General features: G+C 72.7%; 37 protein-coding genes. 20 read left to right on the top strand and 17 right to left on the bottom strand.

Features of this window, described 5'->3' with window-relative positions; translation table 11 throughout:
• The first annotated feature begins 157 nt into the window (after nt 1–157).
• The 4 genes from ACWGR4_RS21255 to ACWGR4_RS21240 all read left to right on the top strand — a co-directional run bounded on the left by ACWGR4_RS21255 (nt 158) and on the right by ACWGR4_RS21240 (nt 6445).
• Complete coding sequence (locus ACWGR4_RS21255) at nt 158–1294, top strand: sensor histidine kinase (protein ID WP_452129063.1); 1137 nt, start codon at nt 158–160, stop codon at nt 1292–1294.
• Complete coding sequence (locus ACWGR4_RS21250; RefSeq protein WP_380008194.1) at nt 1291–1941, top strand: response regulator; 651 nt, start codon at nt 1291–1293, stop codon at nt 1939–1941. The genes ACWGR4_RS21255 and ACWGR4_RS21250 overlap by 4 nt, the downstream gene beginning before the upstream one ends.
• Nucleotides 1942–2788: 847 nt before the next feature.
• Nucleotides 2789–3034, top strand: coding sequence for a hypothetical protein (locus tag ACWGR4_RS21245; protein WP_452129064.1), 246 nt, complete (start codon nt 2789–2791; stop codon nt 3032–3034).
• A 399-nt stretch (nt 3035–3433) separates the two neighbouring features.
• A complete protein-coding gene (locus tag ACWGR4_RS21240; RefSeq protein ID WP_452129065.1) occupies nt 3434–6445 on the top strand; it encodes an NACHT domain-containing protein in 3012 nt (1003 codons plus the stop codon).
• 6 nt (nt 6446–6451) lie between these two features.
• Here the strand turns inward: ACWGR4_RS21240 and ACWGR4_RS21235 are convergent, their stop codons facing one another.
• A complete protein-coding gene (locus ACWGR4_RS21235) occupies nt 6452–6793 on the bottom strand; it encodes a glyoxalase superfamily protein (RefSeq protein WP_380008188.1) in 342 nt (113 codons plus the stop codon).
• Between the two features lie 150 nt (nt 6794–6943).
• On the opposite strand from ACWGR4_RS21235, the gene ACWGR4_RS21230 reads away from it, so the two are divergent.
• Entirely contained in the window at nt 6944–8317 is a 1374-nt protein-coding gene (locus ACWGR4_RS21230; RefSeq protein ID WP_452129066.1) for an NADP-dependent succinic semialdehyde dehydrogenase, read from the top strand.
• Nucleotides 8318–8323: 6 nt separating this feature from the next.
• On the opposite strand, the gene ACWGR4_RS21225 is transcribed toward ACWGR4_RS21230, so the two are convergent.
• The 3 genes from ACWGR4_RS21225 to ACWGR4_RS21215 form a co-directional block, all read right to left on the bottom strand.
• The gene (locus ACWGR4_RS21225; protein WP_126643663.1) at nt 8324–9205 is read right to left on the bottom strand and encodes an acyl-CoA thioesterase; all 882 of its coding nucleotides are present in this window, start codon (nt 9203–9205) and stop codon (nt 8324–8326) included.
• A 96-nt stretch (nt 9206–9301) separates the two neighbouring features.
• Nucleotides 9302–10990, bottom strand: a complete 1689-nt coding sequence (locus ACWGR4_RS21220; protein WP_452129067.1) for a penicillin-binding transpeptidase domain-containing protein — start codon at nt 10988–10990, stop codon at nt 9302–9304.
• A 158-nt stretch (nt 10991–11148) separates the two neighbouring features.
• Nucleotides 11149–11691, bottom strand: coding sequence for an arsenate reductase/protein-tyrosine-phosphatase family protein (locus ACWGR4_RS21215; RefSeq protein ID WP_380008176.1), 543 nt, complete (start codon nt 11689–11691; stop codon nt 11149–11151).
• A 146-nt stretch (nt 11692–11837) separates the two neighbouring features.
• Here ACWGR4_RS21215 and ACWGR4_RS21210 point away from each other — a divergent pair, with 146 nt between their 5' ends.
• From ACWGR4_RS21210 to ACWGR4_RS21180, 7 genes are all read left to right on the top strand, one after another.
• The gene (locus ACWGR4_RS21210) at nt 11838–13136 is read left to right on the top strand and encodes a DUF5685 family protein (protein ID WP_452129068.1); all 1299 of its coding nucleotides are present in this window, start codon (nt 11838–11840) and stop codon (nt 13134–13136) included.
• Between the two features lie 333 nt (nt 13137–13469).
• The gene (locus ACWGR4_RS21205) at nt 13470–14279 is read left to right on the top strand and encodes a glycosyltransferase family 2 protein (protein WP_452129069.1); all 810 of its coding nucleotides are present in this window, start codon (nt 13470–13472) and stop codon (nt 14277–14279) included.
• A complete protein-coding gene (locus ACWGR4_RS21200) occupies nt 14276–15799 on the top strand; it encodes a glycosyltransferase family 2 protein (protein ID WP_452129070.1) in 1524 nt (507 codons plus the stop codon). The genes ACWGR4_RS21205 and ACWGR4_RS21200 overlap by 4 nt, the downstream gene beginning before the upstream one ends.
• Entirely contained in the window at nt 15796–17178 is a 1383-nt protein-coding gene (locus ACWGR4_RS21195) for a hypothetical protein (protein WP_452129071.1), read from the top strand. Before ACWGR4_RS21200 ends, ACWGR4_RS21195 begins: the two co-directional genes overlap by 4 nt.
• Nucleotides 17175–19925 carry a glycosyltransferase family 2 protein gene (locus ACWGR4_RS21190; RefSeq protein ID WP_452129072.1) on the top strand — a complete coding sequence of 917 codons (2751 nt, stop codon included), beginning with the start codon at nt 17175–17177 and terminating at the stop codon, nt 19923–19925. Before ACWGR4_RS21195 ends, ACWGR4_RS21190 begins: the two co-directional genes overlap by 4 nt.
• The gene (locus ACWGR4_RS21185) at nt 19922–20266 is read left to right on the top strand and encodes a hypothetical protein (RefSeq protein WP_452129073.1); all 345 of its coding nucleotides are present in this window, start codon (nt 19922–19924) and stop codon (nt 20264–20266) included. The genes ACWGR4_RS21190 and ACWGR4_RS21185 overlap by 4 nt, the downstream gene beginning before the upstream one ends.
• Nucleotides 20263–21102 carry a polysaccharide deacetylase family protein gene (locus ACWGR4_RS21180; RefSeq protein WP_452129074.1) on the top strand — a complete coding sequence of 280 codons (840 nt, stop codon included), beginning with the start codon at nt 20263–20265 and terminating at the stop codon, nt 21100–21102. Before ACWGR4_RS21185 ends, ACWGR4_RS21180 begins: the two co-directional genes overlap by 4 nt.
• A 34-nt stretch (nt 21103–21136) precedes the next feature.
• Here ACWGR4_RS21180 and ACWGR4_RS21175 read toward each other — a convergent pair whose 3' ends face one another.
• Both ACWGR4_RS21175 and ACWGR4_RS21170 read right to left on the bottom strand, forming a co-directional pair.
• The gene (locus ACWGR4_RS21175; RefSeq protein WP_452129075.1) at nt 21137–21952 is read right to left on the bottom strand and encodes a glycoside hydrolase family 16 protein; all 816 of its coding nucleotides are present in this window, start codon (nt 21950–21952) and stop codon (nt 21137–21139) included.
• 18 nt (nt 21953–21970) lie between these two features.
• Nucleotides 21971–23179, bottom strand: a complete 1209-nt coding sequence (locus ACWGR4_RS21170) for a carboxylate--amine ligase (protein WP_452129076.1) — start codon at nt 23177–23179, stop codon at nt 21971–21973.
• A gap of 94 nt (nt 23180–23273) precedes the next feature.
• Between ACWGR4_RS21170 and ACWGR4_RS21165 the strand changes: the two genes are divergently transcribed.
• Nucleotides 23274–24452 carry an FAD-dependent oxidoreductase gene (locus tag ACWGR4_RS21165; protein WP_452129077.1) on the top strand — a complete coding sequence of 393 codons (1179 nt, stop codon included), beginning with the start codon at nt 23274–23276 and terminating at the stop codon, nt 24450–24452.
• A 102-nt stretch (nt 24453–24554) separates the two neighbouring features.
• On the opposite strand, the gene ACWGR4_RS21160 is transcribed toward ACWGR4_RS21165, so the two are convergent.
• The 6 genes from ACWGR4_RS21160 to ACWGR4_RS21135 form a co-directional block, all read right to left on the bottom strand.
• The gene (locus tag ACWGR4_RS21160; protein WP_452129078.1) at nt 24555–26831 is read right to left on the bottom strand and encodes an FdhF/YdeP family oxidoreductase; all 2277 of its coding nucleotides are present in this window, start codon (nt 26829–26831) and stop codon (nt 24555–24557) included.
• A gap of 96 nt (nt 26832–26927) precedes the next feature.
• Nucleotides 26928–28091 carry a globin domain-containing protein gene (locus ACWGR4_RS21155; protein ID WP_452129079.1) on the bottom strand — a complete coding sequence of 388 codons (1164 nt, stop codon included), beginning with the start codon at nt 28089–28091 and terminating at the stop codon, nt 26928–26930.
• Nucleotides 28092–28345: 254 nt separating this feature from the next.
• The gene (locus tag ACWGR4_RS21150; protein ID WP_452129080.1) at nt 28346–30304 is read right to left on the bottom strand and encodes a hypothetical protein; all 1959 of its coding nucleotides are present in this window, start codon (nt 30302–30304) and stop codon (nt 28346–28348) included.
• A 97-nt stretch (nt 30305–30401) separates the two neighbouring features.
• A complete protein-coding gene (locus ACWGR4_RS21145; RefSeq protein ID WP_452129081.1) occupies nt 30402–32906 on the bottom strand; it encodes a protein kinase domain-containing protein in 2505 nt (834 codons plus the stop codon).
• A gap of 184 nt (nt 32907–33090) precedes the next feature.
• Nucleotides 33091–34248: an acyl-CoA dehydrogenase family protein gene (locus ACWGR4_RS21140; RefSeq protein ID WP_380008132.1), complete on the bottom strand. Its 1158-nt coding sequence runs from the start codon at nt 34246–34248 to the stop codon at nt 33091–33093.
• Entirely contained in the window at nt 34248–35267 is a 1020-nt protein-coding gene (locus ACWGR4_RS21135; protein ID WP_452129082.1) for an acyl-CoA dehydrogenase family protein, read from the bottom strand. The genes ACWGR4_RS21140 and ACWGR4_RS21135 overlap by 1 nt, the downstream gene beginning before the upstream one ends.
• A 288-nt stretch (nt 35268–35555) precedes the next feature.
• Here ACWGR4_RS21135 and ACWGR4_RS21130 point away from each other — a divergent pair, with 288 nt between their 5' ends.
• From ACWGR4_RS21130 to ACWGR4_RS21120, 3 genes are all read left to right on the top strand, one after another.
• Entirely contained in the window at nt 35556–36626 is a 1071-nt protein-coding gene (locus tag ACWGR4_RS21130) for a hypothetical protein (RefSeq protein WP_452129083.1), read from the top strand.
• A 383-nt stretch (nt 36627–37009) separates the two neighbouring features.
• Nucleotides 37010–37465, top strand: a complete 456-nt coding sequence (locus ACWGR4_RS21125) for an ATP-binding protein (RefSeq protein WP_452129084.1) — start codon at nt 37010–37012, stop codon at nt 37463–37465.
• Between the two features lie 437 nt (nt 37466–37902).
• Nucleotides 37903–38139, top strand: a complete 237-nt coding sequence (locus ACWGR4_RS21120; RefSeq protein WP_020554482.1) for a DUF397 domain-containing protein — start codon at nt 37903–37905, stop codon at nt 38137–38139.
• A gap of 76 nt (nt 38140–38215) precedes the next feature.
• Here ACWGR4_RS21120 and ACWGR4_RS21115 read toward each other — a convergent pair whose 3' ends face one another.
• The gene (locus ACWGR4_RS21115; RefSeq protein ID WP_126643644.1) at nt 38216–39082 is read right to left on the bottom strand and encodes a helix-turn-helix domain-containing protein; all 867 of its coding nucleotides are present in this window, start codon (nt 39080–39082) and stop codon (nt 38216–38218) included.
• A 487-nt stretch (nt 39083–39569) separates the two neighbouring features.
• Between ACWGR4_RS21115 and ACWGR4_RS21110 the strand changes: the two genes are divergently transcribed.
• Nucleotides 39570–41015, top strand: coding sequence for an SWIM zinc finger family protein (locus ACWGR4_RS21110; RefSeq protein ID WP_452129085.1), 1446 nt, complete (start codon nt 39570–39572; stop codon nt 41013–41015).
• On the top strand, nt 41012–43825 hold the full coding sequence (locus ACWGR4_RS21105) for a hypothetical protein (RefSeq protein ID WP_452129086.1): 2814 nt from the start codon (nt 41012–41014) through the stop codon (nt 43823–43825). The genes ACWGR4_RS21110 and ACWGR4_RS21105 overlap by 4 nt, the downstream gene beginning before the upstream one ends.
• A 99-nt stretch (nt 43826–43924) precedes the next feature.
• Here ACWGR4_RS21105 and ACWGR4_RS21100 read toward each other — a convergent pair whose 3' ends face one another.
• Complete coding sequence (locus ACWGR4_RS21100; protein ID WP_380008117.1) at nt 43925–44596, bottom strand: O-methyltransferase; 672 nt, start codon at nt 44594–44596, stop codon at nt 43925–43927.
• 3 nt (nt 44597–44599) lie between these two features.
• Nucleotides 44600–45445 (bottom strand): arylamine N-acetyltransferase family protein, encoded by an 846-nt coding sequence (locus ACWGR4_RS21095; protein ID WP_452129087.1) that lies wholly within the window; start codon nt 45443–45445, stop codon nt 44600–44602.
• A 168-nt stretch (nt 45446–45613) separates the two neighbouring features.
• Between ACWGR4_RS21095 and ACWGR4_RS21090 the strand changes: the two genes are divergently transcribed.
• Nucleotides 45614–46039, top strand: a complete 426-nt coding sequence (locus tag ACWGR4_RS21090; protein WP_380008112.1) for an ankyrin repeat domain-containing protein — start codon at nt 45614–45616, stop codon at nt 46037–46039.
• A 77-nt stretch (nt 46040–46116) separates the two neighbouring features.
• Nucleotides 46117–46779, top strand: a complete 663-nt coding sequence (locus ACWGR4_RS21085; RefSeq protein ID WP_380008109.1) for a hypothetical protein — start codon at nt 46117–46119, stop codon at nt 46777–46779.
• Between the two features lie 187 nt (nt 46780–46966).
• Here the strand turns inward: ACWGR4_RS21085 and ACWGR4_RS21080 are convergent, their stop codons facing one another.
• The gene (locus ACWGR4_RS21080; protein WP_452129088.1) at nt 46967–48334 is read right to left on the bottom strand and encodes a M16 family metallopeptidase; all 1368 of its coding nucleotides are present in this window, start codon (nt 48332–48334) and stop codon (nt 46967–46969) included.
• On the bottom strand, nt 48331–49668 hold the full coding sequence (locus ACWGR4_RS21075; RefSeq protein ID WP_452129089.1) for a M16 family metallopeptidase: 1338 nt from the start codon (nt 49666–49668) through the stop codon (nt 48331–48333). Before ACWGR4_RS21075 ends, ACWGR4_RS21080 begins: the two co-directional genes overlap by 4 nt.
• Between the last annotated feature and the right edge of the window lie 129 nt (nt 49669–49797).

The raw sequence follows: 49797 nt of genomic DNA, 5'->3' as shown, positions 1-49797 counted from the left end.
CCCGCGGGTTCTATGTTGTGGCCGCCTCTCCCCCCTCACCCCCCCCGGGCTTTGTAGGGCCGGCCCCTTCCCCGGCGGGGGGGGGGCCCCGCCCCCCCCCCCCCCCCCGCCGGCGCCGTTCGTGCGACCTGCGCCCGAGGCCGGTTACCGTGACCTGGTGAGCATCCGCGCCTGGTGGGCGAGTCGCCGCTCGTTCGGGTTCGATGTGCTGGTCGCGGCGATCGCCGTCGCCTCGGGACTGACGCTGCGCATGGGGCGCGATGCAGGCCTGGTCGGCTGGCCGTACCTGCACCAGGTGAGCGCGGTGCTGAGCGGTGCGCTGCTGCTGTACCGCAGACGTGCGCCGTTCGGCTCGGGCGCCGCGATCTGTGTGGTGGGGCTGGTGTATCCGACCCACGCGCTCTACTTCGCGGCTTATGCCGCGGGGGCCTGTGTCGAGGACCGACGGCGTGCGTGGGGGTTGATCGGAGGTCTCGTGGTGGCGGCCACACAACCGTGGAGCCGGCCGGCGCCGCTGGACGTCGTCGCCGCCGCGAGCCTCGCGCTGGTCCCCGTCCTGCTCGGCCTCTACGTCGCCGCGCGCCGCCGCCTGCGCGCGGATCGGGCCGAACGGGTGGTTCGGGAACGCGAGTTGGGCTTCGAGCGGGTGCGGTTGGAGGAGCGGGCCCGGATCGCGGGCGAGATGCACGACGTGATCACCCACCGGGTCAGCCTGATGGTGCTCCAGGCGGGCGCGCTGCGCACCCGCGCCCGGGACGAGGACGTACGGACATCGGCGGAGGAGTTGCGCCTGGTGGGGTGCAAGGCGCTGGAGGAGTTGCGCGGGCTGGTCGCGGTGACCCGGTCGGAGCGGCAGATGGGCTCGGTGGTGGTCGGCCCGCGTGCGGTGCTCGACGTATCGGACCTGGTGGCCGATTCGCGCTCAGTGGGCATCCCGGTCGACCTGGTCACCCTCGGCGAGCCGCACCCGACCTCGCCCGTGGTCGGCCGGGCCGCCTACCGGGTGGTCCAGGAGGCGCTGACCAACGTGCACAAACACGCGCCGGGGGCGGGGGTGGACATCCGCCTGCACTACGTGGGCGACGAGGTCCGGATCACCGTGCGAAACTCGGCTCCCACCCGGGCGGTCGACGTCGCCCTGGGTACGGGCGGCAGCGGCCTGCTCGGTCTGCGCAAGCGGGTCGAGTTGGTGGCCGGGACGTTGCGCACCCGCCCACTGCCCGACGGCGGCTACGAGTTGCTGGCCATACTGCCCGCCGGCGCCACGACCACGACCACCGGAGAGCCCGCATGATCCGCGTCCTGCTCGTCGACGACGAACGTATGGTGTGCGCCCACCTGCGCACGATTCTCGGCGTGGCCGACGACATCGAGGTGATCGGCGAGGCGTACGACGGCGCCGAGGCGGTCGAGTCGGTCCTGCGCCATCGACCCGACCTGGTCCTGATGGACCTGCACATGCCGGGCGTGGACGGGCTGACCGCCATCGAACAGATCGTCGACCTGCCGGGCGCGCCCAGGGTGATCGTGCTGACCACGTTCGGGCTGGAGCAGTACATCCTGCGTGTCCTGCACGCGGGGGCGGCCGGCTTCCTGCTCAAGGACACCCCGCCGGAGGACCTGATCGGCCTGGTCCGGGTGGCCATGGACGGCCACACCGTGCTGTCCCCGGCGGTGACCCGCGACCTGGTGACCGCCTCCTCCGGCCGCAACGCCGCCCGTGAACGCGCCGCCCTCGCCGTCGCGTCCCTGACCGAACGCGAGGTCGAGGTGCTGACCTGCATCGGAGAGGGCCTGTCCAACGCCCAGACGGCGGAGCGCCTGTTCCTCAGCGAAGCCACGGTCAAAAGCTACGTCTCCCGAATGCTCACCAAACTCGCCTGCGCAAACCGCACCCAGGCAGGCCTGCTGGCATACGACGCGGGCCTGATCCGGCGATAGGGACGGCGTGGGCCGGCTGTGGGATGGGCCGGGGCGGGGGGAGCGGGCGCCGGGTGAGAACGGCGGGTGCGCGGGTGAGGTGGGGCGGGCGGATGGCGGGTGGTCTGCGGGTGAGGGGTGCAGGTCAGACGGACAGGCCCCGGGGCCGGGGTCGCGAGGTGAGCGCGGCGGGAAGGCGGAGTCGCAAGGTGTGTGTCGGGGAGGCGGAGTCGCGGCGCGAGCCGGTCGGGCAACCGGAGCCGCGAAGTGAGCGCGTCGGGGCCGAAGTCGTGTGTGGCGGCGTTGCTTTGTGTTGGGCGCTTCAGGCCGGCTCGCGAGGGACCACTTTTTCCTTCCCCCGCTTTGCGACGCAAGCGGCGCGGAGGTTGTGCGTCCGACCCGGCAGCGAGGCCACCCGATCCCTGACTCGGACCGATGCGGACACGCGGTTGGGCTCCTTACGGGGCGGCGGAGGGGTGCGCCGCGCGATGACGGGGATAACCTCGCCATCCGTGGTGACGACGTAGTCGGCCGCGCGCTCCGCGGGGGCTGCTTTGACATTCGCCGCTTCCTTGCGACGCGGGCGCTCCGGGAACTACGCCGACCCACCTGACAGGGTCGAGCGGCAACGGCCCCGCTCCCGTTCGGGGGCAGGGTGTCGCCTTCCCTGCTACTTCGGCGGCTCGGCCTGGATGGGACGCGCTTCCCGGCAGGAGGACGCCGCTGTCGATGTCGCCGGCGATGTAGGCGGCGAGTTGCCGGTACGGGTAATCCCGACCGTCGTAGTCAAGCGGGCGCGCTTCCATGCCGACGAAGGACCCCGCGCCGGTTCGAGCCTCGCAAGCCCGAGCCGACCCCGGCCCGGTCCATGTGGCGCGACTTCGTACTGCCCACCCCCGCCGACGACGACCCGCCCACGCAGGACTCGGCAACCGTCGTCCGCCCCTACGTGACGACGTCGGAAGAACTCGCCGCATGGCGTCGACAGTGCGCCGAAGCAGAAGCGGCCGAGGAACAGCAGCAAGCGGAACGGCGCGCCGAACTCGCCGAGGCATCGCGCCGACCCGCCCAAGGCGGGACCGTCGCGGCACGCGCGGCGGGGGTGATGGCGTGATGCCGGCGCCGACCTACCGTCTGTGCTGCCGCTGCGACGTACATGAGGGCCTTGTCCCGGTACAGGTGATCGAGTCCGGGCGCGGTGCATCCGGCTGGACCTCTACGCCTGCACCGAGCACACCCTCTCGCTGCGGCCCCCCATCCTGCTCACATCGCGACTCCGCCCCCGCCCACCAGCGACCAGATCGCCACTGAATGCCTCGGCCCGAAGTGCCCACCTCCTCCCCGACAGTGCCGCCTTCGCCCGTGCGGTCACCGACGTCGATGACGGCGTTCCGGGTCGACGACGGGGGGTGAGACGCCGGTCGTCGAGTCGGCGCGACTCGAACGTTGGGCGCTCATACTGGGTGCCACGGCTTGGAGTGCACGGTCGATGTGGGGATCGGGGCGGAGCGCGGTGGATCCGGTGCAGGGGCGGTTGTTGGCGACGGCGATCGGGGGTGCGTTGCGGCGGTTGACCGCGCCGCCGGCGGGGGCGCGACTCGTGGATGCGCCCGTGCGGATGGGCGGGCGGGTTGCGCGGCGGCGGGAGCGGCGCGAGGTGCGTACGGCCGACGTGGATCGGCTGACCCGCACACTGACCCTGCGACTGGCCGATGTCGAGCCGGACTTCGCCCGCCTGGCGCCGGCCGAGGGTGAGCGCATCGTCGCGGCGGTCGTGCGCACCCTCGACGGCACGGTGACCATGGACGACGTCCAGGCCGCGGGCCTGGATCCGGCCGCGCTGCGGGTGCGGATGGAGGCCCGTGTCGAGGCGTCGGCGGAGCGCTCGGCGCCGCTGTACGGCGTGTTGCTCGACGAGTGTTGCGTGCAGATCGTGGACTTCTTCACCAAGCAGCCGGAGTTCCTGGCCCGGACCATGGTCGAACAGGCGTCGGGCCAGGCCGAGTTGTTACGCCGGGTGCCGGAAGCCGAAGCGCTGGACGAGGAGTTCGCGCGACGCTACCGCGCCGGCCTGCGGGCGAAGCTGGACCAGGCCAGACTGTTCGGGGTCACCGAACTCGATCCGGAGGACAGCACATACGAGTTGACCACGGCCTACGTGAGCCTCGTGGTGCAGACCCGTCGCGACCCGAGGCCGCTGCGGCGGTGGGACGACGAGGCGGCGCAGGCGGACACCACGCGCAGCCTCCTCGAAGACGCCCTCGCCCGCCGCGACCGCATGGTTCTCGAAGGCCCGGCCGGATCGGGCAAGAGCACGCTGCTGCGCCGGCTCGCGGTGCACGTGGCGTCGGGCGAGCTGCCGGACCGGCTGGCGTCCTGGTCCGGGCGGGTGCCGTTCCTGTTGAAGCTGCGGGCGATGGTGGTGGACGACCGGCTGGTGCTGCCGAACGTCGCCGACTTCGTCACCGCGTCCGGGTCGACGCTGGGCGGCGAGCAGCCGCCGGGGTGGGCGGCCCGCCGGCTGCGGGCGGGGCGGGCCGCGGTCTTCGTCGACGGCCTGGACGAACTGCCCGAGGAACACCGGGCGGACGCCCTCGACTGGGTGGAACAGCTGTGTGTGGACTATCCGGACGCGGCCTACCTGCTCACCTCCCGACCCCGGGTGTTGTCCGAGCGGCGGCATCGACGGTTCCGGGAGGCGGGCTTCGTCGCCGGTGAACTCCAGCCCATGTCGAGCGCGCAGGTCGAGCTGTTCGTCGACCGCTGGCATCGCGCCCAGCCCGGAGACCCGGACGATCTCGCGGCTTGCGCCGAGCAGTTGAAGCACACCCTGGACAGCCGCCGGGACCTGGCCCGACTCGGCACGAACCCGCTGCTGTGCGCGCTGATGTGCGCCCTGCACCGACACGCCGACCAGGCGCTCCCCGAGGGCCGCACCGAGTTGTACCGATCGGCGATGGCGATGCTGCTCGGCGGCCGGGAACGAGCGCGGCGCATCTCCACGAGCCGGGTGCGTCTCCAGCCGACGCAGATGGAGAAGGTACTGGCCGCGCTGGCGATGTGGATGACCCTCAACGGCCGCCGATCGATCCCGGATCGGGTCGCGACGTCATGCGTGGCCGACGTGCTCACCCGATTCCGCCAGACGGTCGAACCGCCCTACACCGCGAGGGAGGTGCTGGACAGCCTGGTCGACCGCAGCGGCCTGCTCCAACAACCGGAGGTGGACGTCTACGAGTTCCGACACGCAAGCTTCCAGGACTACCTGGCAGCACTGGAGATCATCCGATCGGAACATGTGGACCATCTGCTCAACCACGCCCACGACCCGCTCTACCACGACGTGTTCATCATGGCGGTCGGTCGGACACAGGACGATCCGTCGCGCCAACAGGAGTTGCTGGACGGGCTGATCGCCCGAGCGGAGGCGGCTCCGGAGCACGGGATGCGGTTGTGGCTGTTGGGCGCCGCGTGCGTGTCGGGGGTCGGCATGGTGGATCCGGGGCGGGCGGCGCGGTTTCGGGCGGAGACGACCGACTTGCTGCCGCCGTGGGATTGGGACGCGGCCGGTCTGTTGGCGGGCGCGGGTGAGTTCGTGGTGGATCTGCTCGTCGACGTGGCTCGGAGCCGGCATGTGTCGGACGACGAGGCGTGCAACATCCTGCGTACCGCCCAATTGATCGGCGGCGACGATGTGATTCCACTGATGGCGTGCTTTCGCGGCCGGAGCGCGATCTCTGTTCGGCGGATGCTGATTCAGGGTTGGCAGGCGCCGAGGGATCGGGAGCGGTATTACGAAACCGTCCTGAAGCATGTGGACTTCGGCACGTGTTCCGTTCCGGTTCCGGATCGCGCGGCTCTGGAACTCCTGGCCGGCCGGATGGATCTGCGGAACATACAACTGCCTGTCGCGATGTCGGAGATCCCGATACAAGCGCTGGCTGCCCTCCCACGCCTGCGCATGTTGTACGTCACCGACACTCGGATCACGGATCTGCGCTCGTTGGTGGAGTTACCGCAGCTGGTCGGCCTGTCCATGGGGCGGGCGCAGTTGGCCGATCCAATGGTGTTGGCCCGGCTTCCCTGGATCACCACCGTCATGATCAATGGGCCGCTGGACGATTCGGAAATCCTGCCGGATGCCCCGGATTTGCGCACACTCTCCCTGGCCGGCACGCGGATCGCGGATGTGTCGACACTGCCGAAGTATCCGAAGCTGGAGACTCTCGACCTGCATCGCTCTCGCGTCCGGGATCTGAGGCCACTGTGTGGCCTACCCCTCCTCGCGGACCTGCACATCGACAAGTCCCCGGTGGAGGATCTGTCTCCCCTGGCGGCGTTGTCCCGCCTCGCCTACCTGAGTATTCGGCGTTGCCCGACGTCGGATCTGACCTCTTTGGCCGCCCTCCCGGCCCTGACCGGCCTTCGGATCGACGAATCCCAGCGACAACACCTCGGCGCCCTCGCCGAGCACGTCGCCACCGGCCGGCTCACCCTGGACGTCGCCGCCACGCTGGACGACTGACTCCCCTCATCCCTCCGACGGCGTCGGCGTCGCCACCCGCAGCCGGTTCCCGTCCGGGTCCCGCAGATGCACCTCCCGCGCCCACGGCTGCTCCTCCACCGCCACGCCGAATTCGCGCGCCGGCTCATCCACGTCGGCGACCCACACGTAGACCAGCGTGTCCGGGGTCGCATCGCCCGTGTGTTCGCTCAGGAACAGCTTCACATCACCCCTCGCAACCTCGACGAAGGCCGGGAGGTGCGGCTCGAAGCGGTGCTCCCACTGCTTGACAAAGCCCAACCGGCCGTACCAGGCAACGGACACGGCGGCATCGACCACACGCAGGATCGGGATGACTTGTTCCCTCATGCCGTCCACCCTCGCAGCCCGCTCCGACATCCGGCCGGTTCCTCGCCGAGTGCCGTGTCATCCGGGGGCCAGAGGGTAACGGGTCGGCGGAGGCAGCGGGCGGTCCGCTCGGTGCCCATCGCACTCACCATCCGCATCCGTGGAGGACCCATGGCCATCGCGTCCGTCAATCCGGCGACCGGGGAGACGATCGAGGAGTTCGCCGAGATTGGGGAAGCCGAGATCGAGGCTCGGATCGGGCGGGCAGATGAGGTGTTTCGGGGGCATCGGGGGGACTCGTATGACTCTCGGGCCCGGTTTATGCAGCGGGCCGCCGATCTGCTGGATGCGGAGCGGGACGAGGTTGCGGCGGTGATGACCGCCGAGATGGGGAAGACGCTGGGTGCCGCTCGGGCCGAGGTGGGCAAGTGTGCTCGGCTGTGTCGGTTTTATGCGGAGCGGGCGGCGGGGTTTTTGGCGGATGAGGCGGCCGATGCCGATGCCGTGGGGGCGCGGCGGGCCTATGTGCGGTACGAGCCGCTCGGGCCGGTGTTGGCCGTGATGCCGTGGAACTTTCCGTTGTGGCAGGCCATGCGGTTCGCGGCGCCCGCGTTGATGGCGGGCAACACCGGGTTGCTCAAGCATGCGTCGAACGTGCCGCGTACCGCGCTGTACATGGGGGAGTTGTTCACCCGCGCCGGGTTTCCCGAGGGGGCGTTCCAGACGTTGTTGATCGGGTCGAAGCTGGTCGAGCGGGTGTTGTCGGATCCGCGCGTGGTGGCCGCGACGCTCACCGGCAGTGAGGGGGCCGGGCGGTCGATCGCGGCGATCGCCGGGCGCGAGTTGAAGAAGACCGTGCTCGAACTGGGCGGCTCCGACCCGTTCCTGGTGTTGCCCTCCGCCGATGTCGAGGCCGCCGCGCGGACCGCGACCACGGCGCGGACCCAGAACAACGGGCAGAGCTGCATCGCGGCCAAGCGGTTCATCGTGCACACCGACGTGTACGACGCGTTCGCCGAGGCGTTCACGGCGAATATGGCCGCACTCCGGGTCGGCGACCCCACCGCCGAGGGCACCGACGTCGGCCCGCTCGCCCAGGAGCAGGGGCTGCGCGATGTCACCGAGCAGGTCGAGGACGCCCGGGCCAAGGGCGCCCGGATTCGGTGCGGCGGCGAGCGCCCGGCCGGCCCCGGCTGGTACTACCCGCCGACCGTGGTCGCCGACCTGACCCCGGACATGCGGATGTACACCGAGGAGGTGTTCGGGCCGGTCGCCGGGCTGTACCGGGTCGCCGACCTCGATGAGGCGATCGACCTCGCCAACGCCACCGCGTTCGGCCTCGGGGCCAACGCCTGGACCACCGACGAGGCCGAACAGGACCGCTGCATCGCCGAGTTGGCCGCCGGGGCGGTGTTCGTGAACGGCATGGTCACGTCCTACCCCGAACTGCCCTTCGGCGGGATCAAGTCCAGCGGCTACGGCCGCGAACTCGCTGCGCTCGGCATCCGCGAGTTCTGCAATGCCAAGACGGTCTGGGTGGGCTGAGCGGCGCTACCGCTGCCGGATCACCGCCTCCTGCACCACCGAGGCCACCAGTACGCCGTCGTGGTTGTAGAACTCGCCCATCGCCAGCCCGCGCGCGTCCTGCGCGGACGGGGATGCCTGGGCGAACAGCAGCCACTCGTCGGCCCGGAACGGGCGCAGGAACCACACCGCGTGGTCGAGCGAGGCCATCTGGAGCGTCGCCGGGTTGGTGATGTACGGCTTCGCGGCGGTGCCGGCCAGGGTCAGGTCGGACATGTAGGTCAGCCCGCACACGTGCAGCAGCGGGTCGTCGGGCAACTGCTTGGCGGCGCGCATCCACACCCGCTGGTGCGGGATGCCGTCGACCATGTGGGTGCCCGGCGAGCGGTCCTCCGGGACGAAGCGCAGGTCCATCAGGAGCCGGGTCTGCGACTCCTCGTAGTGCGCGCGCTCCTCGGCGGACAACTTCTCGTACGGGTCCGGCAGGTCCTCCGGCAGTGGTACGTCGGGCATCGCGCGGCGGTGTCCGGGGGTGTCCTCGGCCACCTTGAAGGACGCCGACAGGGTGAAGATCGCCGCGCCGTGCTGGACGCCGGTCACGCGCCGGGTCGCGAAGGAGCGCCCGTCGCGGACCCGGTCGACCTGGTACACGATCGGCGCCGTGGTGCTGCCGGGGCGCAGGAAGTAGCTGTGCAGCGAGTGCACGTGCCGCTCCGGGACCACCGTGCGGCCCGCCGCGACCAGGGCCTGTGCGGCGACCTGGCCGCCGAAGGCGCGCAGCGGGGCGCCCGCGTGGCACCAGCCGCGGAAGATGTTCTCCTCGATCTGCTCCAGCCGCAGCAGGTCGAGGAAGGTCTCGGCCCGGCCCGGGCCCTCGTCGGCAAGATCGTGTTCGCTCACCCTGCCCATGATGGACTACGGCCGCTCGGGCCGTCGCTCAGCCCGTCGACGGCTGCCCGCGCCGGGGCCCGGGCCGGTCGCCCGGCCCGTCGCCCGCGCCGCCGCTCAGCCCGCCGCACTCAGGAACGCCTTCACGATCGGTCCGGCCGACTGCCCGCCGGTCACCCCGCCCTCGACCCAGACCGCCACCGCGATATCGCCCCGGTAGGCGACCATCCAGCCGTTGTTGGGCCGACCGCCGCCGAGCGAGGCGCGCGCCGTGCCCTCGGTGACCACCGCGCGCATCAGTGTGCGCAACTGCCCGCTCACCGCGGGGGACAACGAGTTCGGGGCCCGCCACAGGCCCTCCTGGTCGGTGAGCAGGTGCGGCTGGCGGAAGGTGCCGGACTTGGCGGTGGCCACCACCGAGGCCATGGTGAGCGGGTTCATCTGTACCTGCCCCTGGCCGATCATGTTCGCGGCCTTCATGGTGTCGTTCGACGCGGCGGGCACCCGGCCGTCGAACGAGACGATCCCGGTCTTCCAGTCGCCGCCGATGCCGAAGCAGTCGTGCGCCATGGTGGACAGGTCCGCGCCGCCGAGCTTGCCGGACAGGTTGGCCATGGTGGTGTTGCAGGACTGGGCGAAGGCCAGCTTGAAGCTGCCCTCCGGGAACGCGCGGCCCTCGGAGTTGGTGAACCGCATGCCGCCCGCGTCGGCCGATTCGGGGCAGCCCACCTTCTCGTCGATGCCGACCGCGCCCTTGGACAGCAGCGTGGCGGCGGAGACGATCTTGAACGTCGAGCCGGGCTGGGTGGTGGCCAGGAAGGCGTTGTTCTGACCGGCGGCCGGGTTGTTGGCCACCGCGACGATCTCGCCGGTACTGATCCGCACCGCCGCCAGCGACGCGGTCCGCGACTCGCCCTTGACCGCCCGCTCGGACGCCGTCTGGAGTTTCGCGTCGAGCGTGGTGGGGATCCCGCCGTCCCGGGGCGCGGCGGTGACCGGCTCGCCGAGCGTGGCGAGTTGTTTGACCGGGGTCCGGGTGGCCGCGTCGACCAGCCGGACCACGCCGCCCGGCTTGGCCTGCTCGCCGGGCTTGGCCTTGCTCGCCAGGCCGGTACGGATCGCGGCCAGGGACGGGTTGTCGGTCGGGGAAAGTGCCGTACCGTCCTTCGCCCGCAACACGTCGCCGCCCACGCCGCCCTGGTTGGGCGCCAGTTCGAGCGAGGTGCCCGAGGTCAGCTCCGGGTGCAGCGTGGCCGGGGACCAGGCGACCAGGTAGCCGCGATCGGTGCTCTTGGCCACGTCGAGGGTGCCCGTGTACGACCAGTCGCCGGCGGATCCGAGGGTCAACTTGGCGGTGAACGGCACCGGGACCGTCCCGTCCGGCCGTGCGGGGGCCGGCTCGCCCGCGGTCAGCGTGCGGGCGGTGACCTTCAGCCCGTCGTTCAGGGCCGGCAGCGCCGTGGACGCGGCGGTCACATCACTGGTGAGCCGAGCCGCGCGGGTCCAATTGCCCGCCTGCCATTCGCCGAGGAATAATCGCGCGGCGTTGCGCGGGCTCTGCTCGGCCCGAGCCGCGGTCTCGCTCGACCGCGCGGTCGGGGTCGAGACGTCGTCGTCCTTCAGGAACGAATAGGCCCCGTAGCCGGTGCCGAGGACCAACACCAGGGCCAGGACCAGGAAAATCCAACCGCCCCGGCGTCCGGCCCCGCCGTGGTCCGCGTCTTCGTAGTCGCCGAATCCGCCGCCGTACTCGCGCTCGTCGCGCTCGTCGGGCTCTTCGCTCCGGTAGTGCTCTGCGTCGTGCATGCCCACCCCCATGCGGTGCCGCCGGCTCCGGCGGCAGGGGCGTGAGTTTACGGGCCCGCCAAAGAGTCGGTGGGCGCCAAGGCCCTTTTGTCGCCGAGGGGAAAGCGCACTTGTTCGAACAAGGAGTCGCTCGGCGACCCGCGGCGGACGCCCCGGGATCACGTCGTCAGCAGCGCCGCCAGCCGGGTCGTCAGCTCGTCGGCCCGCGCCGCCATCACCCGGAACGACTCGATCGGCTCGCCCATCGGGTCGTCGAGTTCGTCGGCGGGACGGGCCAGTCGGCTCGCCGGTCGCCGCGCGTCCACCCCGGCCACCCAGTCGGCGAGCGGCAGTGCGCCACGCGGGCCGAACGCCTCGCCCAGGCGCACCAGTTCGCCGAGCAGGAAGGTGCGCGGCAGGGCGTCGGCGGCAAGGGCGTCGATCGCCCAGTGGTGCTCGCGGGACATGCCGATCACCAGGTCGGCGGCGCGCAGCAGCTCGGCGGTGAGCTTGCGGCTGCGGTGCACGGGCGGGTCGATGCCGTGCTCGATCAGTACCAGCGCGCTGTTGTCCGCCATCGGCCGGGCGTTCCAGTCGATGGTGCCCGCCGAGGACACCTCGCTCGGCAGCGCGGACCCGGCCAACCGGCCGCGCAGCATGGCCTCGACGACGGGGGAGCGGCAGATGTTCCCACTACATACGACCAGCACCGATGCAGTCACGCTGCGGATCCTAGAACGCCGCGAGCGCGGTCCTCGGGTCGCCCCCGGGGCGGATCCCGGAGCGGATCCGTACGGGGATGACCGGTGATCAGTAGGCTGACCGCGCTGAGGGGGCCAGGAATCGGCGCAGTGAATGGGGCGAGGGCTTGTTCGGGATCATCCGGCCGTGCCGGCATCGACTGTCGGAGAAGTTGCAGAGCGAGTGGATGGCGCACCTGTGCGGCATGTGTCTGGCGCTGCGGGACGACCACGGGCAGGCGGCGCGCGTCGCCACCAACTACGACGGGTTGATCATCTCGGTCCTGGTCGAGGCGCAGTCCGCCCGGCCGACCGCGGACGGGCGGCGCAAGGCCGGTCCCTGTCCGCTGCGCGCGATGCGCCGGGCCGAGGTGGCCATGGGCGAGGGGGCGCGGCTCGCGGGCGCGGTGTCCCTGGTGCTCGCGGCGGCGAAGATGCGCGACCACATCGACGACGGCGACGGGGTGTACCGGCGGCGCGCGGTCGCGGGCGGCGCGCGCCGGGTCGCCGAGCGCTGGGCCCGGCAGGGTGCGGGCACCGCGCTCGACGTGGGCTTCGATACGGCCGTGATGGTCGAGGCGGTGGACCGGCAGGTCGAGGTCGAGGCGCTGGCCGGACCGGGCGGGTCGGTGCTGGTGGTGACCGAGCCGACCGAGACGGCCACCGGCGCGGCGTTCGCGCACACCGCGGTGCTGGCCGAACGGCCGGACAACGCCGAGTCGTTGGCCGAGGCGGGACGGTTGTTCGGCCGGCTCGCGCACCTGCTCGACGCGGTCGAGGACGTCCACGCCGACCGGGCGGCCGGCGCGTGGAACCCGCTGTTGGCCACCGGGACCGGGCCGGACGAGGCGTACCGGCTGTGCCGCGACGCAGCGACCGGGATTCGACTGGCCCTGGCCGAGGTCGAGTTCGTCACGGGCGCGCTCGCCCACCGGCTGCTCGTGCACGAGGTCGACGAGGCGATCGACCGGTCGTTCCGGCACGCGGGCTTCCCCGTCGAGAACCCCGCCTGCGCGGTTGGCGGCAAGCACGGCAGTGGCTGCGCCAAGCACGGCGAGCGGGCCGAACCCCGGCTCGCCGCGCGCCCCGACGGGTCCTGGCCGAACCAGCCGCCGAACCAGACGCCCACCCAGCCGCCGCCCGGCAGCCCGTACGACCCGAACAGCCCGTGGGGTCCGCCCGGCGGCCCCACCCCGCCCCCGCCGCCGCCCGGCGGGCACAACGTGTTCGTCGCCTGCGCGATCTGGGCCGGGCTGTGCTGTACCTGCCAGTGGTGTTGCCGGGAGACCTTCGAGGACCCGTGCACCGGTCAACAGCGGCAGGGGTGTTGCCACAAGTGTGACTGCGGGGACTGCTGCGACGGATGCGACTGCTGCGGCAACTGCTGCGAATGCGGCGAATGTTGCTCGTGCGACTGCGGTTGCTGAGCGCGCCGGACCACACGCGGGCGCTCGCGTCGATCTTCGCGCGGGCGCCCGCACCGACCCGCTGCCGGGCGCTCCCGCCGGGCGCGCCGTATCCGACAAGGCATCGGAAAGCCGAGAAAGTTCCCGAACTGGCATTCGACGGGAAAAACGCCCAACCGTAACGTCTTGGCAAAGCATCTTCGGTCCGATTGACCCTGCTTTCGCCGCCCAACCACGATCAGCGATGACCGGGTGTCGTGCGATCGGCACCCGGTGTCACCGATCTCGGGCCGGTTCCGCCGGCCCGATGCCGTGTGCTCTCCGGGGCACGCGGCAGACGGGAGGGGGCCGTTCATGCACGACACGACGCACGCGACGCACCCGAAACGCCCATTGCCCCGGATTGCCGAACTGCCCGGCGGCGCACCGGTACGAGCCGGACAGGCACCGGCCGACCCGGTGTCCCGGGACCGGGTCACCCTGGTCGTGCCGGCCCGCAACGAGGCCCGCAATCTGCCCTGGGTGCTCCAGCAGATACCCGAAGGCGTCGACGAAGTCCTGCTGATCGACGGGGACTCCACCGACGCCACCTCGCTGATCACCCGCCGCTACCTGCCGGCCGCCCGGGTCATCCCGCAGTCCGGCCCCGGCAAGGGCAGCGCCCTGCGCACCGGATTCCGGCACGCCACCGGCGACATCATCGTCACCATCGACGCCGACGGCAGCATGTCGCCGCACGAGATCCCGCACTACGTGCACTTCCTGAGCAACGGCTACGACTTCGTCAAGGGCTCCCGGTTCGTCGTCGGCGGCGGATCGCTGGACCTGACCGCGGTCCGCAGCCTCGGCAACCACGCGCTGATGGCCCTGGTCAGCCGGCTGTACGGGTATCGGCTCACCGATCTGTGCTATGGGTTCTGCGCGTTTCGCCGGTGCTTCCTGGAGCACCTGGACCTGCGCGCGACCGGCTTCGAGATCGAGGCCGAGATGATCGTCCGGGCCCTGCGCGCCGGACTGCGGATCGCCGAGGTACCCAGCCTCGAACTGCCGCGCCGGAGCGGCCGATCCAACCTCAACGCGCTCCGCGACGGACACCGGGTGCTGCGCACCGTTTTGCGCGAGCACGCCGGCGCCCGCCCGAAGCGAGCGGGGGAGGACGCTTGACGCCCCGCCGAGATCCCGAACCCGACCCGAGGCCGCTGATCCCGAGGCAGCGCCCGGCCGAACCGAACGCCCCGCTGCCCGGCCCGCGCCCACCGGCCACGCCGACCCCGATCGCCATCCCGCGCCCGGCCTCGCCGACGGCCGCCGCGCCGACCGCCGCCACGCCCACGGACGAACGGCCCGCGCCACCGGCCGAGTCCGCCGCGCCCGCCGAGTCCGCGCCACAGGCCGAGTCCGCGCCACCAGCCGAGTCCGCCGCGCCCGCCCCGGCTCCACCCGTCCCACCCCCCGACCTCGTGCACGTCCGGGTCCTCGACCTCGTCGCCGACGCCGGGCCGAGGTTGAGCACCCCCGACGGCACCCCCGCCGACTGCCCCGCCGGCGCCATGCTCGCCCTGGTCCGGCACGCCGGCACCCCCGTCGGCCTGCTCGACCTCGAACTGCCCACCCCCGGCCCGGATCGGCTGATCGCCTGCGCGACGGCCCGCTTCGGCACCCCCGCCGCACCCGACCACGCCCCCGGCCCGCCCGCCCCGCGCGGTACGCCCCGGGTCAGCGTGATCGTGGCCACCCGCGAGCGGCCCGAACTGCTCGCCGCGTGCCTGCGCACCCTGCTGTGGCAGACCTACCCCGACATCGAACTGATCGTGGTGGACAACGCCCCCACCACCAACCGCACCGCGAGCGTGGTCCGCGGCGGTTGCGCCGGCCTGGTGCGCTACGTGCGCGAACCCCGCCCGGGACTGGCCCTCGCGCACAACCGGGGCATCGCCGCGGCCACGGGCGAGTTGCTCGCGTTCACCGACGACGACGTCCTGGCCGACCCCGGGTGGGTCGCGGCCCTGGTCGCCGGCTTCGCCCGCGTGGGCCGGCCCGCGTGCGTCACCGGCCTGATCCTGCCCGCCGAACTGCGCACCCCCGCACAACTGATGCTCCATCACCACGGGGGCTTCGCCAAGGGTTTCGAGCCGATCCTGTACGACCCCCAGGCACCGCCCGCCGACCCGCTGTTCCCGTTCACCGCCGGCCGCTTCGGCTCGGGCGCCAACATGGCCTTCCGGGCCGACGTACTGCGCGCGATGGGCGGCTTCGACCCGGCCACCGGCGTCGGTACCCCCGCGTGCGGCGGCGACGACCTGCTCGCCTTCTTCCGCACCATCGTGCGCGGACACCGGATCGGCTACGAACCCGGCGCGCTGATCTGGCACCGACACCGGGCCGATCGGGCCGCGGTGGCCGCCCAGGTGCGCGGGTACGGCACCGGTCTGGGCGCCTACCTGACCGCCGCCGTACTGCGCGAGCCGCGCACCCTCGGCGCGCTCGCCCGACGCACCCCCGACGGCATCCGATACGCGCTGGCCCGGACCCGCGCGCCCGGGCGGACCGACATCCCCTGGCCCGCCCGGCTGGCCACGCTGGAGCGCCGCGCGCTGGCCGCCGGCCCGCTCGCGTACCTGCGCTCGCGGGTGCGGATGCACGGTGTGCGCACGCCCTGGGAACAGGCGGAGTCCGGCCGGTGATCCAGGCCGGGCTGCGCCGGTCGGCCCGACTCCGGGTGGACCCGCTGCTGCGCAACGGGCATGTGCTGACCGTGGGTTCGCTGGTGACCTCGGCGTTCGGCGCGGGCTACTGGGCGCTGGCCACCCGCTGGTACGGGGACGCGACGGTGGGGCGCACCTACGCGGCGGTGTCCGCGATGATGCTGCTCTCCGGGCTGGGCCAACTCGGCTTGGCCAACGTGCTCGTACGCTTCCTGCCGCAGCCGGGCGCGGACCGGCGCGGGTTGATCCGCACCGCGTACGCCGCCGCGTTCGGCGCGACCCTGGTGGCCGTCCTCGGCTTCCTCGCGCTGATCCCGCTGTGCGCGCCGGGCCTCGGCTTCCTGCGCGAACCGGCGGCCGGCTGCTGCTTCGCGGCGACCACGGTGGCCTACGCGCTGTTCGCGCTCCAGGACGGCGCGCTCACCGGCCTGCGCCGACCCGGCCTGGTGGTGGGCAAGAACAGCGGCTTCGCGATCGCCAAGCTGGTCCTGGTCGCCGCGTTGGCCGCGTTGTTGCCCACGCTCGGCATCCTGATGTCCTGGACGCTGGCCCTGGTGTCGACCCTGCTGGTCGTCGACACCTGGTTGTTCGCGCGCCTGCTGCCCGCCCGGAAGTTCGTACGGGCGGCGGGCGTCACCCCGGGCTTCGACCCACGCGTGACCTCGCGTCCGCCCGCGGGCGACGACCCGCGCCCGCCGGCCCGTCACCGAACCCCCCACCCCGGCGCGCGATTTCGACCCGGAGCCGGGCTCGTGCGGTACGCCGGGGCGGACTACCTCGGCACGCTGTGCTGGCTCGCCGCGACCACCGTGCCGCCGATCATCGTGCTCGAACGCGTCGGCGCCCGGGAGAGCGCCTACTTCTCACTGGCCTGGGTGGTGGCGAACACGCTCTACCTGGTCGGACTCAACATGGGGGCGTCGCTGCTCGTCGAGGCCGCCGGCGGCACCGCCGGGCTCGCCGCCGGCTGCCGGCGGGTGTTGCGCCACACCGGGGCGCTGCTCCTGCTCGCGATCGGCGTCCTCGTCCTCGGCGCGCCGCTGGTGCTGCGCGTGTTCGGCCCCGGCTACGCCCGCAACGGCGCCGGACTGCTGCAACTGCTCGCCCTGTCCGCGCTGCCGCACCTGGTGGTCGCGACCGCGATCAGCGCCTGCCGGGTGTTGCGCCGGATGCGCGTCGTGGTCGCCATCCAGGCCGGCCTCGCGGCGACCGTACTGACCCTGACCGTCGTCCTGTTGCCCGCGCTCGGCCTGCTCGGCGCCGGCATCGCCTGGCTCGGCGCCCAGACCGCGACCGCGCTCGTGCTGCTCGCGGCCCGCCGGATCTGGCTCCCCACCGTTTCCGGGAGGCCCGCATGACGGAGACCCCACCGCGCACAAGGCGCCTGGCCTGGGTGGCCATCCGCGCCGAGGAGGCCGCCGCCAAGCGGGCCCTGGCCCGCGCCCGCGGCGCCGGCCCCGCCGTCGAGCGCACCCCGCCCCGCCCCACCCTGACCGTGGTGGTCTGCGCGTACACCATGGACCGCTGGGACGACCTCACCGCCGCGCTCGATTCGCTCCGGGCCCAGGACGAGGCGCCCGCCGAGGTCATCCTGGTCGCCGACCACTGCCACGAACTCGCCGCCCGCGCCAGCGCCGCGTTCCCCGACGTCACCGTGCTGCGCAACCGCGGCCGACGCGGCCTCTCCGGCGCCCGCAACACCGGCGTCGAGGGCGCGCGGGGCGACGTCGTGGCCTTCCTCGACGACGACGCCGTCGCCGAACCCGACTGGACCATGCGCCTGCTCGACGGCTACGCCGACCCGAACGTGCTCGGCGTCGGCGGCCGGATCCGGCCGAACTGGGACACCGGACGCCCGACCTGGTTCCCCGCCGAATTCGACTGGGTGGTCGGCTGCACCTACCGGGGCATGCCCGAACAGGCCGCGCCGGTACGGAACCTGATCGGCGCCAACATGTCCTTCCGGCGCAGCGTGCTGCTCGACGTCGGCGGCTTCCGCACCGACCTGGGCCGCGTCGGCACCCGCCCGCTGGGCTGCGAGGAGACCGAGCTGTGCATCCGCGCCGCGGCCCGACACCGCGGCGGCGTGCTCGGGTACGAGCCGGCCGCCGTGGTCCGCCACCGCGTGCCCGCCGCGCGCACCACCTGGCGCTACTTCCGGGCCCGCTGCTGGGCCGAGGGCCTGTCCAAGGCGGCGGTCGGCCGGCACGCCGGCACCGGCCGTGCGCTCGCCTCCGAACGCTCCTACCTGGCCTCGACCATCCCGCGCGCCCTGGTGCGCCCGTTCGCCCCGGAACCGGGCCCGCCCAAGGCCACCATCCCCGCGCTGGTCCTGGGCGTGCTCACCACCGCGCTCGGCTACGCCGCGGGCCGGGCGCGCGGTCTGGGGCGGGACCCGCTGCCCACCCCCGCCGCGCTCGCGTTCCGCGCGTTCGGCCGGCTCGCCCTGCCGCTCGCCGTGCTGCTGTGGATCCTGGCGATGCGGATGCCCGTCGCGGTGGACCGGATGGGCGGACTCGGGCTGCTCGACGTGCTGCCTGCCCTGTACTGGTGCGCGTTGGCCGTGCTCACCGTCGGCTTCGCGGTGAGCCTGCTCGACCGCACCGCCCGGACCGGGCGCTACGCGCTGTACACCGGCGCCCTGGTGACCATGCTGCACGCCACACCGGCGGTGCTGTACGAGCACCTGCGCTACGCGTGGGCCTGGAAACACGTCGAAGTGGTCGACCAGTTCCTGCGCACCGGCCGAACCCTGCCGGACGCGGGCGAGTTGGCGCCCTACCACCAGTGGCCCGGGTTCTTCTCCGCCGCCGCCACGGCCGTGCGCGCATCCGGCGCGCCCGACGCGCTGACCATGGCCACCTGGTCGCCGCTCGCCTTCGACCTGCTGTTGATCGGCCCCCTGGTCCTGCTCTACCGCACGCTCACCCGCAACCGGCGGATCGTCTGGGCGGCGGTGTGGATCTACTTCGCCACCGCCTGGGTCGGCCAGGACTACTTCGCCCCGCAGACCTTCGCGTTCGTCCTGTACGTGAGCATCCTGGCGCTGGTCCTGGACCGCGACCGGCGCCCGCTCGCCACCGTCGGACTGTGCACGCCGCTGGTGCTCGCCGTGGTCACGGCGCATCAGCTCACCCCGCTGATGCTCGTCGTCGCACTGGCCGCGCTTGCCTGCTCGCGCGCCCATCGGCCCGTTGCCCTCCCGCTGCTCGGGCTCACCGCGGTGGCCGTGCTCGGCTGGGACCTGACCGTGGCCCGACCCTTCCTGTTCGACCAATTCGGCTCCTCCTGGGCCCAGTTCGGCGACTTCAAGTCGAACGCGCATGCCGGCATGGTCAATCTGGGCAGCGCCGAACCGGGCCAGGTACTGGTCGCCCGGGTGGACCGGGCGCTGACCGCATGCGTCGCGCTGCTCACCGCCGCCGCGCCGATCCGCTGTCCGCGGCTGCGCCGCTCGCCCGCCATGCCACTGGTGCTGGCACCGCTGCCGCTGCTGGCGGCCGGTGCGTACGGCGGCGAAATCATCTTCCGGGTCTACCTGTTCGCGCTGCCCGCCGCCGCGTTCCTGATCGCCGGATGGCTCGCGCCGCTGTTCGGCGACCGGGGCCGGCCGCGCCCGCGCGCGGTGTTGCTGCCCGTGCTGTTCGCGCTGCTGCTCACCGGATTCGTGTTCGGCTACTACGGCAAGGAACGCCAGAACCACTTCGACGACGGCGAGATCGCCGCCCGGCAGTGGCTGGCCCGGCTGTCCGCGCCCGGCGACCTGATCGTCGCGGCGAGCAACAACTTCCCCGGCGCCTACGCCGACTACGAGCAACAGCGACACCGCTGGTTCGCGATGGAGACGCCCGCGCTGCGCGAGGGAGTGGTGCGCGATCCGGTGGCCGGGCTGAGCGCGCTGGCCGACGAGTATCCGGGCGACACGGCGTACCTGTTCCTGACCGCCGGCCAGCGGGCCGAGTGCGAACAGACCGGACTCCTGCCGGCGGGCACCCTCGGGCGCATCGACCAGGCGCTGTCCACCGCGCCCCGATTCACCCTGCTGATGCGCGACCGGGACGCGGTGATCTACCGGATCGGCCCACGACCGGGGCCCGTGCGATGACCGGCCCGATCCGGGCCCTGTGGCCCGCCGCCGCCGGGTGGTCGGCGTTCGGCGCGCTCGAACTGCCCGCCGAACACCCGCTGCGGGTCCTGGTCGTGGTCGCCTTCCTGGCCGTCGGACCCGGCTACGCCCTCGCCGGCGAGGGCGCGAGCGTCCTGGCCACGGTGGTGACCTCGGTGGCCGGCAGCGCAGCGCTGTGCGCGCTGACCGCCGAGGCATACCTGCTCGCCGGCGCCTTCTCCGCCCCGCGCGTGATCGGCACCCTCGCCGGCCTGACCACCACCGCGGCGCTGATCCGCACCGTCGTGCGTACGCACACCTCCCGAGAGGAGCTTCGATGAGATCCGAGGCCGCGGTACCGGTCCTGCTCTACCACGCGGTACGGGACGACCCGCCGCCGTGGATCGCGCCGTTCACCGTCACCCCGGCCGAGTTCGGCCGACACCTGGACCGGGTGTCGGCGAGCGGCCGGGTCCCGATCGGCCTGGACCGGTTCACCGAGGCCCTGCACGGCGGTCGCGACCTGCCCCGGGAGAGCGTGCTGATCACCTTCGACGACGGCTACGCCGACTTCGCCCGATACGCGCTGCCGCAACTGGTCGAACGCGACCTGCCCGTGACGCTCTACGTCACCACCGACGCGCTGTGGCCCACCCCGAACCTGGTACTGCCGCCGGCCGCCATGCTCACCTGGCGCGAGCTGCGCCGGATCGCCGACGCGCCGGGCCTGACCATCGGCGCGCACGGCTGCACGCACCGCGAACTCGACACCCTCCCGCTCGCATCGATGCACCGCGAGATCGTCTGTTCGCGGCAGCGCCTGGAGGGCGAACTGGAGCGCCCGGTAACCTCGTTCGCCTACCCGTTCGGCTACAACGACGCCGCCGTGCGGGCCGCGGTGCGGCACGCGGGCTTTCGTACCGCCATGGCGGTACGCGACGCGCACAGCTCGCGCGAGGACGATCCGTGGCGGATCTCCCGGCTGATGGTGCGCGCGGACACCGGGCTCGACCGCCTGGACGCCTGGCTGGCCGGTGTCGGCCCCCGGGTCGCGCCGTTTCGGGACGGGCTGCCCACGCTCGGCTGGCGGGCCTGGCGCCGGATCAGGGCCCGCCGGCGCGGCCGGCCCGATCCCTGGCACGAGCACTCCGACCCGGTGGCCGGCCGGGCCGGTTGAGGTGAGCGTCCGACCGGGGCCGGCGCGCGCAGGTTCAGCGCTCCCAGACCCGCACCGCCCGGATCCGCATCTCCGCGCCGGTCACCGAGTCGGGGACCGGCTCCGGGTAGCCCATCGCGAGGGTGAACAACACCTCCATCGGCTCGTGCGGGACATGCGCCCGGTCGGTCACGGCGAACACCTGCTCGCCGTCGATCGACCACGTCACCCGATCCGGCCGCCAGTCGAGGGTGAACCGGTGGAACCTGCCGGCCCAGTCGCGCTCGGGGGAGGCGTGCGTCTGTGCGTCGGGCCGGCCGTCGGGCCCCGTCCAGTGCACCGTGGCCCGGGCCAGGCCGTCCAGGCCGATCAGTTCGACCACGTCCAGTTCGGGAGGGGTGCGTTTGGCGGCGGGCATCAGCCAGAACGCCGGGAACGAGAACGGCTCGCGAGGCAACCGCAGTTCGGCCTCGACCCGGCCGTAGGTGAAGGTGAACCTCGGCCGACCCGACCAACTCGGCCGCCCGGTGGACAACATGCCCGAGACCCACGGGTAGGCCACGCCGTCCGAACCGGTGGTGGGCCGCCGCGCGGCGGTCAGGATCGCCTGCCCGTCCCGCACCCGGACCTGCTCGGGCAGGTACCACTGCTGCTCGTGGTTGCCCGCGTTGGTACAGCCGGCCACGTTCCAGTCGTAGCACGTCACCCAGCGCTCGGCGGCGAGCGTCGACCCGGCGAAGTCGTCGGCGAACAACAACCGCGGCCCGGCCGGCGGCGCGGACTCGCACCCCGCGAGCAGCAGCACCGGCACCACGACCGGCAACACCGCGGCCAGCCGTCGGCGGACCCGCATCGCTCGACCCGTCCCCATCGAACCCACCCACTCTCCTCAGTGCCGCCGCCGGCGCACGGCCAGGGCGAGCGTGCGCACCGCCGTGACCGCCGCCGGCAGCGGATCGTCCAGGGCCAGCCAGGCTGCCTCCACCCCGCCCCACCCCGGCGCCCGACCGGGTGGCCGGGCCACGCCGCGGCGCCCCCGGTAGGCCACGAACGCGGCGAGATCCAGATGCTCGGCTACATAGCGCCGACCCTCGCGCTGGCCACCCGGGGGAATCGGCCGCCCGGTCAGGTCCAGATGCAGCGCACGCACCACGTCCAGGCCTCGCGCCGTCTCGAACATGCGGAACTGGGCGCCCACCCGCGGGTTGAAGTCGACCAGTTTGTAGCGCCCGTCGCGCAGGTCGAGCCGCCAGTCCAGATCGGCCGGACCCCGGTAGCCGAGCGCCCGACACAGCCGGGCGGAACGGCGGGCGAGACCCGGGTTGGCCAACGCCCGGGCGTACGTGGTCACCCCCGCGTGCGGCGGCCAGGAGCGGAGCTTGAGTCCGGTGAACACCGGCGCGCACCGACCGTCCGGCGCGGCGTACAGGTGGACGATCCAGTCCTGCGCCGCCTCGCGCGGCACGTATGCCTGCAACAACACCCCGCGCGGCTCGCCGACCAGCGCGAGCAGCGCGCGCCGGTTGCCGACCAGCGTGGTGCCCGGCACCACCGGCGCCCGCAGCCGATCCCACGGCGCGAGGTTCTTGACCACCACCGGGTAGCCCAACTCGGTGGCGAACGCGGTCAGTTGTTCCCGGTCGGCGGGGAAGCGGGTATCCGGCGCGGGCACCCCGTGGGCCAGACAGCGCCGGTAGAGCCCGCGCTTGCCCGCCAGCCCGGCGGGCAGGTCCGGATCGATCTTGGGCAGCAGGAAACACTCCGCGAGGCGGTCCTGGGCGCCGGCGGCCAGCAGCGCCGCCTCGTCGTCGGTGGGCACCAGGACCGCGCGGGCGGGCAAGCGGCGGCCGATCCCGAGCAGTTGCTCCACCAGCGCCCGCGGGTCCTCCAGGCCGGTGGTGGGCCACACGTGCCGCCGACTCAGGTGCCGGGACAGGGCGGTGGGGGTGTACGCGTCCTCGACCACCGCGTGCACCGGCACACCCGCGCGGCCGAGCGAGCGCACCGCGCCGACCGAGCCCTGGTGCAGCGGATAGCGGCCGACCTTGAACAGCAGCGCGGGCACCGAACGATCCAGCTCGACTCCTCGGACAACCATTTCGTGGCCTCCCCGTCCGGACCTTTCTAGCAGCGTGAACCGACTTTTCACCGGATAAGCCAATATTCCACTCGAATACCCGAAGGGCACCGCCATGACCGTGGCCATCGTCGGAGCCGGCCCCTATGGCCTCTCGCTCGCCGCCCACCTGCGCCAACTCGGGGTGACCGCCCGGGTGTTCGGCGAACCGCTGGAGAGTTGGCGGCGGCACATGCCGATCGGCATGTTGCTGAAATCCAGGCCCGACGCCTCCTCGATCGCCGCGCCCAGGCCCGGATTCACCCTGGCCTGTTTCCAACGCGCCCGCGGCGAGCGCCCGCTGACGGGCGATCAGCCCGTGCCCCTGGAGCTGTTCGTGGCCTACGGGCGGTGGTTCGCCGAGCGCCTGGTCCCGGACGTGGAGCGCGAGCGCGTCACCGGCATCGAGCCGGCCGGGCACGGCTTCGTGCTCGCCCGGGACGGCGGCCCGGACCTGGCGGTCGACGCGGTGGTGCTGGCCACCGGCCTGGCCGCGCACCGCCATGTGCCGGCCGTGCTCGAACACCTCGGCGACGACCTGGTCTCACACCCCGCGCAGCGCCCCGACCTGGCCGAACTCGGCGCGGACCGGGACATCGTGGTGATCGGCTCCGGCCAATCGGCCCTGGAGAGCGCCGCGTTGCTGCACGAGGGCGGCGCCGCACGGGTTCGGGTGTTCGGCCGAGCCGCGCACATCCGGTTCGGCGCCCCGCCCCGAGTCCGTCGGCTCACCCCGGACTCGCCGCTGGGAGCGGGCTGGACGATCGCCGCCGCCGCGCGGGGCCCGGCCGCGTTCCGGCTGCTGCCCGCCTGCGTCCGGGTCGACCTGGCCCGGCGCATCCTCGGCCCGTCCGCCGCGTGGTGGTTGCGCGATCGACTGGACGGGCGGGTCCCGGTCCGGGACGCGCAGACCGTCACCCGGGCCCGGCGCGAGCCCGACGGGCGGGTGCGGATGTGGCTGCGGGACCGGACCGGTTACCAGCGCCAGGTACACGCCGACCACGTGCTCGCCGCGACCGGCTACCGGGTCGATCTGGCCGCCCTCGGCTTCCTGACACCATCCGTGCGGCGCCGGATCGCCACGGTGGGCGGACTGCCCGCGCTCGACGCGTCGTTCGAGACCACCGTGCCCGGCCTGTACGTCACCGGCCCGCCCGCCGCCGCCACCTTCGGCCCGGCGATGCGCTTCGTCCACGGCGGCGACTTCGCCTCCCGCCGACTCGCGGCGGTACTGGCGGCCCGATTCCAGGGCTGACAGGGCTGACAGGGCTGACCGGGCTGACCGGGCCGACGCGGCAGGACCGGGCCGATCGCCCGGGCGCCGGACGGGCGGACGGCCCGTCCGGCGCGACCGCCCTCAATGCGAGTGCGGCTCCAGGCGGACCACGATCGACTTGGACGTCGGCGTGTTGCTCTCGTCGGCCGTGCTGTCCAGCGGCACCAGCACGTTGGTCTCGGGGAAGTAGGCCGCACAGCAGCCCGCGGCGGTGTCGTAGGACACCACCCGGAACGCCTCGGCCCGCCGCTCCGACCCGTCGTGCCATTCGCTGACCAGGTCGACCAGCGCGCCGTCGGCCAGACCCAGCGCGGTCAGGTCGACGGGGTTGACGAACACCACCCGGCGACCCTGCTTGATCCCGCGATAACGGTCGTCCAAGCCGTAGATGGTGGTGTTGTACTGGTCGTGCGAGCGCACCGTCTGGAGGATCAACCGCCCCTCGGGCACCCGCAACACGGCGAGTTCGTTGCGGGAGAAGTTGGCCTTCCCGGTGGTGGTCGGGAACCGCCGCGCGTCGCGCGGCCCGTGCGGCAACACGAACCCGCCGGGCTCGCGCACCCGGCGGTTGAAGTCGGTGAAGCCCGGGATCACCCGCTCGATCCGGTCCCGGATCAGGTCGTAGTCGCGCGCGAGGTCGCGCCACGGCACCGACACCCGGTCACCGAGCACCCGTTCGGCCAGCCCGCAGACGATCGCCACCTCCGAGCGCAACCGCGGCGAGGCCGGCGGCAGTTTGCCGCGCGACATGTGCACCGCGCTCATCGAGTCCTCGACCGTGACGAACTGGTCCCGCTCGGTCCGCCCCAGGGTGGGCAGGATCAGCGCGCGCCGCCCGGTGACCGCGTGCGAACGGTTGAGCTTGGTGGACACCTGCACGGTCAGCCGGGTGGCCCGCAGCGCCGCCTCGGTGGCGGCGGTGTCCGGCGTCGCCGAGACGAAGTTGCCGCCCACCGCGACGAACACCTTCACGCTCTCGTCGCGCATCGCCCGGATCGTGTCCACCACGTCGTGCCCGTGCGCACGCGGCGGCGCGAAGCCGAACTCCTGCTCCAGCGCGTCCAGGAACGCCGGCGCGGGCTTCTCGTAGATCCCCATCGTGCGGTCGCCCTGCACGTTGCTGTGCCCGCGCACCGGACACACCCCCGCGCCCGGCCGACCCACATTGCCGCGCAGGAGCAGGAAGTTGACCACCTCACGGATGGTCGGCACCGAGTTCTTGTGCTGGGTCAGGCCCATCGCCCAGCACACCACGATCCGCCGCGAACCCAGCACCCGTCGATGGATGCGCTCGATCTGCTCGCGCGAAAGTCCGGTCGCCTCCAGCACGTCGCCCCACGGCGTGGTCCGCACGTCGGCCGCGAACTCCTCGAACCCGTGCGCGTATTCGTCGATGAAGTCGCGATCGAGCACGGTGCCGGGCGCGGCGTCCTCGGCTTCGAGCAGCAGCCGGTTCAGCGCCCGGAACAGCGCGAGGTCGCCGTTCACCCGGATCTGCGCGAACTCGTCGGTCAGTTGGGTGCCCGAGCCGAGCACACCGGAGACCTTCTGCGGATTCTTGAACCGCAGCAGTCCGGCCTCCGGCAGCGGATTGACCGCCACGATCGAGGCACCCGCCTGCTTGGCCTTCTCCAGCGCGGACAACATCCGGGGGTGGTTGGTCCCCGGGTTCTGACCCACCACGAAGATCAGGTCGGACCGGTACAGGTCCTCGAGCGAGACACTGCCCTTGCCGACCCCGAGCGTCTGGGTCAGCGCCGAACCGCTCGACTCGTGACACATGTTGGAGCAGTCCGGCAGATTGTTGGTGCCGAACGCGCGGACGAACAGCTGGTACACGAACGCGGCCTCGTTGCTGGTGCGGCCCGAGGTGTAGAACGCCGCCGCGTCCGGCGAGTCCAGCGCCGCCAACTCCTCGGCGACCACGCCGAACGCGTCATCCCACGAGATCGGCGCGTAGTGCGTGGCGCCCTCGGCGAGATACATCGGCTCGGTCAACCGACCCTGCTGGCCCAGCCAGTAGTCCGATTTGTCGGCCAACTCGGCCACCGGGTGCGCGGCGAAGAAGTCGGCGCCCACCCGGCGTACCGTGGCCTCCTCGGCGACCGCCTTCGCGCCGTTCTCGCAGAACTCGGCGACACTGCGGTGGTCCGGCTCGGGCCAGGCACACCCGGGGCAGTCGAAGCCCTGCTTCTGGTTGACCTGCACCAGGGTCAGCAGGCTGCGCTTGACCCCCATCTGGCGGCCGGCGTGACGCAGCGACCAGGCGACGGCCGGCAGCCCGGCCGCGTACTCCTTGGGCGGCCCGACCACAAGCCCCTCGTCGCCGACGTCGTCCACGGGCGGCTTGCTGACCATGCGGGTGCTCCTGCGGCTCGAAGCGGTCGTATCGACACGGCTCGACACAACCCTGATGACCCGTACGTTACGCCCCCGGGTCCATCCCACCGCAGCTCAGCGGCCTCGGAGCAGCACCGTCCCGCCGGCCGCCCCGTCCGGGCTCTCGGTGCGCAGGCGCTGCGGGGCCACCCCCAATTCGCCGGTCAGCCGGTGCGCGGTGGCCCGGACCAGGGCCGCCGACCCGCTGACGAACACGTCGTGGTCCGCCCAGTCGCCGTACCTGGCCAGCACGTCGGGCAGCGCGCCCTGGTCGCCGGCGAACGAGCGGTCGTGGGTGACCGCGGGGATCACGTTCAACCACGGGTACACGTCGGCCATCGCGGACAGCGCGCCCAGGTCGTACAGGTCCGCCCGGTACTTGGCGCCGATGAACACATGCGCGCGGTGCGCCAGCTGACGCTGCGCCATGTGCTCCACCAGCGCCTTGATCGGCGCCAGGCCGGTGCCGTAGGCCACGCACAACGTCCGGCGCAGCGTCTCGCCGCGCAACACCAGGCCGCCGCGCGCCGGGCCGAGCCGGATCCGGTCGCCGACCCGGGCCCGATGGACCAGCGCGTTGCTCACCCACCCCGCCGGCACCGCGCGCACGTGCAGCTCCAGCCGGCCGTCGACGCGCGGGGCGTTGGCGATCGAGTAGTGCCGCCACACCCTGGGCCACCACGGGGTCTCCACCGTGACGTGCTGGCCCGGGTGGTAGGGCAGCAGGCGATCCGGCTCGACGGTGATCACCGCGATGTCCCGGCCGCGCGGCTCGTGGGCGGTGATCACCGCGTCCCACCACGCGGGCGCGTCCTCGGCGTCGTCGGCGGCGGCCTCGATCATCACCGCCGCCGCCCACGTGTACACCTCCACCCATGCGGCCTGCAGTTCCGGCGTCCAGCGCTCGCCCAGGTAGCGGGCCAGCGCGCCGATCAGCGCGCTGCCGACCGCGTCGTAGTGCTCGTCCAGCACCCCGTACTTGCGGTGGTCTTGGCCCAATCCGCGCAGATAGCGGCGTAACTCGTGCGGTTCGTCGCTGCTTCCGCCGACCCGGAGCAGCGCGGCGAGCAGGCGATCGCGCTGGTGGTCCATGGCCGGCGGGAACAGCGCGCGCAGGTCGGGGCGGCGTAGGAACAGCAGCGCGTAGAAGTGCGAGACCAGATCGTGCGCGGCGGGCGCGACGGCCTCGAGGCTGCCGCGGAGCAGATCGGCCCGGGAGGGGTCGGGACTTCCGGACATGACGGACCGCATCCTCGTGTGCTCGGAGAGCGATCCGACGGCCGGACATGTACCACCGAAGCCGGAAACCGCCGGTCGCCCGAAGGGGAAGTGACCCGACGGTATGCGCTGGTTCGACTGCGGAGGGTGGGTAATGCGGTAAGCCCGCCGCGGGCAACCGCGACGGGCTTACGCTTGAGGATTTCTTGCGCCGTGTGGGTGACACGGCGGCCGGGCTCCGACCGCCCGGTCGAGGAGCGGTCGCCCGCCATGGGTCAGGGCTGGTATCGGCCGAAGGTGCCCGCGATCTTCGCGTCCTGGTCGGCGCCGACGACGACCGGGTCGGCGCCGCCCAGCACGTTCTCGGCGAAGTCCTTGAGCGGAACCGCCGTCCAGCCCGGTGCGGCCGGATACGGCTTGCCCTGGGCGAGCGCGGTCAGCGTCGCGGCCCGGGCCGGGTTCGCGGCACCCGAGGTGGTGGTCAGGCCGCCGAGCGCCGGCATCGTCTCGTTTTCGTTCGCCCAGCGCTCCTGCCACACCGACGAGGACATCACCCGGAGCAGATTGCTCGCCCCCACCGGATGTTCGGTCTTCGCCGACACGGCCAGCACGCCGGCCCACACGCCGACCGTCGCGGGCTTGCCGGCGGTGGTCCCGGGCATCGGGAAGGCGCCCAGATTGCGGGCCGTCTCGGGGGAGGTGCGCAGCAGTTCGGCCACCACCCAGTCCGGCTGGATCGCCATCGCCGACTTGCCGGCGGTGAGCACGGCGATGATGTTGCCGGCCGGGTCCTTGTACTCCTCGACGTTCTTCGGCGCGCTCGAATAGGACTGGAGCTTTTGGAAGAACGCGATGCCCGCGCGGCCCGCGTCGGTGTTCAGGCGCCCGGCCCAGCGCTCGTTCTGCGGCACGGCTATCTCGCAGCCGCTCGCGTACAGGCACGCGGCGATCGTCTGCCAGGCCCGGCCGACCAGGTGCAGCGCCTCGAACTTCGGGTCGCTCGCGTAGTGCTGCTTGAGCTTGTCCAACTGGGTGATCCACTCGTCGCGCGTGGTCGGCACGACGAACCCGGCCGGATCGCACAGCCGCTTGTCGTACAGCACGACCGGGGCGTACACGTCCATCGGCAGCGCGTACAGCTTGCCGTCGACGGTGCAGGCGGCCCGGGCCGCCGGGTGCCAGGAGTCCGCGTTCAACCGCTTCGCGTACGGGGTCAGGTCGAGCAGTGTGCCCTGCTTGACCCGGCGGGCCAGGACCAGGCTGTCCATCTGGAAGAGATCGGGGCCGTTGCCCGCGGCGAGCGCGGTGTCCAGCTTCGTCTGGTCGATGTACTCCTGGACATCGCTGCGCACGGTGCCCAGCGGATCCGCCTTGACCAGCGCGGCGGCCAGGTCGGTGGTGGTCTTCGCCTGGTCGACGCCGGGGGTGTAGATCTTGTCCAGCCACATGGTGAGCGTGTACGGGCCGCTCTCGGTGGTGGGCGGTTCGGGCAGGGCCGGCGGCCCCGGCGGCACCGGTGCGGGGGTGGTCGGGTTCGGCTTGGGCGGCGGGGCGGCGCTCTTGTCGTCGCCCCGGGTGAGCAGCCACGCCGCGACCCCGCCGCCGGCCGCGACGGCCGCCGCGACCGAACCGGCCACGATCACCCGGCGCCGGGAGGTGCCGGCGCCTGCGGCGGGCTGCGGGGGTTGCGGGCCCCAGCCGCCGGGCGCGCCCGGGTACTGCGGCGGGCCGGGGTATTGCGGGGCGGCTCCCGGGTACGACGCGCCCGCGCCATACCGCGCCCCCTGGACGGGAGGTTGCGCGGGCTGCCCTGCCGGGTATTGCGGTGCGTGGTTCGGGTATTGGGGAGCCTGGCCGGGGGGCTGGGCGGGTTGCCCCGCCGGGTACTGCGGTGCCTGGTTCGGGTATTGCGGGGCCTGGCCGGGGGGCTGCGCGGATTGCCCCGCCGGGTATTGGGGGGCCTGGCCGGGCGGGTAGCCCGGCGCGGCGCCTGGCGACGGTTGCGGCACCGTGCCTGCCGGGGGCTGTGCCCCCGCCGGGTACCCGGGTGCCTGGCCGGCCGGGGACTGCGCGGCCGCACCGGCCGGGTGGCCCGCCGGCTGTTGCCCCGCCGGTCCGGCCGGCCGTCCCGGAGGCGGCGGCACGGCCATCGGGGCGTACGTGGGCCGAGGCGGTGGTTCGGCCGACGGGTCGTCGTCCCTCGACGCGGGTGGTTCCTCGTTCCACGACGACACGGTGCGGCTCCTCCGAGAGTGGGCGACAGGCATGGCCGGATGCCATGCCTGCGCAAACCCTAGGTGGCGCGGCGATCCCTGCCGCCAGGGAGATCCGTCAAGTGGGGTCGACGCCGAATTCGCGGGCCACGATCGTGTTCGCCGCAGCAGCCGCCGCCAGCGGGTCGGTGCCCGCCAGCGTCTGCCGGGAGAGTTCGGTCAGCGGACGCTCCGACCATCCCGGGGCGACCGGATACGCCCGACCGCCCACGGGCAGCGCGGACAGTGCGGCCTGGATCATCGGATTGTCCGACGGCACCGCTCGATCCAGGCCACTGCGGACCGGAACCAGACGGGCCTCCGTCGCGATCCGGGCCCGCCAGCGGTCGGTGGCGACCAGGGAGAGCAGGTCGATCGCCGCCTCCTTGAACAGGCTGGCCGCCGACACCGCCAAGACCGTGCCGCGCACCCCGACGGCGGCCGGCTTGCCCGCCGTGCGGCCCGGGATCGCGAACGCGCCCAGCACCGGGCGCAGCGCCGGATTCGCCGCCACCACCGCGTCGTACAGCGACGCGTCGGCGATCACCGACGCGACCCCGCCCTTGGCGACGCGGGTCGTGGTCGCCGGGTCGTCGTTGCCCGCCCCGACCGCGTCCGGCGCGTACGACTGGAGGTGTCGGAAGAACCGGGCCCCCTCGACCGATCCGGGCAGGTCGAGCGTGCCGCGCCAGGCATCGCCCTCCTGCACCGCGATGGTCCCGTCGTCCTCCCACACGCACGAGGCCAACACCGGCCAGGCTCCGCCGGGTACGTACAGCGCGCGGTAGTCGGGGTTGGTCGCGTTGGCCTGGCGCAACTTCTCCAGGTCCGCGACCCAGGTCACCCGGTCGGTCGGCACGCCCACCTGCGCGGCCTGGAACAGCCCCTTGTCGTAGAGCACCACGGGCACGCCGGCGCCCAGGGGCAACGCCATGATCCGGCCCCCCGAGGTGACCGCGGCCCGCACGGCGGGGAACCAGCTGCCGCCGTCGAACCGGCTCTGCAGCGGGGTCAGGTCCATCACCAGGTCGGCGGCCTTGAACCGGGCCAGGGCGAGCAGGTCGAGTTCGAACACGTCGGGTCCGCGGCCCGCGCGCAGCGCCTGTTCGAGGGCCTGGGTGTAGCCGGCCTTCGGCTGCACCCGAGTGCCGATCCGCACGCCGGCGCCGGTGGTGCCCATTTTGCCGAATTCCAGGCCGAGTTCGCCGAGCAGCGAGGCGGGGACCAGGCTCTCCGTGGTCCAGACGGTGAGTTCGCGGACCGCGCCGGGCACGGCCGGCCCCGGCGTGTGTGCCGTCGGACTCGGCGCCGTCGCGGACGGCTTCGGGGCGGTCTTGGGCGTCTTGTCGCCGCCCCGGCTCAGCGCCCATGCCGCACCGCCGCCGCCCAGGACGGCGGCGCCGGCCGCGACGGCGAGGAAGCCGCGGCGGGACTTGGCCCGGGAGGAGCCGGCGGCCCGGTGCGCGCGGGTGGGCGGTTCGCTCCCGGCGGGCGGCGCGGCGGGTTCGGTCCGGGCCGCGCGGTGGGTCCGGGCCGCGGTGGTGGGCGCCGCCGGTTCCGGCTCGGGGGCGGGCGGCGCGGCGGGGGAGGGGACGGTCGCAGGCGCGGGCTCGGGCTCGGGCTCGGGCGGCGGGGTCGCGCCGGGCGGCGGGGCCGGTACGGTGTCGGCCGCGTACGGCTCGCTGCCGGGCATCGGCTCCGGCGGCTCCCACGGGTTGGCCACCCGCTCGGCCACCCACGTCGCGGTGGCCGCGGGCAGCCAGCTCGGGCCGGGAGTGCCGGCCGCGACCCGGGCCACCTCCTCCGGAGCGGGCCGCCGGTCCGGGTCCTTGACCAGGCAGGCCGCGATCAGGTCGCGCAACGACGCGGGCACGTCGCCCAGTTCCGGCTCGCCCTCGGCGACCCGATCGGCCGGCGAACGTTCCTCGCCCCGGTCGAACGGGCCCGCGCCGGTCGCGGCGAACACCAGCACCGACCCGAGCGAGAACACGTCGCTGGCCGGACCCACCGTCAGATCCCGTACCTGCTCCGGCGAACGAAAACCGGGGGAGTCGAGCACGGTGCCGATCACCACGCCGTCGGCGGTCACCGACGAGCCCAGCGAGGCGTGCGCGATCCCGACGTGCGGCAGCCGGGGGCCGTTCGGATCGAGCAGCACCGCGCCGGGGTCGAGCCGCCCGTGGTACAGCCCGGCGGCGTGCAACAGGCCGAGCGAGGCGGCGAGTTCGCCGGCCAGCGTGCGCAGCGAATGGCCGGGGAGCAGGCCGTGCCGACGGACCGTCTCGGCCAGCGTCGGTCCGGGCACGTGCGTGGTGGCGTACCAGAGTTGCCGGCCGGTGGTGTCGGCGTCCAGGACCACGGCGGTGCCGGGACCGGGCAACCGTCGTGCGGCGTCCACCTCTTCGCCGAAGCGGGCGCGGAAGGCGGGATCACGCCCGAGGTCGGCCCGGATCACCCGCACGACGACGGGGGCGTCGTCGGGCGCGGCGCCCAGATAGGTCCGAGCCGTGGTCCCTTCGCCGAGCCGGCCCACCAATCGGTAGGCGCCAACGCTCGAAGGGTCCTCGTCGTGCAGCGGCCGCATGGCAGAAACTCCGTTTCGCTCACCGGTGTGAACGGTGCCGAAGTCTGCCATGAAGCGCGCCCGCTTCCGGCCACCCGTTCGGCGGCACCCCCGCCGAGCCCGTCATATCCGTAAAACACCGGGCGGCGCGCCCGCGAGCGGCCCGTCCATGCGGCACGGGACCCGCGCACGGGTCCCGCCACACCTATCGCGACCGGGGCAGCCCCAGCCGGTGCTCCGCGATGTTGTTGCGCTGGATCTCGCTGGTCCCGCCGTAGATCGTGGTCACCGGCGCGTCCCGCGCGGCGTGGTCGACGAACCACGCGTCGCCCGGCTCGCCCAGCAGCCCCTCGGGTCCGGCCATGTCCAGGCACGCCTCCGCCGCCCGGTTGTACGCCTCGCTCGCGTACAACTTGGCGATCGAGCCCTCGGTGGTGGGCAGGCCGCCCGCGCTGGCGATCAGCGCCGGGCGCAGCGCGAGCAGCGCGGTGATCTCGTTGTCGATCGCGATCCGGGCCAGCCGCTTGCGCACCGCGGTGTCGTCCATCGCCCCGGTCTCGCTCGCCCATCGGGTGAACCGACGCAGCAGCGACACGCCCTGGTTCATGTTGCCGAACACGCCCCGCTCGTAGGCCAGCGCCACCTTCATCACCTCCCACCCGCCGTGCACCTCGCCCAGCCGCCAGCGGTCGGGCACGCGGACGTCCGCGAAGTAGGTGATGTTGGTGCGGTCGCCGCCCATCGTTTCCACCGCCTGGAAGGAGATGCCGGGCAGGTCGGTAGGCACCAGGAACATGGTCAGGCCGCGATGTTTGGCCACGTCCGGGTCGGTGCGGGTCAGCAGGATCACATAGCCGGCCTCGTGCACGAGCGTGGTGAACATCTTCTGCCCGTTCACCAGCCACACCGGCTCGTCCCGCGGGTCCCCGGGCACGCGTTCCGCGCGGGTGGCCGCCGCCGCGACGTCCGACCCCGAGCCGGGTTCGCTGTAGCCGAGCGCCGCGATCGCCTCGCCCCGATGGAACCGGGGCAGTACCTCGGCCAGATGGAACGCGCTGCCGATCTGCTCCACGACTCCCGCCACCAGCATGGTGTTGGCCAGCCCGTAGAACGGCGCGTCGGCCAGCCCCAGTTCGTCGAAGAAGACGTACAGCTCCAACGGGTCGCGCCCGCCGGCCCGTCCCGGCCCGGCCATGCCCTCGGCGATCACCCCGGTCGCGGCCAGCGCGCGGTGGAACTCCCAGTCGTGGAAGGTGCCGGTGCGCCGGGCCCGCTCGATCATGTCCTCGGTCAGGTGCTCGGCGACGAAGCCCCGGATCCACCGCCGGAACTCCTCGACCGATTCCTTGGGTCGAAAGTCCATCAGACGCCTCCCACCGCTCCGAAGAGATCGTCGGCCAATGCCCGGTACTCCTCGTCCGGATCACCCAGGACCAGCGGCCAGCCCCGGGCGCGCCGGAAGTAGAGCTGGATGTCGTATTCGAGGGTGACGCCGTATCCGCCATGGAAGTGCACCGCGCGATAGGTCGTGGTCCGGGCCACCTCCGTCGCGGCCAGGAACGCCATCACCGCGAGCCGCCCCGCCTCGGCCGGGTCGCCCTCGTCCGCGCACCACGCGGCGCGCGCGGTCAGCAGCCGGATCCCGTCCAGCGGCCCGACCAGATCGGCCAGTCCCTGCTGGACCGCCTGGAACGCGCCGATCGGCTTGCCGAACTGCTCGCGCTCCAGCGTGTACGCCACCGCCGACTCCAGCGCCCGCTCGGCGAGCCCGACCAGTGTGGCGGCCGTATACAACTGCCACTCCCGGCGCAGCGCGGCGTGCCGCCGGGCCGCCTCCTCGCCGCGGGCCAGCACCACCCGCCCGCCCCGGTCGTCGCGCACGTACCGGTCGGCCAGCGGCGCCGCCGCGTGGTTGACCGGCCCGCTCATCGGCGCCTCGCCCCGTACCGCGACCAGTTCGTCCTCGTCGAGCGCCACCACCACATCCGCCACCGCGCCGCCGGGCACCAGTCGGGCCAGCCCGTCCACGGTCGGCCGCAGCGCAGGCGCCGCGATCAGCGTGCCGTCGGCGACCCCGGCGCACCATGGCGTGTCGAGCAGCAGCCGGGACGCGGCCAGGTGCGCGCTCAACGGCACCGGCGCCAGCACCCGACCGGCCTCGTGCAGCAGCAGAACCAGATCGGCGCGGCTCGCACCACCACCCCCGGCGCCTTCGGGCAGCGCCATTCCGGGTACGCCCATCGCGGCCAGGCGCCGCCACAGATCGGCCGCGAAGCCGAGTGGTTCGGCCGCGCGTACCACGGAAATCGGGCATCGGTCCGTGAAGAACTCCGAAAAGGCGCTCCGTACCGCCTTTTGATCTTCCGTCGGTTCAAGATCCACCGGCGACCTCCGTTCACACCTCACCGCTCGCACGAGCCGGCCGGCGCACGCTAGCCGGTGTCGGCGCACCCTTCCATGGCATCGCGGGGGCGAAGTGACCGATGTGCCGGAGATCTCGATCCCATGACATTACTTGCCGGTAGCTGACTGGCGGGTTGCTCTTTGCGAAGATCGGCTGCCCGAGTGACATCCGACGAGAACAGCTGCTTTCCGCCGTACGGTCCTGGGGGATCGAGCCGATCACCCATACGATCCGAGGAACAACGGAAAGCGAAGGGAGAGCCCGCTGTGCGTGCATACCGCCACGTGGCGCTGGTGTTGATCGCCTTGCTGGGTGCGGCCCTGATCATCTTCCCGCTGGCCGCCGGCCTGCCGAAGAAGACGCAGGCCGTGGACGACCTGACCAATGCCTTCCGGCCCGCCTTCACGCCGCAGGCCATCGAGCAGAGCCGGACCGACCTGGCCACCATGAACCAGATGTTGGAGCAACTCCAGGCGGAGACGCTGCCCGGACTCGCCCAGCAGGCCGGGATCCCCACGCCCTCGCTGATCAACCTGATGGGCACCACCGCGCCCGAGGTCGGCAAGGGTCTCAAGGAGATCCCGACGATCATGCCGCGGTTCAACAAGCTCGCGGGCACGATGGACGCGCAGGCCGGGAACTTCCGCCAAGCCGACGACATCCCCACCGCGGACGCGCCCAATACCGCGGTCACCTATCTCTATCTGATCCCGGGCATCGTGCTGCTCGTGGTGGGCGCCGGCGGGCTGCTGTTCTCCTTCGTCGGATCGCGCGCCGTGGTGAGCACGGTGTGCCTGGTGATCGCCGCGGTGGTCGGCCTGGGCATGGTGGTGGGCACCCTCGCCACCGGCGTGATCGGCAAGACCAAGGCATCCGAGAAGATGTTCACCGCGTTCCGGCCGACCTTCACCGACGCCGGGTACAAGCAGGCGCACGACGACCTGGACACGCTGGGCAAGATGGCCGTCGGGATGAAGACCAAGTCCATCCCGTCGATGGCCGCGCTCCTGCGCAAGCCCGTCCCGCAGTTCACCGCCGAGCTGGCCACGCAGTACCCCAAGGTCGGCAAGGGCCTCGCGGAGACCGACCGGATCCTGGCCAAGTTCAACGCCCTGGTGGAGAACATCGGCGCCAACATCGACACCTTCGACAAGGCGGACAGCATCCCCAACAAGGACACCGAGGTCTCGGTCATGCCGTGGCTGCTGCTCGGCCCGGGTGCGGCGGTCTTCCTGCTGGCCGGCGTTGCGCTGGTGATCCAATTCACAGGGCGCGACACCGGCTCCACCGACCCGAACGCGGGGGCGCCGAGGCAACCGTCCGGTGCGGCGGTCTGACCGCTCGACGGCGACGCAGCGGAACCGTCCGTCAACCGTGTGTCTAGGTTGTCCGGATTATTCCTGGTGTAGGACCAAAAGAAAGAAAAGACTGGTTCCCTGAATGTCCGGGAACCGGGTGTAAAGCGGCCCTTGGTCGATCGAAATGCACGTGCATCGGCGCGGTGCAGACGCAGAAATCGTCGATGCACGTGCATCCGGTCTTGCAGTTGGGGTCGGCATCCTCATAATGAAGTGTGTGCATGTGCACGCGCATGTGCATGGACGCTCTGTGAGGCGAGTCCTCTGGCGGCGTTCCCAACAGGCCGGGGACCAGTACCCGCTCGGAGGCACGGATGACCGTCGCGAGTCCCGCAGGGTTCCGGACGTCGACGTTTCAGTGGATGGAGCCTCTGGCCGGGGATATGGGCCCAACATCCGATATCGCGATACAAGCCCTCGCCGCACGTCGCGAGTCGGTCAAGGCCGCTCGTGACTTCACGCAGTCGGTGCTCGCCGGCTGGGGCGCCGCCTGTCTCGAGGACGACCTCGCCCTGGTCGTGTCCGAGCTCGTCACGAACGCACTGTGTCACGGTCTGGGTGCGGGCCGCGACGACGCGACGGATGTCGCGCACAACATCCAACTGGCGCTTTTGCGCAAGGGCGAACGTGTCATGTGCGCGGTGCAGGATCCGGGCGAGAACCTGCCCGAGGCCCAGACCGGCGGCGAGGACGAGGAATCGGGCCGCGGGCTGTATCTGGTGGGCTGCTTCAGCGATTCCTGGGGCTGGTTCCCGCTGAACGGTATGGGCCGACGCACCGGAAAGGTCGTCTGGGCCATGTTCGAGATACGCGGCTGACCCACACGTTCCGCAATATGGGGACCGCATTGCGTGGCGACATTACGTTGCGGCGAAGCGGCGAGTTTTAATTCACATTCGCCGGCGGCAACGAATGCGGCGGTATCCGAGTCACCCGGCGCCAAGCGTTTACCCGTCGATCCCGTCGACGGGTTTTCTGCATTCTTACGCCCGTTTCGTCCCCGCCGGCTTAAGCAGCTTTTACGCTTCCTTTGAAACCTTGAGGAATGCATGAGCCCTCACGTGTGGGTGAACTCCGGCTGCGCTATCATCGCCGTTGTACGCTGCAAATGCATGGTCAGATGCACGTGCATGCGTAAGTCGGACCGGTTTTGGAAGAAATTGCGACGGACCGGGACGAAGGAACGACACGTGCCGCAACCGGGGGGCGGGCGACCGCCGTCGGGTCGCTCGGCGAGAGGTCCAGGAGAAGCGTCATGCAGGCAACGCACAACGGGGTATCGGCGACCGCGCTCGACGGGGTCACCTGGCAGAAGAGCCGCCGCAGCAACTCGCAGGGAAATTGCGTCGAAATGGCCGCGCTGCCGGACGGCGACGTCGCGGTCCGCAATTCGCGCCACCCCGACGGGCCGGCGCTGATCTATACGCGCGCCGAGATCGAGGCGCTCATCCTCGGGGTCAAGGACGGGGACTTCGACAACCTGCTGGCGTGACGACCCGCCCGGGGCGCTTCACCCGGGTGGGTGTATCCCCGGCCGCGGCGGCCGAGGGACGGGGCGACCGTGTCGGTCAGTTCTCCTTGAGGATGCGCTGGAGCAGATCCACGCTCTTGTCCGGCGGCATACCGTCCACGCTCAACCGGTCCATCACCTCGGTGTACGCGTCCACCTCGTCCCGCTTGTCCAGATAGAGCGCGCTGGTGAGCTGCTCCAGGTAGACCACGTCGGGGAGGTCGCTCTCCGGGAAGCGCAGCAGCAGGAACGGACCACCCTCGGCCGCGTGCGCGCCGAACCTGAACGGCATGATCTGGATCGTCACGTTGGGCAGGGCGGCCATCTCGATCAGGTGCCGGACCTGATCGCGCATCACGTCCCGGCCGCCGATCGGGCGACGCAGGGCCGCCTCGTCCAGCACCACCCAGAGCCTGGGCGGCTTGTCGCGGTAGAGGATCGACTGGCGCTGCATCCGCAGACCGACGCGCCGGTCGACCTCGGCCGCCGACGCCGAGGGTTGTCCGGCGATCACCACGGCCCGCGCGTACTCCGGCGTCTGGAGCAGGCCGGGGACGAACTGCACCTCGTAGGTGCGGATCACCGAGGCGGCCTCCTCCAGGCCCACGTAGACCTGGAACCAACTCGGCAGGATGTCGTTGTAGTTGTGCCACCAGCCCTGGGCGTTGGCCTCCGCCGCGAGGCCCAGGAGGGCGGCCCGCTCGGTCTCGTCGCCCACGCCGTACATGGTCAGCAGATCAGCCACGTCTCGCTCCTTGAAGCTGACGCGCCCCAGTTCCATTCGGCTGATCTTCGATTCGGAGGCGCGGATCTCGTAACCGGCCTCCTCCCGCGTAATGCCCTTCGCTTCGCGCAGACGGCGAAGCTGGGAACCGAGGAGAATACGGCGAACCGTCGAGCCGCTCCCCGGCTGCGTTGCGGGCATCTGCTACCTCCGGCTGAATGGACCAGCGCATAGTATGCCGGCGCGTTGCCACGCGTCCTCGGATCATGGTTACAACAGCACTCTCTTGACGATGTGCCACCACCCACCCGGCTCGACCATGTGCCGCACACTCGGCTTGTCATGTTCGGGCTCCGGGCCCCAGCCGCCCATGCTCGCACAGGTGATACCACCTAATCGATGCCGTGGCACCGCGAATCCCCCTCTACTGCCGGGTAATCCGGAAGTTTCCGACGAACCGACGGCCCGATAGGCACGCTGCGCGCGCGGTCGGTGACACGCGTCGCATCCTGCGCCGAGCGAGTGACGTGGGCGCACTCGTGCACTCGGGTGAAGCGGCCCGCATCCTTTCGGCCGAACTCGCAGCCGAAGGCGGCACGAAAGCACCTCGCGCCCGCGCCGAGACCACCCGAGAGGACGTCGACAACATCCGATTCCCGCTGTCGGACGGGCTGTCTACGGTCTTCACATGTCCTCCCCGGTACATTCCTTCACCTATCTGCGGCCGTCCGCGCTCGGCGCCGTCGACGGCTCCCCCTCCCTCGGCCTGCAGACCTGCGGCGGGCTCGGATCGCGCGGCCTGACCCCCTTCCCGCGCTTCTTCTCCGGCTTCCTGACCGCGCCCGAGGCGGCGGCCGGCGGCCTGCTCGCGGTCGCCGACGTCGCGGCGGCGCGCTACTACCAGCCGCTGCGGCCGGGTTCGCTGGATCCGGTGGTCACCGGCAACGGGGACCGGCTGCGCTTCGAGTCGTTCTCCGCCTGCTGCGGCGTGCATGCGCGCCTCGACGTGCTGCCGGCCGGCATCGACGGCGAGATGTTCGGTACCGGCACCACCAACGTGGACGTCAACGCGCCGCTGCGCGAGGCGTTGGCCCGGGTCGGCGGCGCTGATCCGCTGCACCTGGCGGTCGGCCCCGACGACGTCACCGTCACCACCTTCGACGGCCCGGTGGTGGAGAAGAAGGTGCCGCTGCCCGAGCGCTGGCTGCGCGGCTTCGCCGAAGTCCAGGTCATCTCCGGCGGGTTCGACCTGCGCGCCGAGGTCGGCGCGGGCGAGGCGGTGCGCTTCCTGCGGGCGCTGCCGCGCGGCTCCCGGCAGGCGCTGTGGGCCGTCCCGGCCGGGCGCTCGTTGCGGCTGACCGCCCGCCCCGTGCCGGGCGCGGTGTGCCTGCCCGGGCCCGATCGCCTCCAGGCGCTCGCCAGGTTGCTGCGGCACGCGCTCGCACTCCGTATATACGGACCCGCCGTGCAGGCGCGCAGCACGGCCGTGTCGTCCGCCTGGGAGGTCGAATTGCCCGGCATGCGGATGACGTTGACGCTGTCCCCGGATCCGGCCCGCGGCTTCTCCGGCGAGGGCGCGGTGCTCACCGGCCTGGCGAGCGAGACGAGCGGCGCCGACGCGGACCTGATCTGCGCCCTGCTGGCCTGGGAACCCCGGGTCGAGATCGGCGAGTTGGCCGCCCGCTCGGGTCTGGACACCGAGCGGGTGCGGGCCGCGCTGGTGCGCCTGGGCACCTCGGGCCGGATCGGCTACGACGTCGCCGAGGCGGCCTACTACCACCGCGAGCTGCCCTACGACACCGGCAGCGTGGAGCGGATGAACCCGCGCCTGCGCGACGCGCACGCCCTGGTCGCGGCCGGCGCCGTCACGCTCACCGGCGGCGAGGAGGCGTCGGTGCGCAGTGGGGACCGCACCTACGGCCTGCGGTTGGCCGGGGACGGCAGCTGCACGTGTCAGTGGTGGGCCGAGTATCGCGGCGGGCGCGGGCCCTGCAAACATCTGCTCGCCACGCAGATCGTCCGCGGCCGGGCCGGGGCCGACACGGGCGGCGGCGCGATCCCCGCCACCGCGAGCACCACCGGCACCGCGAACGGCGGCGCGACCGCGACCGCAGCCCAGGAGGCGAACCGATGACCGGCACCACATCGACCGGCGCCCAGCCCACCGGCGCCGGCCCGGCGGGCGGCGAGTCCGCGCGCGAGCCCCTGACGTGGGAGCGGGTGCTCGCGGTCGTGGACGACCCGGGCCGGCACATGGACAACCCCGCGCCGATCGTCGCGCTGTTCGCCGGCCGCACCGAGGCCGAGCGCCGCGCGCTGGTGCCCGCCTACAAGGAGGCGGTCCGCACCCGCCGCGACGGCAGCCCCGAGGTACGCCCGCTGCGCCCGCTGCGCCACGTCGGCGTCGCGCTCCTAGGCGGCCCCGCCGGCATCGCCCAGTGGCTGCTGCGCGAGGACATGGGGTGGCCCGAGAAGTTCGGCCAGGAGGCGATATACACGATCCTCGCCGAGCGCAACCCGGCCTGGATCCCCGACATCGCCACCCGCATGGCCGCCCGGCTGCCGCTGGATTTGTGGGGCAACCAGTGGCACGTGGTGGACGCCCTGGTGCGCGGCGCCGGGTTGCCCACGCCGACCACGCCCGGCTTCGTGCTGCGGTGGATGACCGAGGTGGCCGGCCGATGGCGCGGCTCCGGCCGCCCGCTCGCCGAACATCTCGCCGCCGACCGCTACTTCCCGGACCTGCTGCCCGCGCTGTTCGAGGTCGCCGGGGTCGGGCAGAACCTGGACACCCCCACCACCGGACCGAACGCCGTGCGGCCCGGCTGGGACACCGCGCTGGCCGCGCTCGCCGACGCGAAGACGATCCAGCGCGACGTGCTCCTGGATGGCTGCCTGTCCCGGCTGCTGCGCGGCGAACGCCCCGGCGCACTGCGCGGGTTCGTCCGCCTGCACGAGGCGCTGGCACCCACCGACGACGAACTCGCCGCCCGCGTCGAGGGCTACCTCCGGCTGCTGCCCGACGCGCCCTCCACAGTGGCCGCACTCGCCCAGGCCGCGCTGCGCCGGGTGGACGGCGCGGACCTGCTCGATCCGGAGCGGATCGCCGAGGCGAGTCGCAGTGTGCTCTTCCGCGCCGAGAAGACCCTGGTACGCACCCAACTCACCTGGCTGGGCGCGGCGATCAAGCGGCACCCGGAGCATGCGGGCACCCTGCTCGCCACCGCCTGCACCGCGTTCGGCTCACCCGCCGGCGACCTCCAGGAACGCGCCGTCGCGCTGATCGCCAAGCACGTCCGCACGCTGCCGCCCGACCAGGTCGACCTCGTGCTCACCGAGGTGCGCGACGCGCTGCCGATGCTCGGCGACGCGATCCGCCCCGAAGCGGCCGCGCTGATCGGGGAAAGCGGGGCACCCGAGCCCGAGTTCGTGGTTCCGCTCGGCCCGCCGCCACCGCGCGAGCTGCCGCCGCCGATCTCCTCCATGGCCGAACTGGTCGAGGAACTGGCGGTGTTCTTCGGGAGCACCCCCAACCCGTGGGTCAATCCGCGCGGCCAGGCCACCGACCCGCTCGCGGTGGAGCGGATCGTGGCCGCCCTGCTGCGCGAACACGCTCGGGACCGCGAGGCGTTGCACACCGCGCTGTTTCCGCTCACCGAGCAGCACGGGCACATCGTGCACCAGCAGTGGTTCGCCCACCAGGTACGGGGCGCGGTCGGCGCCATGGTGGCCGCCGCCACCGGCCACGGCGGCCGACAGGGCTGGTTCCGCAGCCTGTTCGGCAAGGGCGACGCGGCCGAGCACGACCTGATCCCCGGCGAGAAGCGCGACATCGAGCGGATCGCCCCGCCGCAACGTTTCCTGCTCGCCCGGCTGTACGAGGTGGGCACCCGGCTGCGGGTGCCGCACTCCGGCCCCTACCTGGCCGAGATCGCCGACGCGGCCGGCTTCGTGGACCCCGAGGCCCTGGTGGCCGGCCTGGAGACGTGGGAGGCGTCCGGGCACAGCCCCTGGCGGCGCGACGTCGACCAGGCCCTGCTGCGGCTGCCGTCGCACCTCGACCCCGCGCTGGTCGCCCGTGCCGGCCGGCTCACTTCGCCGGCCGGCCGCCGGGTGGCCCGGACGATGGCGGCCGGCGGGCCCGCCCCGGGTCTGATCGGGCGCGGTCGATTCGACCGGATCCACCGCGAATACTCCGCACCGAAGGGCGGCTGGGTACACAGCGACGGGCCCCTGGCCACGGTCGCCCCCGGCGCCCCGGACACCGTGCCGGAGACCGCGTGGGCGCTGTACGGACTGGCCGACCCGGGCGCCGCCGCGCGCACCTCGGCCTGGTCCGAGGACTCCGGGCCGGACCTGCACTGCTGGCCGCTGCTGCTGCCCCGGGACCGGGACGTGATCGCGGCGCACCTGGCGATCTGTACCCAACGCGGCATCGACGGCACGAGCCGGGGCGCGGAGGTGCTGCCGGCGCTGGCCGAGTCGTTCGGTCCGCTGGGCCCGGGCATGTCGTTGGCCCTGGCCTACGCGCTGGGCGCGCAGGCCGCCGAGGACCGCACCGGCGCGGTGGACGCGTTCGTGACGCTCAGCGCCCGGGACGACGCGTGGGACACCGAGGCGCTGGGCCGCGACTTGGGCGAGGCGGTGCGCACACGCGGGCTCAAGACCACCCGCGTGGTGGCCTCGCTGCGCGACGCGGCCCGGGCGGGCGCGACGGGCACCGTCTGGGGCACGCTGAGCGGCTTCCTGCCGGACCTGCTCGCCGGGACGAAGGCCACCGGGCTCGGCGACGTGCTCGCGCTCGCCGCGGAGACCGCGGCCGGTTCGGGCGCGCGGGGGGTGTCCGTCCCCGGTCTGGCCGAACTCGCCGATCGCAAGGGCTCGTCCCGGGCGGTGGTGGAGGCACGGCGACTGCGGAAGGTGCTCGACGGCGACACCGGCTGAGCCGGACCGGGTGCGCGGTGCCGGACGGGTCGGGGTCGACCCGTCCGGCATCGCGGCGTCGGCTCGCCGAACCGGTGCCCGGCGTGCGCCCGGGGCGGGTCAGTCCTCGTCGAGCGCCTTCACCCGGGCCAGCGTGATCCCGTCCGCGACCGGCAACATCACCGGCTCCACCCGACGGTCGGCCTTCACGTGCTCGTTGAACGCGTGCACCGCCGCCGGCGTCGGGTCGCCGTTCGGCTTGAGCACCTGCCCGTCGTAGAGCACGTTGTCCGCGATCAGCAGACCGTTCGGCCGCATCCTCGGCACCAGCGCCTCCCAGTAGGAGATGTAGCCGTCCTTGTTCGCGTCGATGAACGCCAGATCGATGTGCGGATGCGAGGGCAGCGCGTCCAGCGTCTCCAGGGCCGGCGCGATCCGCAGGTCGATGCGATCGGCCACGCCCGCCTCCCGCCACGTCTCGCGGGCGATCTCGGTCCACTCCTCGGACACGTCGCAACACAGCAGCCGGCCGTCCGCGGCCAGCCCCTTGGCGATGCACAGCGCCGAGTATCCGGTGAAGGTGCCGACCTCCACCGCGACCCGCGGCCGGACCACACCGGAGAGCAGCGTCAACAGCGCGCCCTGCTCGGCGGGCACCTGGAGCTGGGCCAACCCACCCATGCCCCTGGTGCGTTCGATCACCGCGCGCTGCGCCGGGTCGGGCGCAAGGGAGTGGTCCAGGACGTAGTCGTACAGCTCCGGGGTGACGCGCACCTGCTTGTCGAAGGACATCGGTCAATTCTCCTCGGGTCGTTCCGGGCGCTCGGGCGGTTGGGGGAAGGCCGTGTCCCAGGGCAGCAGCAGCCCGAAGTCGCGGACCAGGAGCCGCAGCACCTCGTGATCGTTCGCGAGTCGGCGCTCCTCGGTGGAGCCGTCGCTGCGCACCACGGTCAGCACCCGGTCCACCACGTAGGCACGCTCGTGCGGGCCGCTGCGCTGCACCCGCAGGGTGTGCCGGAACGGGGAGCCGGGATGGGTGGCGACGTACCAGTTCGCCACCTCGTAGTCGACCAACTCCCGGCGCCGGAGCGTGAACTCGTAGACGGTGAACCACCCGTCGTCGCCGTACACGGTCTGCAGCAGCCACAGATCGTCCTCGCGCACCAGCCGGTAGCGCCACGCGCCCTGCGGGCTGGACACCCCCGGCAGCAGCGGCAGCGGCTCCAACAGGCCACCGCTGCCGAAGCCGACGTCGGCGATGTAGGGGTGCGCCTCGCCGGGCACCTCGACCGCGAGCAGTATGTGGGTCAGCGGCCGGATCGCGTCGGAGCCCATCCGCACCCGCGCGGCCAGCCGGGTCACTCCGAAGCCCAGCGCCTCCAACACGCCCGCGAACAGCAGGTTGTGCTCGAAGCAGTAGCCGCCGCGACCCTGCCGCACCAGCTTGTCCTCCAGGTCGGCCGGCTCCAGCGAGGGCACGCCGCCCATGACGACCTCGACGTTCTCGAACGGGATGCCGACGACGTGCGCCAAGTGCAGCGAACGCAGCGTCGCCCACGTGGGCGCGCGCTCACCGGACCAGCCGATCCGGGCGAAATAGGCGTCGAGGTCCGGATGGTGCTGATGGCGTTGCCGGCGCAAGAGCCGTCTCCTTCGGATCCGGGGCCCGGGGCCGGGCGTGGACCGATTCTCACACGCGTGTCCGCGCGGGTGGGACGGCTCGCGCGGGGTGCCACCCGATAGGTTCGGATCGGGTCGCACGGCGGCCCGGCCCGCGCCGTGCGGGCCGTCACGTGCACGGAGGTCGTCATGAGCGAGCAGCAGCCCCAGTCGCGGCCGGAGTCGCCGTCCGCCGCGGACGAGCGCGCCATCGAGGAGTTGGCCGGGCGCATGTTCGAGGCGGCGCGGGTCGGCGACGCCGAGACGCTGGGCACCTACCTGGACGGCGGGCTGCCGGCGAACCTGGCCAACGACCGGGGCGACACGCTGGTGATGCTCGCCGCGTACCACGGACACGCCGACGCGGTACGCGCGTTGCTGGAACGCGGCGCGGATCCGGACCGGGCCAACGACCGCGGCCAGACGCCGCTCGCGGGCGCGGTGTTCAAGAACGAGCCGGAGGTGGCGGCGGCGTTGTTGGCGGCCGGCGCCGACCCCGACGCGGGCACGCCGAGCGCGCGCGAGACCGCGCGGATGTTCGGCAAGGAGGACATGCTTTCGGCGACCGGTGGGTAACACAACCATGACCCTCCGTCAGTTCCCGCCTGCGCCAGGGACAGCCGGGCGTGAGGGTGTCGGGGGAGGCGCACACGATGTCCGACCAAGCCGCGATACCGCGACTCGACCTGGACGGATTCCCCACGGGCGCGGGGCTGCTGCACCTGCGATCGGACCTGCCCGAGGCCCTGGACGGAACATTCTCCCCCTGGTGCGATCGACACCACGACGATCTGCTCAAGGTGCCCGGCTTTCGGCGCGCCCGGCGCTTCGTGTTGTGCGGCGCGTTCACCAACGGTGAGGCCGAGGCCGGGCCGCCGGCCGCGCGCTACCTGACCGTGTACGACCTCAAGCACGTGGGTGTGCTTGCCGCCGCGGGCGACGACGTGCACACCCCGCTGCCGCCCGAACTGATCGGCGCGATCACCTCGTCCCGGCTGGACTGTCGCGAGGTGCGGCGCTGGCCCAACGTGTCGGTGAGCCGGCTGTTCCCGGCCGGCGACAAGGTGCTGCACCTGACCGCGCACGGCTCCGGCACGGCGATGGGTCGCTGGTTGCACGAGGAGGCGGTGGCCGAACTCCTGCGCTCACCGGGCGCGGTGGGCCTGCGCTGGTTCGACGCGGGCAACGGCCTGCACGTGCTGCTGTGCGAGGTGAGCGGCCCGATGTGGCCACTCCCCCCACACGTACCGCAGGACCTGGGCCCGGCGGTATGGAGCGGCTACCGCCAGGTATACCTCGCCGACGCCCCCACCTGACACCCGCTCGCCCGCCGATCGCCCAAGGCACCCGACCGGCCACGCCGAAGCCCGCAAAACCCCAGCGCGGCCGATTGCCCCAGGGGCCCGATCGGCCACGCCGAAGCTTCTGAAACCCCAGCGTGGAAGCTCAAAGCAACGGGTGGAGCGGGCGGGCACACCACCCAACCAAGACGCACCCGCAGCGTCACACCTCGGACCGCACCACCTCGAACCCGGCCGCCTCCAGGTCCGGGGCCACCCGACCCGCATCGCCCTCGACCACAATGGCAAGCTCGTCGGGCCGCAGATGCGTCGCCGCCGCCCGAGAGACCGCGGCCCGATCCGTGGACCCGATCTCGGCGTATTCACGCGTCACATGATCGTCCGGCAGGCCATGCACGATCGCCTCGATCAACCTGCCGCCGATGCCGCCCGGCGTCTGCAGGTTGATCGGCATGCTGCCCAGCGCATGGGCCCGGGTCGCGGCGAGCTCGTCGTCCGTGACCCCGTCGGAGTGCATCCGCCGGATCTCCGCGATCGTGTCCACCACCGCCGCGGCGGTGACCTCGGTGTGCACCGCGGCGGACATCGTGAACGTGCCCGAGCGGCGGCCGTGGCCGAAGCTCGCGTGCGCGCCGTAGGTGTAGCCCTTGACCTCGCGCAGCAGGTGGTTGAGCCGGGAGCCGAAGCTGCCGCCCAGCACCTCCGCGCACAACTCGATGGCGATCAGATCCGGCGTCGAGCGCGGCGCCGCGGTGTGCCCGATCCGCAACACGGACTGCACCGCGCCGGGTCGGTCCACCACGATCGCCTGCCGGGTCGAGGGCGCGCCGGTGAACTCGGCGAGTTCGGCGGGGTGTCCGGTGCCGGTCGCGCCCGCGAAGACGATCGTGCCCAGCGCCCGGAGGTCGACCGTGTCCAGGTCGCCGACCACGGCCAGGGTGCCGGGCGCGGTCATCCGGGCCGCGTGGAAGGCCCGGATCGCGTCCGCGGTCAGCGCGGCGGCGGTGTCCGGGGTGCCGCCGAGCACCCCGCCGAGCCGGTGCTCCGGTCCGAACAGGGCCTGCCGGAAGGCGAGTTGGGCGCGGGTGCCGGGTTGTGCCCAGGCGGTCTTCAGGGACCGCACGTGGTCGGCCAGGAAACGCTCGACGTCGGCGTCGGTGAAGGCCGGGCGGCGGATCGCCTCGGCGACCAGATCCAGGCCCTCGGCGAGCCGGTCGGCGGGCAGGTCGATGCCCACCTCCTGGGTCTCCCACCCGCAGGCGATGCGCCACTGTGCGCCCAGGGCCTCGACGGCCACGCCGAACGCGTCCGCGTCGCGGTCCAGGCTGCCCTCGTCCAGCAGGGAGCAGGTGATCCGGGCCAGGCCGTCCAGGCCGACCGGTTCGTGCAGCGCGCCGCTCTCCATGACCGACTTGGCCCAGGCCAGGCGGTGTCCGGGCAGGTGCGCACCGACCACCTCGCCGCCGGCCACGCCGACCCGGCGGACCTCGGGGAAGCGGTACGGGCGCGGCTCGGTGCCGGTGGGCCGCTCGGCGACCAGGGTGTGTCGGGTCCCGATGTGTGCGCTCATGCGGCGGCCTCCGGCTCGTCCGTGTCGATCCCGGCGCCCGCCTCGGCGGCCTCGGGCAGGAACTCCAGCACGATGCGGTTGTCCGCGTGCAGGATCTCGCGGGCGACGCGGTGCACGTCCTCGGTGGTGACCGCGAGCAGGTGGTCGAGGTGGTCGCGGATCGACTCGGCGTCGCCGAAGCGGGTGGTGAAGCGGCCGATCGCATCGGCCCGGCCGCCGGCGGTGGACAACTCGCGCAGCCAGTCGCCGGCGAGCATCGCCCGTACCCGGTCGAGTTCGGCCTCGGTCACCCCCTCGTCCGCCACCCGGTCGCACACCGCGACGTAGGCGTCGAGGAGTTCGCCGGGTTCGGTGCCCTCGCTCGGCGCGCACGAGCCCATCAGGACCGACTCGTGGTTGAGGTAGCCCCACGCGGACAGGAACGCGCCGGTGGACTGGGCCAGATTGCGGGCGGTGACCAGCTCGCGGTACAGCCGGCTGCCCCGGCCACGCCCGACGACCGCGGCGAGCACGGTCGAGGCGGGCGCGTCCGGGGTGCCGAAGCGCGGCGCCCGGTGGCACAGGAACAGGCGCGGCGTGGGCACGTCCCGATACACCGTCACATGCTGTCCGGCGCCGAAGCGGGCGGGCAGCGGGTCGGGGGAGGGCTGCGGGAAGGAGCCGCGCGGGGCGATCCCGCCGAAGTAGCGCTCGGCGAGCGCGACCACCCGGTCCGGGTCGACGTCGCCGACCACGGTCAGCACCGCGTTGTCCGGCGCGTAATAGGTCTCGTGGAAGGCGGTGAAGTCGGCCGGTTCGGCGCTGTCCAGCTCCTCCATCGAACCGATCGTGGACGTCGCGTAGGGATGGCCCGCCGGGTAGGCGAGGGCCGTCATCTCCTCGCTCCAGGTCCCGTACGGCACGTTGTCGTAGCGCTGCCGGCGCTCGTTCTTGACCACCTCGCGCTGGTTGTCCAGGGTTTCCTGGGTCAGCGCGAGCGAGCCCATCCGGTCGGCCTCCAGCCACAGCGCGAGGTCGAGCCGGCCCGAGGGCACCGTCTGGTAGTAGTTGGTCCGGTCCGGGTTGGTCGACGCGTTGATCCCGTCGCCGCCGCAGCCCTCGATCGCGGCGAAGTGGCCGCCCTTGTCGACGTGCGCGGAGCCCTCGAACATCAGGTGCTCGAAGAGGTGGGCGAAGCCGTGCTTGCCCGCGACCTCGTGCCGCGAGCCCACGTCGTACCAGAGGTTGACCGCGGCGAGCGGCACCGTGCTGTCGGGGCAGACCACCACACGCAGACCGTTGGCGAGCCTGGTCCGGTGCAGGGCCCACGGGAAGTGGGCGGAAGTTGACGGCACGTCAGGTTCCTCCGGGGGTGCGGCGATCGACGACGGACCGCCATTGTTTCAGGCGGAGGCACCGAGCGGGCGCGACTGCGAACGCACGACGACCACCCGCCCCGGGTACGTGCCCGGGGCGGGTGGTCG

Source organism: Embleya sp. NPDC055664 (assembly GCF_053618075.1).
This window is presented reverse-complemented; position numbering and strand designations above follow the sequence as displayed.

Bases quoted from the DNA above. Each gene is read 5' to 3' on its own strand.
- ACWGR4_RS21250 (WP_380008194.1), top strand. From the start codon at position 1,291: ATGATCCGCGTCCTGCTCGTCGACGACGAACGTATGGTGTGCGCCCAC.
- ACWGR4_RS21245 (WP_452129064.1), top strand. From the start codon at position 2,789: ATGTGGCGCGACTTCGTACTGCCCACCCCCGCCGACGACGACCCGCCC.
- ACWGR4_RS21235 (WP_380008188.1), bottom strand. From the start codon at position 6,793: ATGAGGGAACAAGTCATCCCGATCCTGCGTGTGGTCGATGCCGCCGTG.
- ACWGR4_RS21230 (WP_452129066.1), top strand. From the start codon at position 6,944: ATGGCCATCGCGTCCGTCAATCCGGCGACCGGGGAGACGATCGAGGAG.
- ACWGR4_RS21225 (WP_126643663.1), bottom strand. From the start codon at position 9,205: ATGGGCAGGGTGAGCGAACACGATCTTGCCGACGAGGGCCCGGGCCGG.
- ACWGR4_RS21220 (WP_452129067.1), bottom strand. From the start codon at position 10,990: ATGCACGACGCAGAGCACTACCGGAGCGAAGAGCCCGACGAGCGCGAC.
- ACWGR4_RS21205 (WP_452129069.1), top strand. From the start codon at position 13,470: ATGCACGACACGACGCACGCGACGCACCCGAAACGCCCATTGCCCCGG.
- ACWGR4_RS21190 (WP_452129072.1), top strand. From the start codon at position 17,175: ATGACGGAGACCCCACCGCGCACAAGGCGCCTGGCCTGGGTGGCCATC.
- ACWGR4_RS21185 (WP_452129073.1), top strand. From the start codon at position 19,922: ATGACCGGCCCGATCCGGGCCCTGTGGCCCGCCGCCGCCGGGTGGTCG.
- ACWGR4_RS21180 (WP_452129074.1), top strand. From the start codon at position 20,263: ATGAGATCCGAGGCCGCGGTACCGGTCCTGCTCTACCACGCGGTACGG.
- ACWGR4_RS21175 (WP_452129075.1), bottom strand. From the start codon at position 21,952: ATGGGGACGGGTCGAGCGATGCGGGTCCGCCGACGGCTGGCCGCGGTG.
- ACWGR4_RS21170 (WP_452129076.1), bottom strand. From the start codon at position 23,179: ATGGTTGTCCGAGGAGTCGAGCTGGATCGTTCGGTGCCCGCGCTGCTG.
- ACWGR4_RS21165 (WP_452129077.1), top strand. From the start codon at position 23,274: ATGACCGTGGCCATCGTCGGAGCCGGCCCCTATGGCCTCTCGCTCGCC.
- ACWGR4_RS21160 (WP_452129078.1), bottom strand. From the start codon at position 26,831: ATGGTCAGCAAGCCGCCCGTGGACGACGTCGGCGACGAGGGGCTTGTG.
- ACWGR4_RS21155 (WP_452129079.1), bottom strand. From the start codon at position 28,091: ATGTCCGGAAGTCCCGACCCCTCCCGGGCCGATCTGCTCCGCGGCAGC.
- ACWGR4_RS21145 (WP_452129081.1), bottom strand. From the start codon at position 32,906: ATGCGGCCGCTGCACGACGAGGACCCTTCGAGCGTTGGCGCCTACCGA.
- ACWGR4_RS21140 (WP_380008132.1), bottom strand. From the start codon at position 34,248: ATGGACTTTCGACCCAAGGAATCGGTCGAGGAGTTCCGGCGGTGGATC.
- ACWGR4_RS21125 (WP_452129084.1), top strand. From the start codon at position 37,010: ATGGAGCCTCTGGCCGGGGATATGGGCCCAACATCCGATATCGCGATA.
- ACWGR4_RS21120 (WP_020554482.1), top strand. From the start codon at position 37,903: ATGCAGGCAACGCACAACGGGGTATCGGCGACCGCGCTCGACGGGGTC.
- ACWGR4_RS21115 (WP_126643644.1), bottom strand. From the start codon at position 39,082: ATGCCCGCAACGCAGCCGGGGAGCGGCTCGACGGTTCGCCGTATTCTC.
- ACWGR4_RS21110 (WP_452129085.1), top strand. From the start codon at position 39,570: ATGTCCTCCCCGGTACATTCCTTCACCTATCTGCGGCCGTCCGCGCTC.
- ACWGR4_RS21105 (WP_452129086.1), top strand. From the start codon at position 41,012: ATGACCGGCACCACATCGACCGGCGCCCAGCCCACCGGCGCCGGCCCG.
- ACWGR4_RS21100 (WP_380008117.1), bottom strand. From the start codon at position 44,596: ATGTCCTTCGACAAGCAGGTGCGCGTCACCCCGGAGCTGTACGACTAC.
- ACWGR4_RS21090 (WP_380008112.1), top strand. From the start codon at position 45,614: ATGAGCGAGCAGCAGCCCCAGTCGCGGCCGGAGTCGCCGTCCGCCGCG.
- ACWGR4_RS21085 (WP_380008109.1), top strand. From the start codon at position 46,117: ATGTCCGACCAAGCCGCGATACCGCGACTCGACCTGGACGGATTCCCC.
- ACWGR4_RS21080 (WP_452129088.1), bottom strand. From the start codon at position 48,334: ATGAGCGCACACATCGGGACCCGACACACCCTGGTCGCCGAGCGGCCC.